41 protein-coding genes and 1 tRNA gene (1 of these 42 only partly in view) are annotated in these 57,671 nt (G+C 65.7%); 16 read left to right on the top strand and 26 right to left on the bottom strand.

All coding sequences use genetic code 11. From position 1 onward, the window contains the following. Positions 1-9 precede the first annotated feature (9 nt). From dnaG to AC1RMD_RS25800, 5 genes are all read left to right on the top strand, one after another. Entirely contained in the window at positions 10-1,806 is a 1,797-nt protein-coding gene (dnaG, locus tag AC1RMD_RS25820; protein WP_492930770.1) for a DNA primase, read from the top strand. A gap of 490 nt (positions 1,807-2,296) precedes the next feature. Then, on the top strand, positions 2,297-4,537 hold the full coding sequence (gene rpoD, locus AC1RMD_RS25815) for an RNA polymerase sigma factor RpoD (RefSeq protein ID WP_492930768.1): 2,241 nt from the start codon (positions 2,297-2,299) through the stop codon (positions 4,535-4,537). A gap of 102 nt (positions 4,538-4,639) precedes the next feature. Next, positions 4,640-4,718, top strand: a tRNA-Ile gene (locus AC1RMD_RS25810). A 291-nt stretch (positions 4,719-5,009) separates the two neighbouring features. Next, a complete protein-coding gene (locus AC1RMD_RS25805) occupies positions 5,010-5,264 on the top strand; it encodes a type II toxin-antitoxin system RelE/ParE family toxin (RefSeq protein WP_492930766.1) in 255 nt (84 codons plus the stop codon). A gap of 7 nt (positions 5,265-5,271) precedes the next feature. After that, positions 5,272-5,616, top strand: coding sequence for a helix-turn-helix domain-containing protein (locus AC1RMD_RS25800; RefSeq protein ID WP_492930764.1), 345 nt, complete (start codon positions 5,272-5,274; stop codon positions 5,614-5,616). Positions 5,617-5,738: 122 nt separating this feature from the next. Here AC1RMD_RS25800 and AC1RMD_RS25795 read toward each other — a convergent pair whose 3' ends face one another. Further along, positions 5,739-5,978, bottom strand: coding sequence for a hypothetical protein (locus AC1RMD_RS25795; protein ID WP_492930826.1), 240 nt, complete (start codon positions 5,976-5,978; stop codon positions 5,739-5,741). A gap of 134 nt (positions 5,979-6,112) precedes the next feature. Between AC1RMD_RS25795 and AC1RMD_RS25790 the strand changes: the two genes are divergently transcribed. Then, positions 6,113-7,495 (top strand): aminotransferase-like domain-containing protein, encoded by a 1,383-nt coding sequence (locus AC1RMD_RS25790; protein WP_492930824.1) that lies wholly within the window; start codon positions 6,113-6,115, stop codon positions 7,493-7,495. Between the two features lie 97 nt (positions 7,496-7,592). Here AC1RMD_RS25790 and AC1RMD_RS25785 read toward each other — a convergent pair whose 3' ends face one another. From AC1RMD_RS25785 to AC1RMD_RS25775, 3 genes are all read right to left on the bottom strand, one after another. Next, positions 7,593-9,155, bottom strand: a complete 1,563-nt coding sequence (locus AC1RMD_RS25785; RefSeq protein WP_492930762.1) for a S10 family peptidase — start codon at positions 9,153-9,155, stop codon at positions 7,593-7,595. Positions 9,156-9,224: 69 nt separating this feature from the next. Next, positions 9,225-9,854, bottom strand: a complete 630-nt coding sequence (locus tag AC1RMD_RS25780) for a hypothetical protein (RefSeq protein ID WP_492930760.1) — start codon at positions 9,852-9,854, stop codon at positions 9,225-9,227. Positions 9,855-9,908: 54 nt separating this feature from the next. Further along, a complete protein-coding gene (locus tag AC1RMD_RS25775) occupies positions 9,909-10,796 on the bottom strand; it encodes a bifunctional helix-turn-helix transcriptional regulator/GNAT family N-acetyltransferase (RefSeq protein WP_492930758.1) in 888 nt (295 codons plus the stop codon). Between the two features lie 104 nt (positions 10,797-10,900). On the opposite strand from AC1RMD_RS25775, the gene AC1RMD_RS25770 reads away from it, so the two are divergent. Together AC1RMD_RS25770 and AC1RMD_RS25765 are read left to right on the top strand one after the other, a co-directional pair. Further along, positions 10,901-11,263 (top strand): DUF5710 domain-containing protein, encoded by a 363-nt coding sequence (locus AC1RMD_RS25770; RefSeq protein ID WP_492930756.1) that lies wholly within the window; start codon positions 10,901-10,903, stop codon positions 11,261-11,263. A gap of 98 nt (positions 11,264-11,361) precedes the next feature. Further along, complete coding sequence (locus AC1RMD_RS25765) at positions 11,362-12,354, top strand: histone methylation protein DOT1-like protein (protein ID WP_492930754.1); 993 nt, start codon at positions 11,362-11,364, stop codon at positions 12,352-12,354. Here AC1RMD_RS25765 and AC1RMD_RS25760 read toward each other — a convergent pair. Further along, positions 12,346-13,230: a LysR family transcriptional regulator ArgP gene (locus tag AC1RMD_RS25760; protein ID WP_492930752.1), complete on the bottom strand. Its 885-nt coding sequence runs from the start codon at positions 13,228-13,230 to the stop codon at positions 12,346-12,348. The two genes, AC1RMD_RS25765 and AC1RMD_RS25760, sit on opposite strands and share 9 nt — an antisense overlap. An 87-nt stretch (positions 13,231-13,317) precedes the next feature. Here AC1RMD_RS25760 and AC1RMD_RS25755 point away from each other — a divergent pair, with 87 nt between their 5' ends. Both AC1RMD_RS25755 and AC1RMD_RS25750 read left to right on the top strand, forming a co-directional pair. After that, positions 13,318-13,923, top strand: a complete 606-nt coding sequence (locus AC1RMD_RS25755; RefSeq protein WP_492930822.1) for a LysE/ArgO family amino acid transporter — start codon at positions 13,318-13,320, stop codon at positions 13,921-13,923. Between the two features lie 706 nt (positions 13,924-14,629). After that, positions 14,630-16,540, top strand: a complete 1,911-nt coding sequence (locus AC1RMD_RS25750; RefSeq protein ID WP_492930750.1) for a putative bifunctional diguanylate cyclase/phosphodiesterase — start codon at positions 14,630-14,632, stop codon at positions 16,538-16,540. Here AC1RMD_RS25750 and AC1RMD_RS25745 read toward each other — a convergent pair. Together AC1RMD_RS25745 and AC1RMD_RS25740 are read right to left on the bottom strand one after the other, a co-directional pair. Then, the gene (locus tag AC1RMD_RS25745; RefSeq protein WP_492930748.1) at positions 16,533-16,859 is read right to left on the bottom strand and encodes a hypothetical protein; all 327 of its coding nucleotides are present in this window, start codon (positions 16,857-16,859) and stop codon (positions 16,533-16,535) included. The genes AC1RMD_RS25750 and AC1RMD_RS25745 overlap by 8 nt on opposite strands. Before the next feature lie 55 nt (positions 16,860-16,914). Then, complete coding sequence (locus AC1RMD_RS25740; RefSeq protein WP_492930746.1) at positions 16,915-17,208, bottom strand: divalent metal cation transporter; 294 nt, start codon at positions 17,206-17,208, stop codon at positions 16,915-16,917. 204 nt (positions 17,209-17,412) lie between these two features. Here AC1RMD_RS25740 and AC1RMD_RS25735 point away from each other — a divergent pair, with 204 nt between their 5' ends. After that, positions 17,413-19,656, top strand: coding sequence for a TonB-dependent receptor (locus AC1RMD_RS25735; protein WP_492930745.1), 2,244 nt, complete (start codon positions 17,413-17,415; stop codon positions 19,654-19,656). A gap of 118 nt (positions 19,657-19,774) precedes the next feature. On the opposite strand, the gene AC1RMD_RS25730 is transcribed toward AC1RMD_RS25735, so the two are convergent. Together AC1RMD_RS25730 and AC1RMD_RS25725 are read right to left on the bottom strand one after the other, a co-directional pair. Beyond that, the gene (locus AC1RMD_RS25730) at positions 19,775-19,975 is read right to left on the bottom strand and encodes an oxidoreductase-like domain-containing protein (protein WP_492930743.1); all 201 of its coding nucleotides are present in this window, start codon (positions 19,973-19,975) and stop codon (positions 19,775-19,777) included. 8 nt (positions 19,976-19,983) lie between these two features. Then, the gene (locus AC1RMD_RS25725) at positions 19,984-23,112 is read right to left on the bottom strand and encodes a ligand-binding sensor domain-containing diguanylate cyclase (RefSeq protein ID WP_492930741.1); all 3,129 of its coding nucleotides are present in this window, start codon (positions 23,110-23,112) and stop codon (positions 19,984-19,986) included. A 309-nt stretch (positions 23,113-23,421) separates the two neighbouring features. Between AC1RMD_RS25725 and AC1RMD_RS25720 the strand changes: the two genes are divergently transcribed. Then, on the top strand, positions 23,422-24,984 hold the full coding sequence (locus AC1RMD_RS25720) for a DEAD/DEAH box helicase (protein WP_492930739.1): 1,563 nt from the start codon (positions 23,422-23,424) through the stop codon (positions 24,982-24,984). A 75-nt stretch (positions 24,985-25,059) separates the two neighbouring features. Here AC1RMD_RS25720 and AC1RMD_RS25715 read toward each other — a convergent pair whose 3' ends face one another. The 17 genes from AC1RMD_RS25715 to AC1RMD_RS25635 all read right to left on the bottom strand — a co-directional run bounded on the left by AC1RMD_RS25715 (position 25,060) and on the right by AC1RMD_RS25635 (position 48,632). Continuing rightward, a complete protein-coding gene (locus tag AC1RMD_RS25715) occupies positions 25,060-25,917 on the bottom strand; it encodes a class I SAM-dependent methyltransferase (protein WP_492930737.1) in 858 nt (285 codons plus the stop codon). A gap of 100 nt (positions 25,918-26,017) precedes the next feature. Further along, positions 26,018-27,949: a hypothetical protein gene (locus AC1RMD_RS25710; protein WP_492930735.1), complete on the bottom strand. Its 1,932-nt coding sequence runs from the start codon at positions 27,947-27,949 to the stop codon at positions 26,018-26,020. A 131-nt stretch (positions 27,950-28,080) separates the two neighbouring features. Continuing rightward, positions 28,081-29,601 (bottom strand): hypothetical protein, encoded by a 1,521-nt coding sequence (locus tag AC1RMD_RS25705; protein ID WP_492930733.1) that lies wholly within the window; start codon positions 29,599-29,601, stop codon positions 28,081-28,083. Positions 29,602-29,713: 112 nt separating this feature from the next. Beyond that, on the bottom strand, positions 29,714-31,798 hold the full coding sequence (locus tag AC1RMD_RS25700; RefSeq protein WP_492930731.1) for a DUF7024 domain-containing protein: 2,085 nt from the start codon (positions 31,796-31,798) through the stop codon (positions 29,714-29,716). 13 nt (positions 31,799-31,811) lie between these two features. After that, complete coding sequence (locus AC1RMD_RS25695) at positions 31,812-32,609, bottom strand: PIG-L deacetylase family protein (protein ID WP_492930729.1); 798 nt, start codon at positions 32,607-32,609, stop codon at positions 31,812-31,814. After that, positions 32,599-33,468: a GNAT family N-acetyltransferase gene (locus AC1RMD_RS25690; RefSeq protein WP_492930727.1), complete on the bottom strand. Its 870-nt coding sequence runs from the start codon at positions 33,466-33,468 to the stop codon at positions 32,599-32,601. The genes AC1RMD_RS25695 and AC1RMD_RS25690 overlap by 11 nt, the downstream gene beginning before the upstream one ends. Continuing rightward, positions 33,465-33,842: a GtrA family protein gene (locus AC1RMD_RS25685; protein ID WP_492930725.1), complete on the bottom strand. Its 378-nt coding sequence runs from the start codon at positions 33,840-33,842 to the stop codon at positions 33,465-33,467. The genes AC1RMD_RS25690 and AC1RMD_RS25685 overlap by 4 nt, the downstream gene beginning before the upstream one ends. Continuing rightward, complete coding sequence (locus AC1RMD_RS25680) at positions 33,835-34,815, bottom strand: glycosyltransferase family 2 protein (RefSeq protein ID WP_492930723.1); 981 nt, start codon at positions 34,813-34,815, stop codon at positions 33,835-33,837. The genes AC1RMD_RS25685 and AC1RMD_RS25680 overlap by 8 nt, the downstream gene beginning before the upstream one ends. A gap of 18 nt (positions 34,816-34,833) precedes the next feature. Continuing rightward, on the bottom strand, positions 34,834-35,175 hold the full coding sequence (locus tag AC1RMD_RS25675) for an SMR family transporter (RefSeq protein ID WP_492930721.1): 342 nt from the start codon (positions 35,173-35,175) through the stop codon (positions 34,834-34,836). A gap of 10 nt (positions 35,176-35,185) precedes the next feature. Beyond that, the gene (locus AC1RMD_RS25670) at positions 35,186-36,676 is read right to left on the bottom strand and encodes a UbiA family prenyltransferase (protein ID WP_492930719.1); all 1,491 of its coding nucleotides are present in this window, start codon (positions 36,674-36,676) and stop codon (positions 35,186-35,188) included. Further along, positions 36,673-40,953: a glycosyltransferase gene (locus AC1RMD_RS25665; RefSeq protein WP_492930717.1), complete on the bottom strand. Its 4,281-nt coding sequence runs from the start codon at positions 40,951-40,953 to the stop codon at positions 36,673-36,675. Before AC1RMD_RS25665 ends, AC1RMD_RS25670 begins: the two co-directional genes overlap by 4 nt. A 2-nt stretch (positions 40,954-40,955) precedes the next feature. After that, positions 40,956-42,434: an FkbM family methyltransferase gene (locus AC1RMD_RS25660; RefSeq protein WP_492930715.1), complete on the bottom strand. Its 1,479-nt coding sequence runs from the start codon at positions 42,432-42,434 to the stop codon at positions 40,956-40,958. Then, the gene (locus AC1RMD_RS25655) at positions 42,431-43,654 is read right to left on the bottom strand and encodes an ABC transporter ATP-binding protein (RefSeq protein WP_492930713.1); all 1,224 of its coding nucleotides are present in this window, start codon (positions 43,652-43,654) and stop codon (positions 42,431-42,433) included. The genes AC1RMD_RS25660 and AC1RMD_RS25655 overlap by 4 nt, the downstream gene beginning before the upstream one ends. Continuing rightward, positions 43,654-44,454 (bottom strand): ABC transporter permease, encoded by an 801-nt coding sequence (locus tag AC1RMD_RS25650; protein ID WP_492930820.1) that lies wholly within the window; start codon positions 44,452-44,454, stop codon positions 43,654-43,656. The genes AC1RMD_RS25655 and AC1RMD_RS25650 overlap by 1 nt, the downstream gene beginning before the upstream one ends. Before the next feature lie 174 nt (positions 44,455-44,628). Further along, entirely contained in the window at positions 44,629-45,411 is a 783-nt protein-coding gene (locus AC1RMD_RS25645) for a Crp/Fnr family transcriptional regulator (protein ID WP_492930711.1), read from the bottom strand. Between the two features lie 69 nt (positions 45,412-45,480). Then, positions 45,481-46,731: a tetratricopeptide repeat protein gene (locus AC1RMD_RS25640; protein ID WP_492930709.1), complete on the bottom strand. Its 1,251-nt coding sequence runs from the start codon at positions 46,729-46,731 to the stop codon at positions 45,481-45,483. Then, entirely contained in the window at positions 46,728-48,632 is a 1,905-nt protein-coding gene (locus AC1RMD_RS25635) for a CHASE2 domain-containing protein (RefSeq protein WP_492930707.1), read from the bottom strand. The genes AC1RMD_RS25640 and AC1RMD_RS25635 overlap by 4 nt, the downstream gene beginning before the upstream one ends. A 197-nt stretch (positions 48,633-48,829) precedes the next feature. On the opposite strand from AC1RMD_RS25635, the gene AC1RMD_RS25630 reads away from it, so the two are divergent. From AC1RMD_RS25630 to AC1RMD_RS25615, 4 genes are all read left to right on the top strand, one after another. Beyond that, positions 48,830-50,293: a FecR family protein gene (locus AC1RMD_RS25630; RefSeq protein WP_492930705.1), complete on the top strand. Its 1,464-nt coding sequence runs from the start codon at positions 48,830-48,832 to the stop codon at positions 50,291-50,293. A gap of 485 nt (positions 50,294-50,778) precedes the next feature. Then, positions 50,779-55,014: a beta strand repeat-containing protein gene (locus tag AC1RMD_RS25625; protein ID WP_492930703.1), complete on the top strand. Its 4,236-nt coding sequence runs from the start codon at positions 50,779-50,781 to the stop codon at positions 55,012-55,014. Between the two features lie 162 nt (positions 55,015-55,176). Further along, on the top strand, positions 55,177-56,712 hold the full coding sequence (locus AC1RMD_RS25620; protein ID WP_492930701.1) for a class I SAM-dependent methyltransferase: 1,536 nt from the start codon (positions 55,177-55,179) through the stop codon (positions 56,710-56,712). A gap of 248 nt (positions 56,713-56,960) precedes the next feature. Continuing rightward, positions 56,961-57,671 carry the start of a type I secretion system permease/ATPase gene (locus AC1RMD_RS25615; protein ID WP_492930699.1) on the top strand. It continues 1,161 nt past the right edge of the window, so the window shows 711 of its 1,872 coding nt (coding positions 1-711); its start codon is at positions 56,961-56,963; its stop codon lies off the right edge, out of view.

Raw genomic sequence — 57,671 nt, 5'->3', positions numbered from 1 at the left:
CATAGCCCCGTGATCCCACAATCCTTTATTTCTGATTTGCTGAACCGGGTCGACATCGTCGACGTGGTCGGACGTTACGTGCAGCTGAAAAAAGGCGGCGCGAATTTCATGGGCCTGTGCCCGTTCCACAACGAAAAATCGCCCAGTTTCACGGTCAGCCCGACCAAGCAGTTCTACCATTGCTTCGGCTGCGGCGCCCACGGCACCTCGATCGGCTTCCTGATCGAATATTCCGGCATGGGCTTTGTCGACGCCGTCAAAGACCTGGCGCAAAACGTCGGCATGGTGGTGCCCGAGCAGGACGACAAAATTCCGCCGGCGCAGCGCGCGCAGATGGCCGCGCAAAGCCTGGCATTGACCGAGGCGATGACGCGCGCCAGCGACTTTTACCGCGCCCAGCTGCGCGGCGCCACCGACGCCATCGCCTACCTGAAGAACCGCGGCCTGACCGGCGAGATCGCCGCCCGCTTCGGCCTCGGCTACGCGCCGGCCGGCTGGGACAATCTGCGCTCGATCTTCCCCGACTACGACGTGGTGGCGCTGGCCGAGGCCGGCCTGGTGATCGACAAGGTGGACGAGGACGGCGGCAACCGCAAACGCTACGACCGCTTCCGCGAGCGCGTGATGTTTCCGATTAAAAACACCAAAGGCCAGGTCATCGCCTTTGGCGGCCGGGTCCTGGACCACGGTGAGCCGAAGTACTTGAATTCTCCCGAAACGCCTTTATTTTCAAAGGGATTCGAGTTGTATGGCTTGTTCGAAGCGCGCCAGGCGATCCGCGACGCGGGCTATGTGCTGGTGACGGAAGGCTATATGGATGTGGTGGCGCTGGCGCAGATGGGCTTCCCGCAAGCCGTGGCGACCCTGGGCACCGCCTGCACCACCAACCACGTACAGAAATTGTTGCGTCAAACCGACACGGTGATTTTCAGTTTCGACGGCGACAAGGCCGGCCGCCGCGCCGCGCGGCGCGCGCTGGAAGCCTGTCTGCCGCACGTGACGGACAACAAGACCGTCAAATTCCTGTTCCTGCCGACCGAGCACGACCCGGACAGCTACGTCCGCGCCTACGGCAAGGAAGCGTTCGAGCAGGAGATCCACGAGGCGATGCCGCTGTCGCAGTTCCTGGTCAAGGAAGCGGTCGGCGAGCATGATTTGCAGAGTCCGGAAGGCCGGGCGCGCGCGCAGTTCGACGCCAAGCCGATGTTGCAATCGATGACGCCGACCGCGTTGCGCCTGCAAATCGTGCGCGGCCTGGCGCAGTTGACGCAGACTACGCCGTCCGAGATCGAGGCGCTGTTCGAGCTGGCCAAGCCGGTCGCCGTCGCCCGCCAGGCGCCGCCGCGCACCGGGCGTCCGGTGCCGGTCGGGCTGGAATTGCAGATCGTGCGGCTGCTGGTGGCAAATCCGCCGCTGGCGCTCGATATCGACGAGTCGGCCCTGACGGCGTTCCAGTACTTCGGCGCCGATCCGGCCGAGCGGCTGGCGCAGCTGGTGGCGGCGGCCCAGTCGCTGGGGCCGAACGGCAGTTTCGCCGCCTTCGCCCAGCACCTGAAGTCGCAGGGCGACGAGTACGACGGCATCATCGGCGAGATCGTCAAGGAGCCGGAGGCGGACTACGACGCGGTGCGGCTGTTCCTGCGCGGCGCGATCCGCCAGGTGAAGAACGACGCGTTGAAGCAGGAGCTGAGCCAGTTGTTCGCGGCCGGCCTGTCGTCCGACGAGATCGGCGTGCGCTACCGGGAGTTGACGGCGCAGCAAGATCAACTGTTGCGCGAGGCGCAGGCGGAGTTGGCTAACCGATAATGTTGCAGGTCGTTTTGTAAAGTAATGTTTCTGTCATGGTTGTGGTGCCGGGAAGTGGCTTCTGCCCTCTGGAAATTGAAAAGTGACGTGCTATAATAAAACGCTAAGTGTTGTATGTTTTGGCATCGTTTTTCAGTTCAGAGTGTGTTTGTTTTCAGTAAGTTAGGCTCTTGATCGGCATGGAAAGACCGGTGTCGGCGGCCAGGGCCAGCTTTGGTTGAGTCAGCGCGCTACGGCGGCGCTGTATAGCGAGCGTTCCGTTCGCTTTCCAACCTGGTCATGGTTTCTTGCCCCCACGCACGTGTCTGATGCAGTAGAATTTCCGCCATGAGCAGGTGGAGTTCTGTTGAGGCCGGTCGGCCCGACCAGGTGTAAGTAAGTCGTAGTATTGTCGGACTTGTGCGGTCGGCATGTTCGAAGACGTAGGCCCGCGAGGGCCGCAAGAAACTTTATCCTAAATAAGCAAGTCGTTGTGTAATCGAAAGCGCCTGTGCCAATCAAGAAACCTGAATCCCAAGCGGCTGTAAAGCCGAGCAAAGTGACCGCAAAATCCGCCAAGACAGCGGATAAGTCGGAAACGCGTGTCGCCAGCAACCCGCCGGCGGTCAGCCAGACCACCGACGCGGCCACGCTCGCCGCCATCGATACCTCGGGCTATGTGCTGCCATCGGTCAAAGTGCCGGGCCGGCGCGGGCGCAAGCCGAAAGAATTCCAGCCAGAAAACGACGAAGTCGCCGCATTGAACGCGGTCGAACGCGCCGAACTGAAGGCGGTCGACAAGGCCAAGGCCAAGGACCGCAAAGCCAAGGAAAAAGCGCTGCTGAAGGACGCTTTCTCGTCGGACACGGAAGCCACCGAGGAAGAACTCGAACGCCGCCGCCAGAAACTCAAGACCCTGATCAAGTTCGGCAAGGAACGTGGCTTCCTCACGTACGCCGAGATCAATGACCACTTGCCGGAAAATATCGTCGATCCGGAAGCGATCGAGGGCATTATCGGCACCTTCAACGACATGGGCATCGCCGTCTACGAGCACGCGCCGGACGCCGAGACCTTGCTGCTGTCCGACAACGTCGCCACCGTCACCAGCGACGACGAAGCCGAAGCGGCCGCCGAGGCGGCGCTGTCGACCGTCGACTCCGATTTCGGCCGCACCACCGACCCGGTCCGCATGTATATGCGCGAGATGGGTTCGGTCGAGCTGCTGACCCGCGAAGGCGAGATCGAGATCGCCAAGCGCATCGAAGACGGCCTGAAGGACATGATCCAGGCGATCTCCGCCTGCCCGGTGACGATCGCCGAGATCATCGCCGCCTCCGACCGCATCCGCGCCGATGAGATCAAGATCGACGAAATCGTCGACGGCCTGGTCGACGACAGCGCCGAAGTGGCCGCGCCGGTAGCGGCCGCGCCGGCCGAAGAGGACGAGGAAGAAGAGGAAGAGGAAGAAGAGGAAGAAGAGGAAGAGGAAGAAGCGAGCGCGTCTGGCGCCGCCGGTTTCTCGGCCGAACAGCTGGAAGCGTTGAAGAACGCCGCGCTGGAAAAATTCGACGTCATCTCCCTGCAATTCGACAAGATGCGCCGCGCCTTCGAGAAGGAAGGCTACAACTCCAAGGCCTACATCAAGGCGCAGGAAGCGATCTCGTACGAGCTGCTGGGCATCCGCTTCACCGCCAAGGTGGTCGAGAAGCTGTGCGACACCTTGCGCGGCCAGGTCGACGAAGTGCGCCACATCGAGAAACAGATCCTGGACGTGGCCGTGAACAAGTGCGGCATGCCGCGCGCCCACTTCATCAAGGTCTTCCCGGGCAATGAAACCAATCTGGAATGGGTGGACGGCGAAGTGGCCGCAGGGCACGCGTACAGCGCCATCCTGGGCCGCAACATCCCGACCATCAAGGAACTGCAGCAGCGCCTGATCGACCTGCAAGCGCGCGTGGTGCTGCCGCTGCCGGACCTGCGCAACATCAACCGCCAGATGGCGGCCGGCGAAATGAAGGCGCGCAAGGCCAAGCGCGAAATGACCGAGGCCAACTTGCGCCTGGTGATCTCGATCGCCAAGAAATACACCAACCGCGGCCTGCAGTTCCTCGACCTGATCCAGGAAGGCAATATCGGCCTGATGAAGGCGGTCGACAAGTTCGAATACCGCCGCGGCTACAAGTTCTCGACCTATGCGACGTGGTGGATCCGCCAGGCCATCACCCGTTCGATCGCCGACCAGGCGCGCACCATCCGGATTCCGGTGCACATGATCGAAACCATCAACAAGATGAACCGGATTTCCCGCCAGATTCTGCAGGAAACCGGCGCCGAGCCGGATCCGGCGACGCTGGCCATCAAGATGGAGATGCCCGAGGACAAGATCCGCAAGATCATGAAGATCGCCAAGGAACCGATTTCGATGGAGACGCCGATCGGCGACGACGACGATTCGCACCTGGGCGACTTCATCGAGGACAACAACACGCTGGCGCCGTCGGACGCCGCGCTGCACGCTTCGATGCGCGGCGTGGTCAAGGACGTGCTGGACTCGCTGACCCCGCGCGAAGCCAAGGTGCTGCGGATGCGTTTCGGTATCGAAATGTCGACCGACCACACCTTGGAAGAAGTGGGCAAGCAGTTTGACGTGACGCGCGAGCGGATACGTCAGATCGAAGCCAAGGCGCTGCGCAAGCTGCGCCACCCATCGCGTTCGGACAAGCTGAAAAGCTTCTTGGAAGGCAACTAAGACTTGACTAGTGGCCGGGCTAGCCCTTATCCTCGCGAGTTCGTTTTAAAAACGAGCGCGCGTTAGAGGGGCTGCCAGGCTCCCAGCGCAAAGCAAGACCCTGGGCCTCTAGCTCATGCTTGGTTAGAGCAGCGGACTCATAATCCGTTGGTGCCGTGTTCGACTCACGGGAGGCCCACCAGATTTAGTAGAAAAAACAAAGGGTTAGCGATTTCGCTAACCCTTTGTTATTTCCGATCACGAATCGTTGTCCACTTTTTGTCCAGTTTGTCTTTGCTCAATATCCATTGATATGTCTAATGTCATGGTCAACACCGACGCCGTCTCATGGACTTGCTCTTAGAGTGGGTATTGTAGGTAGTCGTGATGTATTATGTACTCATATTTGAGTAATTAAGAACTCAGTCAATGAAGCCCAACTACAAACCGCCTTTTGCAAAATTTGCAAAAAAAGCAACATAAGGTATTTCAGTTGGTCATCGAAGATGCAGTTGAAGACGTTTGTGCTGACCCCAATATTGGAGAGCCCAAGACGGGAGATCTCCAGGGGATTTGGGTTCACAAATTCAATCATAAGACTCAGGAGTATTTGATGGCTTATCGGCCGCCAACGGATGAGGAACTCAACGCAGATGGTGTCGAGATTGAACTGTTAGTTATTGATTTTTACCAATTAGGGACGCATGAGAACTTCTATGCCGCCTTGAAGAAATATCTGAAGTCGTGAGGACCGTATGAGCCAGGTTACCGCAGAAGTTGTCTACAAGAGTTTTACACAGCTGGGATCTGATGAGCGTGCTAAATTTTTTGCGCTGCTTGCTGAACTTAGTATTCAAGGACAAAACTTTTCCCATGAGCAGGTATTTGGGCACTTGGTAGGAGATGAGTTCACAGCTACTGAAGCTGCTGAATACTTAGGGGTATCTATCGCCACCTTCCGTCGCCACGTGGCCAATGGCAGGGTTCGGGCCTCAAGTGAGATGGGTCGGAATCAGCTATTTGCCACGAAGGATTTGAAGGCATTTAAGCGGTCTCTCCATGATGTTAAAAAGGTACGTGGCGCTGCGCTCGCAGCTTAAGCTTGGTCCAGCTGGAGTGCCCCCAGAATGCGCTGGAGCGTGATGATGTTGCCGCCGTTCATCATGAAGTGGCTGGCAAATGTGTGTCAGAGCGCACGTGTGTGGACGACTATTCTTTGCCATCAAGGGACGGCCAAGTCCATACCGAGCATCCTGATCAGGATGAAGGTGACGAACCCCAGGCCGATGAGCGTTAGAACGAAGACTGCGGCCACCTGGCCGCCCGCGCGTAGCACCGCGCGCATCTCATTCTCCTTCCCCTTTTTTCCTTGATCGTAATGCCACTTGATGGCGAAGAACATGCCCGTGCCGAGCACGAGAGCCTTGAATGCGACGAAGACTATAGGGATCCAATCCATCATTTTGAGTATTTCCTGGCTGAGAGCGGAGCAAACGTCGGCGACGGCCATGCAAAGATGGTGCTGCTGTACGCTCTGATGCATACTACCTAAAAGCAATATCCATACATTGTGACAAAATGTCCCAGTTGAAAACCATGCAAGATGAAACTTCGCCAGTCTGGTCGCCGCGATTGGCCGGGAACAAAGGGCCACGTTTCTTGCAGATCGCGGATGCGTTGCAGGCGGCGCTGGCAGACGGATCGCTGCAACCGGGTGACCGTCTACCTCCGCAGCGCCAGTTGGCAGCACAGCTGGGCGTCGACCTGACGACAATTACGCGCGCCTACGACGAAGCCAGACGCCGCCACTTGCTGGAGGGCCGCGGCGCGCGAGGCACTTATGTCGCGGCGCCGAAAGTCGAATTGACCTCGCTCCTCGACCTGAGCATGAATACCCCACCACCGCCGGATGGCGTGGACTTCGACGACATGTTGAAGCAAGGTTTGTCTCAAGTATTGATGCGGGCAGATAGTGAATTGCTGATGACCTACCACTTGGGCGGGGGCAGCGACTCCGACCGTAAGGCTGGCGCCAAATGGCTGGAACCGATGTTGGGACATCTGGATGCTCGACAGCTTGTTGTCTGTCCGGGTGCGCAAGCGGCGATCGCCGCATTGATCCTTGCGCTGACGGAGCCTGGCGATATTATCCTGGCAGAGCCAACGACTTATTCCGGCTTGCTTGCCGCAGCGACCCAATTCGGCCGGCGCATCATTGCGGTGGCAGCGGACCAGCAGGGGATGGTGCCTGAGATGCTGGAGGAAGCGTGCCGCCAGCACAAGCCCGGGCTGGTCTACCTCAATCCGACTTTACAGAACCCGACCGCCGTCACCATGCCGGAACGCCGGCGCAAGGAGCTCGCCAGCATCGCGCAGCGCTGCCATGTACGCATCGTCGAGGACGATCCATACTGGTTGCTTGCCGAGGCCCCGCCGCCACCGATTGCCACGTTCGCCCCGGAGCAGGTGTATTACATCTCAACCCTGTCGAAATGCCTGACGCCCGGCTTGCGCATCGCCTTCGTGCTAATCCGCGACCCGCATGAACGCGAACGTTTCCTGGCCGCGCTCAGAGCATTTGCGCTGATGGTCGCTCCGCTGACGGCAGCACTGGCCACTCAGTGGATACTCGACGGTTCGGCCGAAGGATTGCTGCAAGGCGTACGCGGCGAGGCGCGCCTGCGCCAGCGGATGGCTCGGGATAGTCTGGCGGGACGGTACGGCGGCACCGGAGACGGCCTGCATGTATGGCTCGAGTTGCCGGCGTATTGGAACCCCTCGCAGCTGGCGCGTGCCGCCGACAGCGAGGGCCTCGCAGTCACGCCGGCGGAGGCCTTCGCCACTGGCGGCGTATCCGTGAATGCAATTCGGATCTCGTTGGGCAGCATCAAGGACCGTGGACGCCTGCAGGCGGGTCTTCAACGGCTGTCCCAGCTGCTGGCGCGGCGGCCCGAGTCGTACCTCGCCGCCGTGGTTTAACTGGCGGCGTTGATCAGACCAGCCTGAGCTCGCGCACCTTGCTGACCTTTGAACCCGCCAACAGCTGGGCCAGCCTCAACCGGGGCGGCCCGCCTTGTCAATACCTGGCCGGCGCGTTCGGCGCCGGCGTCGCCTTGCGGATGAAGTCGCGCAGGTCTTCGTTGGACGTGGCCAGGTCTTCCGAACGCAGATACATCATGTGGCCGCTGCGGTAGCCTTCAAAGCGCAGGCGGTCCTTCATCTTGCCGCTCGGATCGAGCTGCCACATGGTGTACTTGGCGTCGAAGTAGGTGCAGGCGCCGTCGTAGTAGCCGGACTGTATCATCACCTTCAAGTAGGGATTGGCGGCCATCGCCAGGCGCAGATTGTCGCCGGTTTTTTCGTTCTTGAAGTCCCACGGATGGACGTCGCCGAACAGCGAGTACTTGAGGTCGGTCTTGAACTGCAGCTCTTTGCGCAGGTACTGGTTGATGGCCGGCGTGAACGAATGCAGCCACGAACTGAGCTCGGCGTTGTAGTCGGGCGCGTTGCCGGTATCGCTCTTGTCGATGCCCAGGTAGCGCGAATCGAGGCGGCCGACGGTCTTGCCCTGCGCGCGCAGCAACTCCTTCCAGAAATGCTCGGGCGGCACCGACAGGTTGTGCTGCAACAGGAAGGTTTCGGACAGGCCCGAGTAGCGCGCCATCTTCGCGGCGATCTGGGCTTTTTTCTGCGGATCGAGGTAGCCGCCCTTGGCCAGCGCCGGCAGCAGTTCGTCGACGGTGAAGGCTTCGACTTCCGGCAGCACGTCTTTCAGGTCGCGGCCTTGCAGATCGGCCGGCAGCACTTTCTGGTACCAGGCGGTGGCGGCGAAATACGGCAGCGCCAGCGCCTCGCCCAGCGCGCCTTCGCGCTTCAGGCCCAGCTCGGTTGGCGACACCAGCACCACACCGTTCAGATACATCCACTGCGCGTTCTGCAGTTCCAGCGCCAGGCCCGCCACGCGCGAGGTGCCGTAGCTTTCGCCGATCAGATACTTGGGCGAGGTCCAGCGGCCTTCGCGCGAAACGAAGGCGCTGACCCATTCCGCCAGATAGGCGATATCGGCATTGACGCCGAAGAAGCGGGCACGGTCGTTCTTGCCGTCGAGGACGCGCGAAAAGCCGGTGTTGACCGGATCGATATAAACGATATCCGCGACGTCGAGGATGGAGTGCGGATTGTCGTGCACGCCATACGGCTGGATTGGATAGCCTTCGGCGTCGAGGTTCAACAGCTTGGGGCCGGTGTAGGCGATATGCATCCACACCGATGCCGATCCCGGCCCGCCGTTAAACGACAGCACCAGCGGGCGCCGGCTCTGGTCGGCCACGTCGGTGCGCTGGTAGTAGGTGTAGAACAGCGACGCGATCACCTTGCCGTCCTTGTCCCACACCGGCTGGGTACCGGCCGTCACTTTGTATGGAACGCTCTTGCCCTTGATGGTGACCTGCGCCGTTTTGCTGACCTGGGTGTCGGCCTTGAGTACGCGCTCATGGGCCAGCAGGTCGGCGGCGCGCTCCTTGCCGAGCACCGGTGCGGCTGTAGCCGCTGCTGCGGGCGCCGCCGCCGCGGGTTCCGCATCTTGCGCGGCGACGGTTGCGCTCAACACCAGCAGCAACATGGCAAGCTTGGATTTCATACACAACTCCCGGAGGTGAAATAACCAATAGTAGTTCAGCTTCGGGCTTGCAGTCCAGTTTGCTACTGGTCAGGTTTTGTCGGAGGCTTCCACCGCCCGCACGTCCAGCATCGCAATGGCCAGATCGTCCGCAGTCAGCAATGGCTTCGGCGGGAAGCCGTCTTCCAGCGCCACTACGGCGCCGTCGGCAATCTTTTCGTTGCCGCTTGGCGAGTTCGGCATGAAGGCGAACTGTGGGAACCTGGTCGTGCCATGCTGGGCGATGTCGCGCAGGGTGCGCGGGGCGGCGCGCAGCAGGCCGTTGCGGACGTGACGCTGGCGCTCTTCGCTGCGCTCTTTCAGCAGCGCCGTCAGGCGTTCAACTTCCTGGTGCAGACGGTCGGACTCGGCTTGCAGGTTGCGCAGCTCGTCGTCGCTGAGCGCGTCTTCCCACTGCGTCAGCTTCAGCAGGCCGCGCTTGTGCAGCGCTTGCCGTTGCAGGTCCAGGTCGACCGTGGACAGGCGCATTTGATGCGCTTCCAGATCCTGCTGTTCCTTCACGTCGCCGTTGGCGCGGTGCCATTTGTCGCTGAAGTCGAACACCAGGCCGTCGAAGTAGAAATACATCGGCAGGCCTTGTTCGATCAGCTGGCTGGAGGTCTTGTTCCAACGGCTGGCCAGTTCGGCCAGCGTCAGGGTGATAGGTTCGATGATGGGCATGGTTGTCGCGAGTGGAATCCAATCCGGGATTTTCTCACAGACGACGCTGCGCCATCACTTAATCCGCTTGCGCATGAAGATGGTCGCCTGCGGATTGTCGTTGTAGCGTTCGCAGCGTTCATAGCCCAGCTGTTCGTACAGCTTGATCGCCGCGTGCAGGTCGTCCTTGGTGTCGAGGTAGACGGCGTCGTAGCCGGCTTGCGCGGCGTGGCTTTCCAGCGCCTGCATCAGCGCTTCGGCCAGGCCGCGCCGGCGGAAACGGTCGGCCACGTACAGGCGCTTGCACTCGGTCGCGCCGGCCACTTCCGCCAGCGGACGCATGGCCACGCAGGCGGCCGCGACACCGTCGACGTAGGCGATCCACATGGCCGAGCTGGCGTCGTCGAGGAAGGCGCGGATGGCGTCGTCGTCATCGCGCAGCACGACGTTGATGACGTCGAAATACTCGTACAGCAGATGGCGCGCATCGTCGAGCTGGGCGGCGGTGGCGCGCACCACGCGCGTGGCCGGGGTCGACAGGATGTGCTGCACCTTGCGCATCGCGTCCAGCAATTCCGTGCGCTGCGATTCGCCCAGCTGGCCCAGCATGCGCACCGTTTCCGCCGAGACGCGATGGTTGATGTCGGCGATGACGACCTGGCCCGCGTCGGTCAGGCTCAGCAGGGTGGCGCGCTTGTCCTGCTCCGAGCGCACGCCGCAGATCAGGCCGCGCTCGCTGAGCGAACGCACCAGACGGCTCATGTAGCCGGCGTCCAGGTCCAGCTTGTTGCGCAGATGGTTGGCGGTGCAGCCGGGATTCATCGATAGTTCGTACAGGATGCGGCCTTCGCTGAGCGAATAGTCCGTGTCCAGGTAGCGCCCGCGCAGCAGGCCCAGGTGTACGGTGTAGTAGCGGTTGAATTGCCGCACAACGTCGGCTTGCTGTTGCATGTCCTGGTGCATGGGATACTCCTTATGCTTGCTTTTGGCAACTATATCGGCGAAGGGCGATGCAGTCAACCGGGCGTGCATGTAAAATGACAGCTTCCATTAGCGGAGTAGCGACGATGATGTTTTTAAAAGTTCCGTTTGCGGAAAAAGACGAAGCCAAGGCCCTGGGCGCGCGCTGGAATGGCGAGCGCAAGGCGTGGTACGTTCCCGACGGTAAGCCGACCGAGCCCTTCGAACGCTGGCTGGCGCCCGGCGGCGCCGATTTCGTGCCGGCCAAGGCCTCGGTGGCGCCGAAGGCCAAGCCGTTGTCGGTCGATTCGTATGTGGGCAAGTCGGTGGTGGGCAAGTTCTACCAGGAGTTGCCGCACGACTGCAATCCCTTCGAGGCATGCCCGGTCTGCGCGCCGGTGCTCGCCAGTTCCGGCTGGCAAGCCGCCCACGACAGCGTCGACCAGATGTTGTCGACGCTGCGCGCCTGACCCGCCACGCCATGCCGAGCGCGCCGGTTTTTCGCACCCATGATGCGGCGATCCGACCGGTCGCCAGCTTCCGGCATCCCGATGATGTGTTCGAGACCTTGTTTCAAAGCATACAGGGCGGCGAACAACATGTGCGGCCGCCGCTGGAGTTGAGGCCCGACTCCCCCTTCCTCAAATTTATCGAAGTCGGCTACGCGCTGCGCGCCTGCCTGGAAGACAAGTCGCGCCGCGATTATCTGGTGCAGCGCTTGCGTCCGCACCTGAGCGCGATCATCGGCACCTTGCCGGCGGGGCTGCTGCCGCAAGGGCTGTTGCCGCGCGTCGCTGCGCCGCCCGACTTTCGTCCGCTGGAGCAGATCGGCGACGCCGAGGTGCGGGCCTGGCTGGTGGAGGACGGCGGCCTGATTTACGGCGAGTTCCAGCGCTACGAGCTGGAGAATTACTTCGATGCGATCGCCGCGGCCATTCGTCCCGGCGGCGTGATGGTCGACCTGGGCAGCGGGCTGGGCAAGGTGGTGATGTCGGCCGCGTTGGCGTTTCCGTTCCAGCGCTGCATCGGCGTCGAGCTGCTAGGCTACCGGCATGCGATGGCCGTGCAGCGCTTGCACAACTTGCTGGCGCTGGCACGCCAGGCGCTGGCGGCATTGCCGTCGCCGCTGGCGCCGGAGACGCCGCTGCGGCTGCCGTTTGGCGGCCAGGCAAACGGCAGCCATCTGCTCGATCTCGCTTCGCGCATCGCCTTCATCGAAGCGGACATGTTCAGGGTCGATGTGCGTGGCGCCAGCCTGGTGTTCATGTACAGCACTTGCTTCGGCCCGTTGATGGACGCGCTGGGCGACAAGCTGGCGCGCGAGATGCAGGAAGGCGCCCTGGTCAGCACGACCACCTATCCCCTGAAGCATCCGGCGTTCAAATTGTTGTGCAGCTTCCCGGCCGGCACGGTGGCCTGGACCAATGTGATGCTTTACCAGCGCACCGGGCCGCTGGAGAGTTTGGCGCCGACGGCGGCCACGTATGAGCCCGATCCGGTCGCGTGGGAGGAGCGGCTGCGGCAAGAGTTCGCGGCTATCGACGATAGAGCATTAAAGTAGCCACTTGCGTGCTGTAGCGATCATATTGTCCGACAATGCGCGCGTCAGCGCCGTCTGGATATCCCACCGGTGCCAGATCAGCGGCACATCCAGCGTGTCGCCTGGCGTCATTTCCACCAGCGTTCCCGCCTTCAATTGCTGTTCACACTGCAAGAACGGCAGCATGCCGTAGCCGAAACCCGCCTCGACAAACCGTACAAAACCATCCGAACTGGCCAGCGAGTGATGTGGATACTGGCCGCTGTAGCCGGTGCGGCGGGCGATGTAGCGTTCTTGCAGCGCATCTTTACGGTCGAAATTCAGCGCCGGCGCCAGTTGCACGGCGGCGGCCGTCATGCCGTCCGGGAACCAGCGCCGGGCAAACGCCGGGCTGGCGACGCAGTGATAGCGCATGATCCCCAGCGGCGTCGATGTGGTTCCGGCTACTTGCGCCGTTTCGCTGGTCACGCAGCCGAATACCCGGCCTTCCCGCAGCATGGTCAGCGTATGGTCCTGGTCGTCCAGGCGGATGTGGAGCAGGCACTGGCCGCTGTTCATCAGCGGCGTTACCGCTTCCTGCACCCAGGTCGCGGCGCTGTCGGCGTTGACCGCGATGGCGATCTCCGGCCGCGCTTCGCCCGATTCCGGTCGATGCAGCAGCGCCGCCTCCAACAGGCGCACGTGGCGGTAATGGGCGATCAGCCGCTGGCCGGCCGCGGTGGGCGAGGGCGGCTGGCTGCGCACGATCAGCAATTCGCCGGCGCTGTTTTCCAGCATGCGTATCCGCTGCGAGACGGCGGATTGGGTGATTGACAACGCCACAGCCGCCTTGTCAAAGCTGCCATGGTCGATGACGGCATCCAACGCCGCCAGGCCGCGATAGTCTACTTGCTTCATTAGCCGCTCTAATATTTGGTGAATAATATTAATTATACTTATCTTGGCGGGCTGCGTATGCTGCAGGCTTCGTTCTGGGAGAAATATATGGAAGCTACTGCTTTTTTAAAGGGTATCGGTCTGGGAGGCAGCCTGATCATCGCTATCGGTTCGCAAAACGCTTATTTACTGAGGCAGGCGCTGAAACGGGAATTTGTATTCACCTGCGTAGCAATTTGCGTCATTTGCGACGCGGTTTTAATCGGCGCGGGCGTGGCCGGCATGGGCCAGCTGATTGCCGGAGCGCCGGCGCTTTTATTCTGGATTAAGATCGCCGGCGCCGGCTTTTTATTCTGGTATGGATTGCGGGCGGCCCGTTCGGCTTTAAATCCTGGCGTAATGGCGGCTGCCGGCAGTATTCCAGCCAGCGATCGCCGCACGGTTGTCGCCGCCATGCTGGCATTTAGTTTATTGAATCCGCATGTCTATCTCGACACGGTCGTATTGCTAGGCTCGATCGGTGGGCAACAAGCCGGGAATGGGCGTCTGTATTTCGCCTTGGGCGCCATGCTCGCTTCTCTATTATGGTTTGGCAGCCTGGGATTGGGCGCCCGTTATTTAACCCCTGTATTTGCCAAGCCGCGCGCCTGGCAGATACTGGATGGTGTGATCGCGCTGGTAATGTGGGGCCTGGCTGTCTCCCTATTCGCTTGATGGAATTGAATAGATCGGCAATATGCGCCGGCTAGTGCCGATGGATCAAGCGTGTCCGTCACAGCCTGTCCGCGCGCAGCGCCAGGGCAAGCTGGTCAAGCTCAAAATTGGCAAGTACGTGCCAATTTTTGGCATAAAAAACATGGTTCCCGGGGCTTTTTCGGGCGGACAGGCGCATTGTGCCAATCGGCAACACCGGATCCGGCCTGAGATACCGCCAGCGCAGCCGTTCGGCTTACAATGGAGATAGTTACCTCAAAACAGTTCTACAGGATTCCGGGTCAGAAGACGGCCGATATATATGAGCACGGACCTCAGTAATTACGCCCACCTCTCCGCAGTAGCGGCTGCCTTTGCGGCAGACGCTATTCTGAGTACATTGCTTATTTTCCTCTGGCTTATGCAGCGCAAGGAAAAGCATGCGCTATTCTGGGGGCTGGGGCAATTGTCGGTCATGAGCGGAATAATTGTCTGGTTCATTGGTGACCGCGTATTCTCCGAAGCCCTGCGTATTCAACTTTGCGCCGTATTACTTAGTGCCGGCCTGACAGGTTATTGGAGCGGCACCAAGTTTTTCCTGGGCGAATTGCACCATTATCAAATACGTTGGATATTGCCTGTCGGTATATTGATTGCCGGAATATGCGGCATCGTCTGGTTTAGTAATCCAGCCGCAATCGCCCCCGGCAGCGCCGCAATATTAGGCATGATGATGCTCTGGTGCGGCCAGCGCCTGATCAAGAATAAAAACCGCTATCGGCTATTGGGCATTACCTTGATCTTGCGCGGCGGTTTCAACTTGCTCAGCGCTGTGACGCTGGGCCCCGAGGTATATTTGGTCTGGTTTGTCGGCACCACGATACTGAAAACCCTCAGCATGCTGGGTTTGATTTATGCTGTACAGGATGAGATCCAGCAACGCTATGCCCGCACCATTGATAGCCTGAGCAATGGTTTTTTAATCCGGGACCGCCGGGGCTACGTCATGGTGGCCAATGAGCGCTGCGCCCGTTTGCTGGGATTTAATGCGCCGTCCGATTTGATCGGCCGCCATGTCACCGACCTGCTTCCCGGCCTGACCCGCGAAATGGCGGACCAGTATTTCAGCAATTTCGTGACCGAGGGCGTGCAGTACCCCATCGTCGATACCGCCATCGTGACCTTGCACAATGGCAATAAGTTGCCGCTTGAGATGCTCGGTTCGCCCTACGAAGAGCGCGGCCGGATGTACTGTCTGGTCCAGCTGCTGGACATCAGCGAACGCAAAAAGAAGGACGATTTGCTGTATCAGGCGGCCCGCATCGACCCCGTCACCGGCTATTTCAACCGTCACGCGCTGTCCAAGCGGCTGGAAGAGGAGCTGGCGAATGCCGCCTTCGACCGCCACGAATGCGCCGTGCTGTTCATCGACCTGGACAAGTTCAAGCGCGTCAACGATTCCTTCGGCCATGCCGTCGGCGACGAATTGCTGCGCCAGTTCGCGCGCCGGCTGCACGCCATCCTGCGCCCGCAGGACGTGCTGGCCCGTTTCGGCGGCGATGAATTCATCGTCGTCCTGCCCGGATTGCCGTTGGGCGGGAGCGAGAAAACCGCCAGCGACTGCGCGGCCGCCATCATCGCCACCATGGCCGACAGTTTCAACCTGCTGCACCACGCGATAGGCGTGTCGGCCAGCGTGGGCGTCGCCTGCTATCCCTTGCAGGGCAGCGATAGCGATACGCTCATCCGCAACGCCGACATCGCCATGTACGAGGCCAAGAAGGCGGGGCGCGGCGAGATGCGCTTCTTCAACGACGCCATGAACGCCGCCGCCAAGGATGCGCTGGTGATCGACGGCGCCCTGCGCGGCGCCATCGAGGCCGGCGAGTTCCGCCTGGTCTACCAGGCCATCACCAATTCCCACACCGGCAAACTGACCAAGGTGGAGGCGCTGCTGCGCTGGGACAGCGCCTTGCTGGGTGCGGTTCCGCCGGACCGTTTCATACCAGTCGCCGAAGATAGCGGCATGATCGTCGAACTTGGCACCTGGGTGCTGAACCAGGCCTGCCGCCAGGTGGCGCAGTGGAAGGCCGGCCCGCTGGGCGAGATCACCATCAGCATCAACGTCTCGGCCTGGCAGCTGGCCGATCCGGCGTTTGTCGGCTTGGTGCGGCAGGCGCTGGCCGGCAACGGCCTGGCGGCCCGCCAGCTGGAGCTGGAGCTGACCGAGCGGGTGTTGATCGACGATGGTGGCCATGTGCAGGCGGTGCTGGCGCAATTGCGCTCGCTGGGCGTCAGTATTTCGCTCGATGATTTCGGCACCGGTTATTCCTCGCTCAGCTACCTGACCCAGTTCCACCTGAACACGTTGAAGATAGACCGCGCCTTCGTCATGGATATCGAACACAGCGAGCGCAGCAACAACCTGGTGCACGCCATCATCGCGATGGGGCATAGCCTGGGCTTGCAGCTGGTGGCGGAAGGGGTGGAAACCGCCGGCCAGGCGGCCATCCTGGAAAAAATGGGTTGCCACTACCTGCAGGGCTACCATATTTCCCGACCCATACCGGCGGAGGAACTCCTTGTTTTTGCGGACGGCCTGCTCGACAGGCCGCTCATTGACAACTTCGCTATCTAGCCTCGGCCGCGGTGGGCAGCTTTTGCGCCGCTTCCTCGGCGGTCAGGATCCAGATGCGGTCGATATTGCCCTGGTTGTCCACGGTGTAGTTGATCACGATGTCGCTGCCGCGCAATGCGGCCGGCATTTCGATCATATTGTCGCGGTTGAAGATGCGCGCGGCGGGTGACAGCTGGCGCGGCTTGCCGTCGATGCTCACATCGGGGAAATAGCCGGGCGTCATTTTCCCGCGCAGCGCCTTGGCCGGAAACGGCCGTTCAAACGCCAGCGCCGACAGCGACAACATGGCCGCCATCAGCAATGCACAGAATCGCAGCATGGGTGAACTCCACAAAGGATGAGGCCCCAGCTTACCCGATTATTTTCCCGAAGTGCTAGTCCTCGATTTTCTGCGGCGTCTGCCGGAAGAACAGGTAGGGGGTGATGGTGGTGCCGAAGATCGCCACCACCGCCGTGATGTAGGCCGCCTGCCACGACAGCTTGGGCAGCAGCGCGTCGTGCAGCAAGGTCAGCCACGGCAGTTTGAGCGTCAGCGCGGTGACGATGTAGGCCAGCAGAGCCAGCGTCAGCCATTTGACGTGGCCGATCTGCGTGCCGACTGCCCGGATCGCCGCCAGCAGCGGATTGCCGTCTGGTTTGCTGGTTTGCTGCGGCTTGGTCGTGTTCATGAATTTCTCCTGTTGACGACCATGCTAAGACGGACACCATCCGGCGGTCCGTACGTTCGCGTACGCAGGCTGAGTGAAGCAATGTTGCCATGTCACCAATTAGTCACATTCCCGTCATCGCTGCGTCACATGCAGTTCCTACAATCTTGCGAGTTTAGTTTCCAGCCTGAATCCACACTAACCAGCAAGAAAGAAGAACAAATCATGCAACAGCGCTTCCCTCTGAAACCTTTGTGCCTGGTGGTCCTGCAAGCCCTGGCTTGCCACGCTTACGCCGCCGACGCGGCCGATGCTTCGGCCGACAGTTCGGTCGCCGGCGCCCTGATCGGCCCGGTGCAAACGGTGGAAATCACCGGCCGCGGCCAGTCGCGCCAGGTGCAGAACATCAACAAGACCGACCTGGCCGTGGCGCTGCCGGGCACCAGCCCGCTGAAAGTCCTGGAAAAACTGCCGGGCGTGAACTTCCAGTCCGCCGATCCGTTCGGCGCCTACGAGTGGTCGACCCGCTTCAGCGTGCGCGGCTTCAACCAGAACCAGCTGGGCTTCACGTTGGACGGCGTACCGCTGGGCGACATGAGCTACGGTAACAACAACGGCCTGCACATCAGCCGCGCGATCTCGTCGGAAAACGTCGGCAACGTCACCGTGTCGCAGGGCGCCGGCGCGGTCGGCACCGCCTCCACCAGCAACCTGGGCGGCACCGTGCAATTCTTCACGCTGGCCCCCAGCGATGTGCGCGGCCTGAGCTTCGCGCAAACCTTCGGCAGCGATTCGACGTCGCGCACCTTCGCCCGCGTCGATACCGGCCTGATCAACAACGTCGTCAAGGCCTACCTCAGCGGCACCCGCCAGCGCACCGACAAGACCAAGGGCGAAGGCGGCCAGGACCAGGATCAGCTGAACTCGAAGTTCGTGTTCAACTTCGGCGAAAACAGCCTGACCGGCTTCCTCAACTATTCCGACCGCCGCGAAGTCGACTACCAGGACGTGTCGCTGGAAATGGTGCGTCGCCTGGGCCACGGCTGGGACAACTACCAGCCTGACTGGCAGCGCGCAGTGGACGCCGCCAAGAACAAATTCACCGGCGGCGTCAACAGCATGGACGACGCCTACTACTCGGCCGGCGGCCTGCGCAAGGACACCATCGGCGGCCTGACGCTGGCGCTGAACTTCGGTCCGTCGATCGAACTGAAGACCACCGTCTACCACCACGACAACGACGGCCAGGGCCACTGGTACACGCCTTACGTGGCGACCGACGCCGCCAACCCGATCTCGCTGCGTACCACCGAGTACTCGATCGGCCGCGACGGCGTCACCAGCGACCTGACCTGGGAACTGGGCAACCACACCATCACCGCCGGCCTGTGGGGCGAGCGCAGCAACCACAACGTCAGCCGCAACTACTACAAGGTGACCGGCCCGGCCGACACCATGTTCTTCCTGGCCAATCCGTTCCGCACCGACTTCAAGCAGAACTTCGTCACCACCACCGCGCAGTACTACGTGGCCGACACCTTCAGCGCCATGGACGGCAAGCTGAAGTTCAACGCCGGCTTCAAGGCGATGGACGTCGACATCAAGGCCACCAACCTGATCGGCACCCGCGCCGCCGGCAACCTCAACGCGGAGAAGAAATTCCTGCCGCAGGCCGGCGTCAACTACGCGCTCAGCAGCGACGACGAAGTGTTCGCTTCCGCATCGAAAAACATGCGCGCCTTCCAGCCGGGCGTCAGCGGTCCGTTCTCGCAGACCCAGGCCGCCTACAACGCCGGCATCTCCAAGCTCAAGCCTGAGACCTCGGTCAACATCGACCTCGGCTACCGCTTCAAGCGCGCCGACATCCAGGGTTCGGTGGCGGTCTACAACGCCCGCTTCGACGACCGCCAGCTGAGCGTGGCCACCTGCGCCGGCATCGTCGGTTGCCCATCGACCTTCGTCAACGTCGGCAAGGTCGACACCAAGGGCCTGGAAGCGATCGCCGTGTGGAAGTTCAACCGCGAAATCAGCTGGTTCAACTCGTACACCTTCAACGATTCCAAGTACAAGTCGAACTACCAGGACGGCGTCAAGCTGGTGGCCGTCAGCGGCAAGCAAGTGGTCGATGCGCCGCGTTCGCTGTTCAACACCGAAGCCTCGTATGAAAGCGGCACCTGGTTCGCCCGCGTCGGCGGCAAGTACACCGGCAAGCGTTACTACACCTACCTGAACGACGGCGGCGTGCCATCGTTCTGGCTGGCTAACCTGTCGGCCGGCTACAAGATGAAATCGCTGGGCATGCTGAAAGATTTGTCGCTGCAAGTGAACGTCACCAATCTGTTCGACAAGCAGTACATCAGCTCGATCGGCACCAACGGCTTCCAGGCCAGCGATGTCGCCGGCACCGCGCAAACGTTGCTGACCGGCGCGCCGCGTCAAGTGTTCATCACGCTGAACGGCAAGCTGTAAACGTTACGCTCGCTGGTCTGCGGTGGCTTGATGTAGTCGGCCGCCGCAGCGCCCAGCTAAAGAACGGCGGCGACTTCCTGTTTGTCCTGAACTGGGCGTCGCTGTTATCTCCAGGTGTTCAATCCACTCCTTGTCCGGCTATGCCGTCATGCCGCTCGCGCCACGCCTTGAGCGCGGCGCGGTAGCGCTCCAGTTCATCCTGGTACATGTCTTCCACGCAGAAGGTGCAACCGCTGTGGCAGCAGTCGCCCGGTTGCGGCGCCTGCGGCGGCAGCGGCATCGGGTCGTCGGCCGCCGCGTTGGTCTGATTCGCGTCCATCCACTTCCCTACATCGGCGGCATGGCCAGCAGCGCCATGTTGCGGCCCTTTTCCTTGGCCCGGTACAAGGCGCGGTCGGCCATCTGCACCAGCAGTTCCGGCGAGCTGTCCTCGGTCGGCACCATCACCGCCACGCCGATGCTGATGGTCAAAATGCCGAACGGCGACTGCTCGTGCGGCAGCTGGCGCCGCGCCAGCTCGGCGCAGATTTCCTCGGCCACGCCGAAGGCGTCGGCCGCGTCGGTGGCGGCCGCCAGCAGCGCGAATTCCTCGCCGCCGTAGCGCGCCACCAGGTCGGTGGTGCGGCGGCCGTGCGCGGTGATCAGCTCGGCCACGGTGCGCAGGGTCGAATCGCCGGCCAGGTGGCCGTAATGATCGTTGTACTTCTTGAAGTAGTCGACGTCCAGCATCGACAGCGCCAGCGTCTGGCCGGTGCGGGCGGCGCGCCGCCATTCCGCTTCCAGCGCCAGGTCGAAGCCGCGCCGGTTGCCGACGCCGGTCAGGCCGTCGGTGGTGCTGAGCGCGGCCAGCTTGCGGTTCGATTCCTCCAGCTCGCCGGTGCGCGCGGCCACCAGCTGCTTGAGTTCGGCCTGGTGGCGGGTCAGGCGGTGGATGCGGATCTTGTAGGCCAGCAGCAGCGAGCCGACGATCAGCGCCGCGGCGCCGGCGCGGAACCACCAGCGCTGCCAGAACGGCGGCGTGATGGTGATGGCGAGCGTGGCCGGCTCCGGGTTCCACACCCCCAGGTGGTTGGCGGCCTTGACCCGGAACACATAGTGGCCGGGGTTCAGATTGGTGTAGCTGGCGCTGCGGTGGGCGGCGTCGGTCTCGACCCAATCGCGGTCGAAGCCCTGCAGCTGGTAGGCGTAGCGGTTCTCGCCCGGCTCGGTGTAGTGCAGCGCCGCGAACTCCAGCGAGAACACCGAGGCCTGCGACGACAGGGTCAGCGCGGTGGGCGAGGTCACCGGCCCGTCGGCCTTGACGTTCTCGCTCGGCTTGCCGTCCTGCAGCGAGTGGTTGAACACGGTGATGTCGGTGATCGCCACCTGCGGCGGCACCGAGCTGGTGCGCACCGCCGACGGCGTCACCGCCGTCATGCCGTGCACGCCGCCGAAGTACAGCACGCCGTTCTCGTCCATCGACGAGGAGTTGACGGTGTAGCCCTCGGTCAGCCCGTCCGAGGCGCTGAAGTGGCTGACCTGGCCGGTGGCCGGGTCCAGCCGGTACAGGCCGGCGATGGTGCTGCACCAGATCTTGCCGTCGCGGTCGTGCTCGATCGACAGGATCTTGGGCGCGCGCATCGCCGCCGCATACGATTTGAAGCTGACCTGGCCGTCCGCCGCCACCACCACCAGGTCCAGGCCCTTGCTGGTGCCGACCCAGATGCGGCCTTGCGCGTCCTCGTGCAGGCTGGCGATGTTGTCGTCGCTCAGGCTGGTGCGGTCGTGGTGGGCGTGGCGGAAGTGGCGGAATTTGCCGGTGGCCGGATCCAGCAGGTCGAGCCCGCCGCCATTCCATTCCGAGCCGGCCCACACCCGGCCGCGGCGGTCTTCCAGCACCGCCGAGGTGCCGTTGACGCTGCGCGTGCCGGGGTCTTGCGGATCGTTGTAGTAGATCTTGCGGGCGTCGGTCTTGCTGTCGTAGCGGATCAGGCTGTTGCCGGTGGCCAGCCACAGCACGCCGCCGGCGCCGGGCGCGATGGCGTTGATGTAGTCGCTGGCGGTGTTGCCGAAGTGGATCACCTGGAAGGCGCTGTCCGGCGTGTCCAGCCGGTTCAGGCCGTTGGAGGTGCCCAGCCACAGCGGGCCCTTGCCGCCCTGGTCCTGGTACATACTGTAGATGATGGCGTGGCTCAGCCGGCCCGGCCGCTTGTCGTCCGCGTGGTAGCTCTTGATGACGCTGCCGGTGGCCGGATCGTACAAGCTCATGCCGACGTTGCCGCCCAGCCAGATGCGGCCGCCCGGCGCGCGGGCCAGGCTCAGCAGCGCGTTGCTGGCCGGCGCCGAGCGGCTGTCGATGCGGAACGGCACGTGGCGGGTGAAGCCCTCGCTCGACAGGTTGGCCAGGCTGATGCCGTCGGTGAAGGAGGCGATCCACAGCATGCCGCCGCGGTCCTGCATCACCGCGCGCAGATTGTCGCCCGGCAGGCTGTAGGGGTCGTCGGCCGCGTGCACGAACTGGTCGAACTCGCCGCTGGCCTGGTTCCAGCGCAGCAGGCCGGCCGACAGGGTGGTGCACCACAAGCTGCCCTTGTTGTCGAGGTTGAAGTTGGTGATGCGGCTGTACGGCGAGGCGATCGCCTTGCGGGTGTCCCAGCCGCGCTTGCCGTCCCAGCGGATCACGCCCGACTCGGTGCCGATCCACAGCATGCCGTTGCTGTCGAACTGCAGCGCGCGGACGATGTTGACGCGGGCGTCCGGCTTGGGCGCCGGATCGACCTGGTGGTGCTTGAAGCTGGTCGCGCCCGGCGCCAGGTAGTCCAGTCCGCCGGGCCAGGTGCCGATCCAGACGCCGCCCCTGGGGTCCAGCGCCAGCGCGTTCAAGTCGTTGCTGGCCAGGCTGCCGGGATCGGCTTCGTCGTGGGCGTAGACGGTGAACTGGCCGCTGGCCGGATCGAAATGCTGCAGGCCGCCCCAGCTGCCCACCCACATGCCGCTCTTGCCGTCGGAAATGATGTTCTTGATGATGCGGTGGTTCTTGGGCGCCTTGCCGGGCGGCGCGAACAAGGTGAAGTCGTTGCTTTCCGGGTTGAAGCGCGCCAGGCCGTTCTGGGTGCCGGCCCAGATGCGGCCCTGCTGGTCTTCGTAGATGGCCGACACGCGGTCGTGCGGCAGGCTGCGCGGGTCGTTGGGGTTGTTGATGTACTTGACCGCCTGGTAGCCGTTGTAGCGGTACAGGCCGTTGGTGTGGGTGCCGACCCAGACATAGCCTTTGCGGTCCTGCAGCAGCGACAGCATCGACGGTTCGTCGCCGCCAAGCGGGCCCAGTTTCTTGAAGCGCAGCGACGGCGCCGGCGCCGCCAGGGCGTCGGCGGCCGGCAGCCAGGCCAGCAGGGAGGTCAGCAACAGCAGCAGCAATAGGGCAGCGTAGCGCAATCGGGAAGGGCGGCGGCGCAGGGCCGGCGGAAGCACGTGCATGTAGGGGATATCCGGTGGCGTAACGGGTTGCGCGTGCGGAGCAGCGCTCGGTTTAATGGGGTAATCTGGTCGGATCGACTATTATACATACCATTGATGCAAGGGTTTTAATATAAAAGCCGGTGGTTTTTAGCGCAGTTGCCGGAAATTAGGGTATAGTTTACGGCGCTCATAGTATCCTGCTCACCGCGTGTCCGCCCGCCGGTCCTCCCGCACTCCTCCAAGTCGTACCTCCGCCGGGCCGGCAGCACAGATATGTTGTTTATTGAAGAAAGCTTGGCTGTCCGCCGCAGGGCCGCCGCACACATTATGTCCGAAACCGAGATCATCACCCCGACCGTTATTGAGTCCGCCGCCCAGCAAGCGGTCGCCGCCGAAGCCGTGGCCGCGCCTGCCGCCGAGCCCGCCGAAGTCCGTTTTGCCGACTTCGGCCTGTCGCCGGCCATCCTGCGCGCGCTGACCGACCAGGGCTATGTGCACCCGACGCCGATCCAGGCCCAGGCCATCCCCGTGCTGTTGCAGGGACGCGACGTCATGGGCGCGGCCCAGACCGGCACCGGCAAGACCGCCGGCTTCGCGCTGCCGATCATCCAGATGCTGCTGGCCCACGCCAGCGCCAGCACCTCGCCGGCGCGCCACCCGGTGCGCGCGCTGATCCTGACCCCGACCCGCGAACTGGCGGTGCAGGTGGCCGAGAACGTCAAGGCCTACGCCCAGCACACGCCGCTGCGCTCGACCGTGGTGTTCGGCGGCATGGACATGAAGGGCCAGACCATCATCCTCAAGGCCGGCGTCGAGATCGTCATCGCCACCCCGGGCCGCCTGCTGGACCACGTCGAGCAAAAGAACATCAGCCTCGGCCAGGTGCAGATGCTGGTCATGGACGAAGCCGACCGCATGCTCGACATGGGCTTCCTGCCCGACCTGCAGCGCATCATCAACCTGCTGCCGGCCAAGCGCCAGAACCTGATGTTCTCGGCCACCTTCTCGCCGGAGATCAAGAAGCTGGCCAACACCTTCCTCAGCAACCCGGTGACGATCGAAGTGGCGCGCAGCAACCAGACCGCCGACAAGGTCAGCCAGGTGGTCTACAAGGTGCCGGAAAACCAGAAGCACGCGCTGACCGCGCACCTGCTGCGCCAGCGCGAGCTGAAGCAGGTGATCATCTTCTCCAACACCAAGATCGGCGCCTCGCGCCTGGCCAAGGGCCTGGAGCAGGAAGGCATGAAGGCGGTCGCCATCCACGGCGACAAGACCCAGCAGGAACGCATGGCGGCGCTGGAATCGTTCAAGAAGGGCGAGATCGACATCCTGGTCGCCACCGACGTCGCCGCGCGCGGCCTCGACATCACCGACCTGCCGTGCGTGATCAACTACGACCTGCCGTACAACGCCGAAGACTATGTGCACCGCATCGGCCGCACCGGCCGCGCCGGCGCCTCGGGCGACGCGCTGTCGATCTACTCGGACAAGGATGAACGCCTGCTGGCCGACATCGAAAAACTGATCAAGCAAACCATCCGCCGCGGCGAGCTGGACGGCTTCAACCCGGCACCGAGCTACGGCGGCGACGAACGCGGCGAACGCCGTCCGCGGCGCGACGAGGGCGGCCGCGGCGCGCCTTCGTCCTCGTCCGCGCCGGCCGCGCGTGGCGAGCGCAGCGACCGTGGCGAACGCAGCGAGCGTGCGCCGCGCGCCGCCGGCGCGCCGTCGTACGGCAGCCGCCGCGACAAGGTCGATCCATGGTTCCTCAAGCCGTACGAGCCGGCCAAGGCGCCGGCCCCGGCCCCGGCCGCCGCGCTGGGCGGCGCGGCCGCGTCCAAGCCCAAGCAGAAGATCGCCTTCCTGCTGGGCGGCGCGCCCAAGCAGTAAGCCCGGCGCGCGGACATGAAAAACCGGCCGGCCTGAACGCGTTCAGGCCGGCCGGTTTTTTTTCGGGGCGACGGCTCAGGCGTCCGGCTTGCGGTAGGCGCACACCACGATATCGCTGGGGAATGCGCGCAGCAGCGGGATGCTCAGCATGATGGCGGCATACTGCAGGTAGTTGCTGAACGCCGTGCCCTGGCCGGCACAGCGCAGCCGCTCTAACAGGCCGGCCGCGCGCACCGACGGCAGTTCCGCGCGCAGCTTCAGCTCCATGCCCTGCTGGCCGACCAGCGCGGTCAGGTTGTCGGCCTGGAAGTAGTGCACATGCGGCGAGGGCAGGCCCTTCTGCCACAGGCGGTCGAACGGCGCGCGCCAGCCCAGCCGCGCCAGCAGCTTGGACAACTGGTAAAAGAAGCCGCGGCTGTTGGGCAGGTTGAGTATCAGGATGCCGCCCGGGTTCAGCCGTTCGCGGCAGGCGGCCAGCGCCGCGCGGATATCCGGGATGTGCTCGATGACGTCGTTGAACACGATGACGTCGAAGCGCTCGTCGGCCTCCAGCGCGTCGGGGAAGTAGCCGTTGCGCACCGGCAGGCCGCGCGCGGCGGTGCGGGTGGCGACCGAGGTGTCGGGCTCCATGCCCAGCACCTGAAAGCGCTGCCTGGCCACCTCCAGGAACCAGCCGTGGGCGGCGCCGACGTCCAGCAGCCGCTGCGCGCCCGGCGTCGCCAGCCCCGCCGCGTAATCGATGATGGTCTGGAAGTTCGCCACCCGTATCGCTTTCAGGCCGGTCTCGCGCTCGGCCTCGTCGACCTGCAGGTGGACCGCCGCGTCGTTGATGGTCGGTTGCAGCGCCGCGCTTTCATAATGGCAGGCCGGGCAGGTGCGATGCCAGGCCGTCAGGCCGGCCGCCGTGGTGTGGCCGCAAACGATACATTCCATCTAATGCTCTCCGGAGTCGGACTGCGTTGAGAAACAGATCTGCAATGTACGGCAGTCTTGACTAGGTGGCAACTGCTATCTGCGCTCGCCACCGGCCGCGTCAGCGCAGCGTCACGCCCTGCAGGTAGAACGCCAGCTGCCGCCCGTCCTGCGGGCCGGGACTGCGCGGCGCCTCGTGGGTCAGCTCGATGCGCACGGCGCCGCCGTCGCTGTGGGGCGGCAGCTCCAGCGCGCTGCCGGCCTGCAGGTCGACCCAGCCCAGGTCCACGCCGTTGAGCTTGACGCGGGTGCGGCGGTTGCCCTCGAAATAATAGCCGCGCAGGGTCAGCTGCCGCGCCGGCGCGTCGCGCAGATAGCTCACCAGCATCAGCGATTGCTTGCTGTCGCTCCAGGCGCCGTGCTGCGGCTCGATCTGGCTCCAGCCGCGCCCCAGCAGCAGCGTCTGGTCGCGGGTGAACTGGCTCGCCCCCAGGGTCAGCGCCGGCCGGCAGGCCTGCGGCCGCTCCAGGTAGAGCCAGCGGTCGGGGCCGCCGATGGCGGGCGCGACCGGGGCGTTGCCGCACAACTGGCTTTCCGGGTCGGCCAGGCTGCTGTGGTAGAGCGCCTTGACCGCCACGCCGTCGATCCGGTAGGCATGCACCTTGCTGCGGTCGCGGCTGTCCTCGATGCCGGTCAGGCGCTCGACAAAGATCTCGGACTCGGGATTGTACAGCGACGGCGCGTGGCGGAACACCCATTTGGCGACCGGACTGAATTCGGTGTAGAAATAGCTTTGGGCGTTGGCCATGGCCAGCAGCTGGCTGCAGGCCAGCAGCCCCAGCAACACCCGCGCGGCGCGGCCGCGCAGCTCGCGCAGCCGCCACAGCAGCAGGAACACGAAGGGCATCGCGGCCCAGAAGGCGTAGCGCATGACGCCGGCCGCGCTGGAGTTCCAGTTGTGCACCGACAGCGCCGGCACGGCGAAGGCCACCGTCAGCAATATGGTCAGCAGCAGCGCCAGCAGGCGGCGGCCGCGCGCCACCGCCGCGCCGCGCCAGCTGGTCCACAGCAGCGCCAGCGCCACGCCGGGGATGGCCACCAGCATGCCCTGGTTGAGATCGAAATACAGCGAGTGCAGGCGCTCCAGGCTGATCAGCGCGGCGCCGGTGGCCACCTTGGCGATCAGGCTGGGGGTGCCGAACTCGACCAGGTTGAAGGCTGGCGACATGGCCCACACCAGCAGGCCGATGGCCAGGCCGGCCAGCATGCGCGGGCTCAGGGTCTGGCGCAGGTTGCCGCGCCAGCCCAGCAGCGGCTGGTAGCGCAGCAGGTAGGCCAGCAGCGGCGCGGCGCCCAGCACGAACACGATGGTGGGGTTTTGCATCGAGGCGATCCCGGCCAGCAGGCCGCCGCGCCGCGGCGCGCCGCCGCAGAAGCACACCAGGCTGGCCAGCAGCGCGGCGGCGCTGACGAATTCCGGGCTGCTCCAGTCCCAGTACAGCGCGCCGCCGCAGGCCAGGAACAGGGCGGTGCCGGCCAGCGCCGCGGGCGCCGAGCGGAACAGCCGCAGCAGGCACAGCGCCAGCAGCCACGCCATCATCGCGTTGGCGACCTGGAAGCATTGCAGCGGCGGCCGGCCGCTCCACAGCAGCAGCTTCAGCGGCAGGGCCGCCAGCGCCGGATAACCGAAGAAATGCAGGCCGTAGGCGCGCCCGTCGCTGCCGCGGAAATAGCCCTGGCGCGGCACCTGCGCGCCGCTGGCGACGCCCTGCGCCAGCTCGTCCAGTCCGGCCAGCGTGTAGTCCGGCATCAGTTGCCGGGCCAGCGCGATGTCGCTCAGGCGCAGGTCGGGACTGGCGTGCTCGGCCAGGGCGATGGCGGTCAGCATGTATTCCTCGCCGTCGCCGCTCAGCCTGGCGGGGCGCGACAGCGCCAGGGTCAGCAGCGCCAGCGCCAGCAGCAGGGCGAAGATGGCTGTGCTTTTGCGGCTGGGTTCGGGTACGGGAGCGGCGGAGGGGGCGGGTTGGCCGGTGAGGGGGGCGGCTTGATTCATGGTATTCCGAGAGGACGAGAGTCAGTATCGGAATGGATTATATGGCAAGCAGTTATAAAAAACGAAAAGTTAATCAATTCTTAGCTTGCATCGGCGGCGGCGCCGGCCGCCGCCCATGCCGGGGGCGGGCCTCAGCGCGGCGCCGCCACGCATTTGACGTCGCCGTTGATGTAGCGCCAGCCGCGCGTGCTGTCGGTGTAGGCGTTGTCCGGCGCCAGCGTCCCGCCCTCGCCGCACAGCTTGACGATGGCGGCCGGGGTGCCGGCGTGGTACAGGGTCTTGGTGACCCGCTGGTGGTAGCGGTAGGCGTACACCTCGGGTTCGTCGAAGTAGTTGTCGATATGCTTGATGCGCTCGGCGAACAGCTCCGGCTCCGGGTTGTACAGCTGCGGCGCGTGTTCCAGCACGCGCCGCGCCAGCGGGCTGAACTCGACGTAGCGGTAGCGGCCCAGCGCGTCGGTGACGCCGATCTGCAGCAGCAGCACCACCAGCACCGGCGCCAGCCAGCGGCGCCGCGCGCGCAGCTGCATGGCCAGCGCGAACAGCAGCGGCATGGCGATCCAGGTGGCGTAGCGCATCACGCCCTGGGCGCCGGAATTCCAGTTGACCACGCCCAGCGTCGGCAGCGCCAGCATCAAGCTCAGCAGTACGCAGCCGGCCAGCAGGCGCAGCAGGCCGGCGGCCGGCGCCGGCTGGCCGCGCAGGCGCACGCTCCACGCCAGCAGCAGCAGCGCCACCGCCGGCAGGCCGATCAGCATGCCCTGGCTCAGATCGAAGAACAGCGAGTGCAGGCGGGTCAGGCTGACGAAATCGCCGCGGGTGTAAATGTGGCCGATCAGGCTGGGGAAGCCGAAATTGATCTGGTTCCACAGCAGCGGCGTCAGGCCCAGCAGGGCGCCGCCCGCCAGGCAGGCCAGGCCGCGCGCGCCCTGCACGGCGTCGAGCAGCTGCGCGCGCCACGGGCGCCCGGACTGGTAGTCCAGCGCCAGGCGCAGCAACGGCGCCATGCCGAACACGAAGATGATCGAGGGATTCTGCATCGCCGCCAGCGCCGCCAGCAGGCTGGCCCGCAGCGGCGCGCCGGCGCTGAACAGGGCCAGCGCCGACAGCAGCGCGGCCACGGTCACGGTCTCCGGCGTGGTCCAGCGCAGATAGGCCCAGATGCCGCAGGTCAGGGCCAGGCCCAGCATGCACAGCGCCTTCAGGTTGTCTTGCAGCAGGTGGCGCAGCGACAGGCCGAGGATGAACACGAAACACAGGTTGAGCGCCAGATAGCACTTGAACGGGTCCATGCCGACCAGCGGCAGCAGCTTGAACGGCACCGCCGCCAGCGCGGAGAAGGCGAAGTAGTGGGCCGCGTAGACCTTGTCGCCGCTGCCCTTGGCGAACGGCAGGTTCACGATGCCGGGCTGGTGCTTGAGGTTGCGGTCGATCTCGGAGTAGTCGTAGGCCAGCCACGGCAGGCGGCGCTGGCCTTCCTCGAGGTCGCTCAGGCGGATGTCGGGCGTGCCGTGGTTGGCCACCGCCAGCGTGGTGAGGGTGTACTCGGCGACGTCGCCGTTGTGCACGGCCGGCCAGGCGCTGAGCAGATACAGCAGACAGGCCAACAGGGCGGCGGTGTAGAACGGACTGGACGAAATCAGACGGCGCATGGGCGGTGGAGACACGTGAAGAAAGGGCGTTGAGTATATGGCAATTGCCTGGCGACCACAATGGGCGACGTTTTTACAACACCGCCCGCAGCGCCCCCGCGCCGTTTCAAGGCTAGTCCAGCGCGCGGTCCTCCACGCTGATCCGTTCCAGCGCGATGCCGAGCGCGCGCGTGTCCTGGTTCTGGCCCAGCGACTTGGGCGAGGCCGGTTGCGGGATGGCGAGGCCCAGCGTGCGCGCGGCGCCGTCGGTGTCGAACTCCAGATCGGTCTGGGCGGTCTGCGCGCTCCAGCGCAAGGTCTTTTGCTGGCCGCCCAGCGTGACCACGACGTCGCGGCCGACGTTGGGGCCGAAGGCGTGGCCGGTCAGGCGCAGCCGCAGGCGCTTGGGCAGCGGCGCGGCGAATTCGATGCTGACCTCGGGGCCGTCGGTCCAGCTGCCCCACGGCTCCGGTCCGCTCAGGCCGGTGGTGCGCAGCACGTAGCCGCCGCTCAGCGGCCGCGAGAATTTCAGCAGGTGCACGCCGGGCTCGGCCGGCGGCAGCTCGAACAGCGCCATGTCGTCCTTGCGGGCGATGATGCGGGCCCCGGCCGGCGGCTGGTAGGCGCCGATCGCCAGCACCAGCTGGGTGCTGTCGGGCAGCGCCGCCCAGTCGACGCTGGTGGCGTCGCGCGGCACCTCCAGCAAGGCCACGTTGGTGTTTTCGATGAAGAACTTGGTGCGCAGCAGGCCGCCGATCTCGGTCGCCACCACGGTCAGGCCGTCGGCCTGTTCGCGGCTCAGGTAGTGGCGCGCGAACAGCCCGGCCTTGGAATAGGCGTCGGCGTGGATCGACAGCCGCACCTCGTGCGCGGTGTTGGCCGCGCAGTACAGCGTGGCCACCGGCAGCGCGGCGAACAGGAACAGGCGCAGGCCCAGCTGCGGCCGCCAGATCCAGGCCAGCAGCGCCAGCAGCGCCAGGCCGGCCATGGTGTTGAAGCTGCCGGCGTCGAGCGAGAAGGCGCGCATCTCGGCGCTGTCGATGATGGTCGGCGCGTACGAGTGCAGCAGGTGGTAGCGGCCCCACAGCACCAGCGCCAGCACGGCGCCGCCGGCCAGCAGGCGCCAGCGCGGCTTGAGGCTGGCCGCCGCCGGCGCGTACAGCAGCGCCGCGCCGCACAGCAGCATCAGCGGCAGCGCGAAGTTGTAGTAGCGGGTGTGGATGCGGGCCGCGGTGTCGCCCTCGGCCAGGCCGGTGATGGAGGCGGTGAACAGCACGGTGACCGCCAGCAGCGAGCCCAGCACCAGCACGCTGTACACCACCATCGCGCGCGCCTGGCTGCGCGCGCCCAGCAGCAGCGCCGCCGGCAGCGCCGCCAGCGGCACGCCGAACAGCACCGCCAGCGAGATCAGATGGCCCTGCAGGTTGTGCAGCGCCAGCCCGGCCAGCGTCAGCAGCGGCTGGCGCGCCTTGGCGGTGTAGGCCACCTGGTCGGCGTACAGCGGACCGAACAGGCTCAGTCCGGGACGTCCGGCCAGCGCCCAGCCGACCGCCATGCGCACCGCCAGCGCGGTCAGCACCGCCAGCAGCGCCAGCGCGGCGGCCCGCCGCAGCCAGCGCCAGCCGCCGCCGGCGGCGCGCTCCTCGAAGGCGACGAAGGCCAGGAACACGCACAGGCTGGGGATCAGGAACAGCGCGTGCATCTTGACCATGGCCATCAGGCCGAGCAGCGCGCCCAGGACGGCGGCGCGCGCCAGCGACGGCCGTTCGTAAAACCTCATGCTGGCCCAGCTGTAGACCCAGAACGCCAGGAAGTACATGGCCTCCGGCATGAAGAACGGGGTGTAGGCGTTGTTGGGGCTGAGCGCGGCGGCCAGCGCCACCAGCGCCGCCACCGGCGCCGGCGCCAGGCGCTTGCCCAGCAGGTAGATGAAGGGCGCGGCCAGCAGGTACAGCACGCTGTTGAGCATGCGGTTGCAATCGAGGAAGCCGTCGCCGCAGTAGTTGGTCAGCTTGAACAGGCTGAAGTACAGGTACGAGGGCACTTGCGCGGCCGACAGCGGCAGCAGGCGGGTGTTGCTGCTGTAGCTCCACTCGTCGATGAAGACGATCGGATAGATGCCGCTGTTGCGGATGAACAGGTAGCAGAACAGCAGCAGCAGGGCCGGCACCAGCGCCGCCGAGAACAGGTTTTTTTCCAGGGATTGCAATGGTTTCATAGTTTAATTGCTGTCAGCGATCGTGGTGGTCTTGCGTGGCGGGCTGGGCGCGCAGCCAGGCGCTGGTGTCGGCCTGCAACTGCTCCCAGCGGTAGAAGCGGCGGCATTCGTAGTACAGCGGACCGGCGTGCGGCCGCTGCGCGGTGCGCTCCGGCGTGGCGTGCTGCAGCGCCTGGCGGCCCTGCAGCAGGTAGTGCGCCAGCACGAAGGGAAACAGGCCGATCCAGGTGGTCCGTTGCGACGGGTAGCTCAGGCACAGCCGCAGATGGCGCAGGCGGTCGCGCCAGCCGATGGCGCTGGTCTGCGGCGCGCCGTTGGCGGCCAGCGGCGACAGCACGCGGAACCACGGCGCCGGGCAGCGGTGGGCGTGGTACAGCGCGTACTGGCGCAGCTGCCGGCCCAGGCCGAGGCGGGCGGCGCTGTGCACCGCCAGGAAATGCAGGGCGTCGTGGTCGTGGTGGCCGCCTTCCCAGGCCGGCGCGCAGATCAGTTGCAGGCGCGGCAGCGCGGCCATCTGCTCGGCCAGCCAGGCGCCGGCCGGGTCCAGCCGGCGCGGCAGGGTGGCGTCGACGATGCCCAGGGTGTCGCCGGCGAAGCGCACGTCGGCGGCCGGCACGCCCAGCGCCGCCAGCACCCGCAGCGATTCGGCGTTGCGGCGCGCGGCGCTGCCGTGGGCGCCGTGGGTCAGGTAGGCGCACACCACGCGCCAGCCCTGCCGGCGGCAGTCCTCGATGCTCTGGAACACGCCGAACTCGTCGTCCTGGTGGGCGAACAGGAACAGCGCGGCCGGTGGCGTGCGGTCAGTAGGCATCGAAGTCGAGGAAGGTGAAGTGGATGCGCGCCGGATCGAGCGCGGCCACGCGTCCCGACAGCGAGCGGTAGATCAGGTTCAGCGGCGACGGCCGCAGGCGGGACGGAATGCTGGGATAGGCGACGAAGCTGCGCTGGTCGTCCGGCAGCAGGCCGATGTACAGCCGCAGCGGCGACCAGCCGCCGGCCAGGCCGGCCGGTGCCGCGCCGGCGTCCGCGCCGCAGTCCAGCGGCAGCTCCAGCTCGGCGTAGGCGCGCGCCGGGCCGAGCGCGGCGGCGTGAAATTGCCAGCGGCGGCGGTGGCGCCGCGCCTGCACCGGATTGTCCGGGTTGGCGCAGCGCCAGGCCAGGCTGGCGGCGCTCCACAGGCGCTGGAAGGCGGGCGCCGGGGCGCGCGCCGGCGCCGCGTGGCCGACCGGGCCGACCCCGACCCGCGCCTCCAGCGGGCGCACCAGCTGGAAGCCCAGCTTGCGGATGAAGCCGGGCGTGCTGTTGGCGTTGGCCACCCCGTACACGCCGTCGTAGCCGGCCGCGCGGCCGGCGTCGAAGGTCTGCTGCGCCAGCTTGGTGAACAGGCCCTGGCCCTGGTAGTCGGGATGGGTGGCGGTGTTGAGCGACAGCAGCATGCGGGCCGGCGCGCCCTCCAGCAGCACCCGCACCGGGATGCAGACGTAGTGCGCGGCCAGGATCTCGCCGTCCCAGGCGTCGTAGCCGACCGCCGGGCCGTCCGGATTGGCGGCGTACAGCCAGCTCAGGTAGGCCGGCGTGAACTTGCCGGTGCCGGGGAAGCAGGCGGCGAACAGGGCGCCGTACTGCTGCAGGGCTGGCGCGTCGGTGCGCAGCGGAGCGAATGTGATCATGTGAATACCCAGTGTTTGCTCAGGAAATAACCATTGACCGCCACCAGCGGCAGCGCCGCCAGCTTGCCGGCCAGCGCCGCGCCGGCCAGCTGCACCGCCAGCGCCACCAGCGCCATCGTGATCAGGTAGTTGAGCGCCACCACGCACAGGTAGCGCGCCACCGTGGCGCCGCTGCTCATCTGGCGGAAGGTGACCTTGGCGTGGAACGCGTAGTTGACCAGCAGCCCGCTCAGGAAGCCGGCCGTGGCGGCCGCCAGCGGCGCCGTGCCGATGCCGATCAGCAGCTGCATCACGCCGATGTCGAGCAGCGCGCACAGCACCCCGCCCGCCACGAACAGCAGGAACTGCCGCTGCCAGAACATGCGCTTAAGCACGGCGGCCCAGGTGGGTCAGGCGGTGGATCGCGCGCCTCGGCACCGAGGCGATGTCGTGCGCCAGGAAGGCCAGGATCAGCTGCGTGCCCATCAGCACCGGCAGCGCCGACAGCATCACCGTGCCCGGCGGCGTCGGCAGGCCGGCGCGGGCCGAGTCGATCCAGTGGATCACGCCGTAGATCGCGCCGCCGGCCAGCATGACCACGCCCAGCGGCAGTTCGATCGAGGCCAGCGACATATTGCGCAGGTAGTAGTTGTAGAACAGCCGCTTGAAGAAGTTGCGCACGTGCTTGGCGGCGAACTCGGTGACGATGCGCGAGATCTTCAGGTTGCTGACCTCGTCGCCGTAGCTGGCGTCCATCGGCACGTCGACCACCACCGCGTTCAGGGTGTTGAGGCGGAACAGCATGTCGGTCTCGAAGAAGTAGCGCCGGCTGATCTTGTCGAACGGCAGGTGGCGGGCGGCGTTGGCGTGGATCGCGGTGAAGCCGTTGGTCGGGTCGAACAAGTCCCAGTAGCCGGACGACAGCTTGGTCAGCAGCGACAGCATGGCGTTGCCGAACAGGCGCAGCGGCGGCATCTGGCGGATCTGCTCGAGGTCGAAGAAGCGGTTGCCCTTGGTGTAGTCGGCGGCGCCGTCGACGATCGGGGCGATGAAGTCCGGGATCAGGCGCGCGTCCATCTGGCCGTCGCCGTCGACCTTGACCATGATGTCCATGCCTTCGTCGATGGCGGCGCGGTAGCCGCTCATCACGGCCCCGCCCACGCCCTGGTTGTGCGCGTGGACCAGCACCACCACGCGCGGGTCGGTGCAGTGCTGGCGCACGTGGGCGCCGGACTGGTCCGGACACTGGTCGTCGACCACATAGATGCGCTCGACCTCGGGGCCGATGCCGGCGATCACGCCGAGGATGTGGCGCGTCACGCGGTAGCTGGGGATGACGACGGCGATGCGGGGAGTGGCTGGGGACATGGCGTTCAAGATGTAGGGTTAGCGCGAAAGCGCGAAGGCGCCGGCGGCGATCAGCGCCAGCCCGGCCAGTTTGGCCGGCGTCAGCGCTTCCTGCAGCACCAACGTGCCCAGCAAGGTGATCAGCGCCAGCGTGATGGCGGTCATGACGGGATAGGCCAGGCTGATCTCCAGCCTTTGCAGCGCCAGCGAATAGCAGACGAAGCCGGCGACATAGGTGCCGCCGGCGCCGCCCAGCAGCAGCAGCCGCAGCGGCGACCAGCCGCCGCCGGTCTGGCCGGACAGTTTGATCAACAGGGTGGCGGCGGCGCTGGCGAGGGCGGCGCCGGCGCACCACAGGTAGCCGATGAGAGCAGGGTTCATGGACGGGCGATCATAGTGGGTGGGAGGCGGCCAGCACCAGCGCCAGGCACAGCGCGATGACCGCCAGGCTGACCTTGTCTTTGCTGACGTACAGCACCGGGTCTTCGTTGACCTGGCCGCGGAAGGCCAGCGTCCACAGGCGGCCCAGCCAGAACACCAGCAGCGGCACCACGCCGAGCAGGAAGTTGGGATGCGGGTACAGCACCAGCACGTTCTGCGAATTAAAGTACAGCATGAAGATCAGCACCGACAGGAAGCCGCTGTTGACGCCCATGATGCTGATCGGCGCCTTGTCGGCGGTGGTGTAGCCGCGGCCGCTGGTTTTCTCCTTGCCCTGGCTGTGCAGGTTGAACAGCTCGCTGTAGCGCTTGAGCAGCGCCAGGCTGAGGAACAGGAAGAAGGAGAACGCCAGCAGCCAGAACGACGGTTCGATGCCGGTGCTGGCGCTGCCGCCGAGGATGCGCAGCGTGTACAGGATCGCCAGCGCGACGATATCGACCATCAGCAGGCGCTTGAGCAGCAGCGAGTAGCTCAGCGTGCAGATGAAGTAGATCAGCACGGTGCCGGCCAGCAGCCAGTCGTAGCTGGCGCACCAGGCCAGCGCGCCCAGGGCCAGCAGCGGGCTGGCGATCAGCGCCGCCGGCAGCGGCAGGGTGCCGGCCGCGATCGGGCGCTTGCGCTTGACCGGATGCAGGCGGTCGTCGTGGGCGTCGAGCGCGTCGTTGAGCAGGTAGGCGCTGGAGGCGCACAGCGAGAAGGCGACGAAGGCGGCCATCGACTGCAGCAGCGCGCCGCTGTTGAGCGCATGGCCGGCCAGCATCGGCACGAACACCAGCAGGTTCTTCAGCCACTGGCGCGGCCGCATCGCCTTGAGCAGCGCGCGCGCGGCGCTGCCGCGGCGGCTGCCCAGGTGGCTGGTCTGGCGGCCGTCGGCCAGCGTGAACGGGGTCGACGTGACCGCATAGGCGTTGCGCGCCCCCAGCCAGACGGCCAGGTCGGCGCGCGCGTTGCCGACGTAGTCGTAGCCGTGGGCGCCGTACAGCGCGGCGAGCGCGGCGGCCTTGTTGTCGGAGGTCAGGTTGACGCCCTCCTCGGTCGCCAGCACCAGGTCGAACAGCTTGACGTGGGCGGCGATGGCGTCGGCAAAGCGGCGTTCGCTGCCGGTGGCCAGCACGATGCGGCGGCCGGCGCGGTGCTGGCCCGAAATATAGTGCAGCAGGCCGTGGTCGTAGGGCAGGGTGGCCGGATCGATCTCGACCTGGGCGGCGATCTGGTGCTTGAAGCCGGCCTTGCCCAGTAGCAGCCACAGCGGCAGCTTCCAGAGTTGCCAGAAGTGGCGCTTGAGGAACAGCAGCAGCGCTTCCCACAACATGTCGGAATAGATCAGCGTGCCGTCGAGGTCGACGACCAGCGGCGTTTGCGTGTGGTCGATGCGCCGTTCGGCCGTGGGGGATGGGGGCATGGCGTCCTTGTGTTGCGCCGGCGTGGAGAGCCGGCTCATGGCTGGTCTCCGGCCGGGAATAAGATGGCGGTCAGGTGGCGGGCGTTGTCGGCCCAGGTGTGCCAGGGCATGCCGGACGAGGCGCGGACCTGGCCGGCCGCGTGCAGCCGCAGCCACTCGCGCACGGCGGCGGCCAGCGCGGCGCCGTCGTCGCCGCTGAAGTATTGCGCGTGCTCGGCGGCGATCTCGCGGAACACCGGAATGTCGCGCGTGAGCAGCGGCAGGTCGTGGCGCGCGGCCTCGATCAGCGGCAGGCCGAAGCCCTCGCCCTCGCTCGGGAACAGCAGGCAGGCGCAGTCGCGGTAGACCCGCTCCAGGTATTCGTCGCTGATGCCCTGCAGCCAGTGCAGGCGGCGTCCCAGTTCCGGGTGGCCGCGCAGGCGCGCCATGATGGCCGGGATGGTGCGGCGCTGGCCGTCGGGCAAGCCCTTCCAGCCTTCGCCGCCGACCACCACCAGCCGCACGTCGGCGCCGGCGGCCCACAGCTGCTCGAAGGCGTCGAGCGCCTGCAGGTGGCCCTTGCGCGGCTCGATGGTGCCGACCATCAGGAAGCTCGGCGCCGAGACGATGTCGGCCAGCACGGCGGCGGCGTCGTCGGCCAGGCCGGTGCTCGGCAGCGAGGCGGCGATGTCGGCGCCGTGGTGCAGCACGGCGAACTGCGGCAGCGGCCGCTGCGGCGCGTGCTGGCGCAGCCAGGCGCGGGTTTCGTCGGCCACCGCGCCGCTGATGCACAGCAGGCGGTCGGCGTTGCTGCTGACGGTGTGCAGCCATTTTTCAAACACGTCGTCGACCCGCGCCGGGAAGAACTCCGGGCGCAGCACCGGCAGCAGGTCGTGGATCAGGAAATTGACGCTGACGCCGGCGTCGCGCCAGCGCTGGAACAGGCCGATGCGGCCGGCCTCGGTGACGGCGCCGGGGAAGAAGTCGGGGCTGTAGAAGACGTCGCCGGCGGCCACCTGCACTTCGTCCTCGAGCACGCCGTAGCTGTCGGTGCCGGTCAGCGTGTGCTGGTAGCGGCGCGCATAGCGGTAGTGCCAGCGGCCGCCTTCGTCGCTGAGGTAGACCGGCAACACCTGGTAGCGCGTGGTGTGCAGCGCCATCAGCTCGGACAGCTGGGCCCGCACCACGCGCTGGATGCCGGTCTTCAAGTCTTCGCGCGCCACGGCCGAGACGTCGACCAGCAGCTGCGGGGCGACGCCGCCGCCGCCGACCTGGGTGTGGCTGCCCGCGTCGGACAGCAGCGCCTGCTGCAACTGCCGCGCGCTCTGCCGCCAGGTCAGCCACGGCATGTCGGCCGAGGCCGGCGCCTGGCCGGCCGCGTGCAGCGCCAGCCACGCTTCGATGGCGCCGGCCAGCTCCTGCGGCGAGCGGCCGTCGAAGTAGTAGGCGTGCTCGCCGGCCACTTCGCGGAACACCGGGATGGCGCGCGCGATGATCGGCAGCCGGTGCTGGGCCGCCTCGATCAGCGGCAGGCCGAAGCCTTCGCCTTCCGAGGCCGCCAGCAGCGCCGAGCTGTGCTGGTACAACTGTTGCAGCATCTGGTCCGACACGCCGGGCAGCCAGAACAGGCGCCGTTCGCGCTCCGGGTGCTGCTCCAGCTGCTTGACCAGGGCCTCGACCAGCCAGCCGTTCTTGCCGACGATGACCAGGTTGAGCGCCACGCCCCGGGCCCACAGCAGTTCGCAGGCGGCCAGCGCCTGGGCCTGGCCCTTGCGCGGCTCCAGGGTGCCGACCATCAGCAAGGTCGGCGCTTCCCGCAGCGCCTGCAGCACGCGCTCGGCGTTGTCCGGCAGGCCGGTGCTGGGGGCGCTGGCGTCGAGGTCGGCGCCCAGGTGGAAGTGGCTCAGCTTGAGCGGCGCCTGGCGCCGGTTGGGCCGGGTCGCCACCCACGCGGCCAGCTCGTCGGCGACGGCGCGCGAAATGGTGACGATGCCGTCGGCCGCGTAGGTGATGGTGTCGAGGTAGTCGGCGTAGTACTTGTCGGCGGCGAAGGTGAAGCACTCGGGACGCAGCACCGGCAGCAGGTCGTACACCACGAACCAGACGGCGACGCCGCGGCGGCGCATGGCCAGCAGTTGCGGCTGGTTCTGCGAGGTGATGTTGGAGGCCAGGTCGAGGCCGAGGAACAGGTCGCCGGCGGCGGTTTCGATCGGCGCGTCCTCCAGCTGCGGCGAGCGCACCCCCAGCATCTCGGCGCTGAAGCGGCGCGCGTAGCGGTAGCTGCGGTTGCCGCCCTCGCTGTACACCGGCTCGACGCGGTAGCCGGCCGGCGGCGCCGCGATCAGCGCCAGCACGATGCTGCGCACCACGCGCTGGATGCCGGTCTTGTAGTCGGACTGCACCAGCGCCGAGATATCGATCAGCAGCTGGCGCGGGGCGGCGCCCGGCTGGTTGGCGGCGATCGCGGCGGCCGCGCCTATCAGTTCGGCGTCGTCCGGCGCCGGCCGGATCGCACACACGGCGGCCACCAGCTGGCGGTAGTGGGCGTGGGTGCTGGCCCGGGCCAGCTCTTCAATGGCGGCGTGGTACCGGCGGCCGACCGCGGCCGGCGCGTGGTGCAGGCGCACGTGCTCGCGGCCGGCGGCCGACAGTTGCGCGCGGCGTTGCGGCTGCGCGTACAGCCCGGCCAGCGCGGCGCTCAGCTGCTCGTCCTCGAACAGGTCGGGCAGCTTGAGCAGCACCGCGTCCGGCAGGCTGGCGGCGGCGCCGTGGGCGTTGATGATGGCCGGCACGCCGTGCAGCAGGCAGTCCAGCACCGAGGCCGAGGTCTCGCCGCGGGTCTGGGTGCGCAACTGCACCGCGACGTCGCTGGCGGCCAGGTAGTGCTGGTAATCGTCGGTGCTGACGAAACCGGTGATGGCGATGCTGGCCGGCAGCTCGCCGGCGGCGGCGGCGATCTTGCGCGCCAGCTCGGCGCCGTACTGGCCGCCTTCATTTTCGCCGACGAACAGCAGCCGGCAGTCGATCTGGCGCGCCAGCGGCGAGGCCAGGAAGGCGTCCAGCAGGCGGTGGTTGAGCTTGGTCGGGCCCAGCATGCCGAAGCTGCACACCAGGAACTCGTGCTCGGCGATGCCCAGCTTGTGGCGGGCGGCGGCGCGCAGTTCGGCCGCGCTGTGGCCGGCGGCCTGCGGCGGCAAGCCGCGCAGCAGCGGCAGCGTGCGCCACGCGTCGGCGCTGCCGGGGCCGTACCATTGTTCGGCCAGCGTGCGCGAGAACTCGGAATGGACGATGACGCCGCTGGCCTGGTCCAGCACCGTCTTGTTGCTCGGCATGGCCCAGATCGACGGATTGTGGCCCAGCTCCTTGTGCGCCAGCAGGCCGCTGTGGCCGTGCGAGGCGTACAGCGCGCGCATATAGGCCAGCGGCTGCACGCCCTCGCGCTCCATGTTGTCGATCACGCCGCTGAGGAAAAAGTCGTGCAGCACGACGATGCCGGGGTGGCGCTCGAGCAGCGGGAACATGTACTGGTGGGCGTTGGAATTGCCGAAGTGGTACAGCAGGCGCTGGAAGTGCGGCGCCTGCTGGTCGAACTGTTCCGGCGTGAGCAGCGGCAGGCGGCCGCCCAGCGCGGTGGCGGCGACGCCGCCGGCGCTGGCGGCCGAGACCACCAGCGTGATGTCGTAGTACGGCTCCAGCTCGGCGATCAGCTCGACGCTGTAGTCGGCGATGCCGGATTTTTCCGGCGGCAGCGGCGAGATGTAGGCCAGCCGCGGACGGGCGGCGCCGGCGTTGCGCGCCGGCGCGTCAGCGTGGAGCTGTTCCAGCGCGCTCCACAGCGCGGCGGCGGCGGCCTCGGCGTCGAGGTCGGCGGCGATCGCCGGCAGCACCAGCGCGGCGTTGCGCAGGCTGGCCTGCTGGCGTTCGGCCAGCGCCGGCTCGGCCGCCGCGCCCGCTTCGGTGTAGACCATGGCCACGCCGTCGGGACCGGGACCGAAGACGGTGTCGTTGAGCGCGACGTCGAACAGGCCGGGGGCGAACACCGCGTCAGGATTGAGGCTGGCCAGGAAGCCGTCGCGCACCAGGGTGGCGGCGTGGTGGCTCCAGCCGTGGCCGGCCGGCACCTGGTAGCTCAGCAATTGGGCCGGCGCCAGGCCGGCGAAGGCGTGGCGCAGGCGGTCGAGGTGCTCGGTCTGGCCGGCGGCCAGGACGATGAACACGGTGTGCGGGGTGGTGCGGGTGGCGGCCTGGCGCAGCAGCGCCTGGGCCAGCGCCAGCACGGCCTGCGGCGCGCGGGCGGCGCCGTTCTGGCAGGATTGGAGATCGATTACAAGGCGCATGGTCAGTGTTCGGTAGGGTGTTGTGCGCGGCGCAGGTCGTCGAGCACTTTGCGCGCCGACAGCGGCAGTTCGCGCAGCAGGTGCGGCACGTCGGCGGCGCCGGCGGCCGGATCGCCCTGCTTGATCGCTTGCAGGCTGCGGCTGATGGTGCTGCTCAGCAGCGGCGAGCGGCTGATCAGCGGGATCAGCGCGCGGCGCAGCGCCGGGCGCGAGCTCAGCCAGCGCGCGCCGCGGCGCACGCCGGCGTGCAGCGCGCGCGCGGCCAGCTTGGGCAGGCTGTTGTCGCCGCGCCGCGCCAGCGCGCGCAGCGGCGCGGTGATGCGCCACGAGCTGCTGGCGTACACCGCCATCAGGCGCTGCTCCAGCTGGGTGCCCCATTCGGCGGTCTGGTGCAGATTGTTTTCCAGCTGGCGCGCCACCGTTTCGGACTGGCGCAGCTCGGCTTGCAGCTGCAGCACCTGGTCCTGGCGCTGTTGCAGCTGCTGGTTCAGTTGCTGGCGCATCTGCAGCATCTGCTGGCTCAGCTGTTCGGCGCGCTCGGCGCCGCTCTGCACGGCGTGCCGGACGTCCTGCTCCAGCTCCAGAGCGCGCTGCACGGCGCGCGCCACGTCCTGTTCCAGCGCGGCGGCATGGCCGGCCTCGCGCGCCACCGCCTGTTCCAGCTCGGCGCCGCGCCGCACCGCGCGCGTGACGTCCTGCTCCAGCGCGCTGCTGCGGGCGTCGGCGCTGCGCGCCAGTTGCCAGGTGCTTTCGACCTGCCGGTCGAGGTCCTTGCCGCGGCGCCAGGCCTTGTCCAGGTGGTGGGTGATGAAATCGTCGAACACATTGGGCTGCAGCTGCAGCCGTGCGGCCAACCCGGCGTGCTCGTCGGCGACGTAGTAGCGGTTCAGGCCGTCGAACCAGGCGTACTGGTAGCCATGGTCGGTGACCAGCGCTTCCCAGTCGCCGTGGTTGCTGTCGCGGCTGTTGGGCATGATGGCTTCGACCACCACGATCCACGGCCGGCACAGGCTGAAGTCCATGCCGCGCAGCACGTCGCCCTCGAAGCCTTCGACGTCGATCTTGAGGAAATGGACCTCGCCGCGCACATGCTGGCGGCAGATCTCGGCCAGGGTCAGCAGCGGCACCGTGTGCTCGACCACCTGGTGGCCGTGGGCGCGGTGGGCGGCGGCGACGGCGCTGTCGGTCGAGGCCCAGCCGTTGACGTCGGGCACGTCGAACAGCGTGATGCTGCCGCTGCCGGCGCCGGCCGCCACGTTCAGGTTGATGTCGCGCGGACGCTGCGCGCGGAAGGCCGGGCCGTAGGACGGCATCGGCTCGACATTGATGCCGGACCAGCCCTGGTCGTAGAAGGCCTTGGTGACCGAGTGCAGCTCCGGGTCGTTGGCGCCGACGTCGATGTAGCAGCCGGCCGGCACGTCGTGCAGCGCGCGCCACAGCAGCACGTCTTCATAGTTCTGGGCGTAGGAGATAAAGCTCATGTGCGGGTGATCTCGATGGCGGGGTCCAGCCAGGCCGAACCCTCAAAATGGGGGCGCTGCATGTTCACCACGGTAAACACCAGCGCCAGGTCGCGCCACTCGTAGTTGTTGACCAGGTGGGTGGCGGTGCTGACGATGGCGGTCGCCACCGAATAGCTGCCGGCGCCCAGGTTGGCGGCGAAGCGGAAGCTGTAGCTGACGCGCTGGCCGGCCTGCATGTCTTCCAGCGGCAATTCCTTCAGGTGGGTGTTGGTGCCGTACATGGCTTGGCCCAGCCGGTCCTTGATCATGTAGCCGAGCACCATGCGCGGGATGGCTTCATGCACCGCGACGGTGATGCGCAGCGTCACTTGCTGGCCGACGTCGACCACTTCGACCGCCTCGCCGGCGTCGTTCAGCAGCACGATCTCGGCCACGGTGGCCTCGCCGGTACCGGAAGTCACTTGCAGCTTGCCGTCGTCGCGCTGGTTCAGGCGCAGCGTGCTGTTCTCGCGTTCGGCGATCATGGCGTTGTAGTAGTCCATGATTTCCTCCGGCTTGCCCTCGCGCGCCAGGCGGCCGCCGTCGAGCAGGATGGCGCGGTCGCACACCGACTGGATCGCCTGCTTGTCGTGCGACACCAGCAGCAAGGTGGTGCCGGCGCGGCGGTACTGGCGGATCCGCTCGAAGCTCTTGTGCTGGAAATAGGTGTCGCCCACCGACAGCGCCTCGTCGACGATCAGGATGTCCGGGCGGCGCGCGGTGGCGACGGCGAACGCCACCCGCATCTGCATGCCGCTCGAGTACACGCGCACCGGCTGGTCGAGGTAGTCGCCGATCTCGGCGAAGGCTTCGATGTCGGGCATCAGCGCGCTGATCTCGTCGACCGTCAGGCCGATCAGCTGGCCGGCCATGTAGACGTTCTGGCGGCCGGTGAAGTCGGGATGGAAGCCCATGCCCAGCTCCAGCAGCGCGGCCACGCTGCCCTGCATGTGGACGCTGCCGGTGCTGGGCTGGGTGGTGCCGGTGATCAGCTTGAGCAGGGTGCTCTTGCCGGCGCCGTTGATGCCGATCAGGCCGACCGCCTCGCCCGGCGCCACCTGGAAGCTGACGTCCTGCAGGATCCACTTGAGCTGGTGGCGCGGGCCGTTGAACGGCAGCATCCATTCGCCCAGCCGCGACCAGCGGTTGGGATAGAGTTTGTAGGCCTTGCCCAGATTGCTAACAGTAATCGCGCCCATCAGAGTTCATCCACCATTTCGCCCGCGCGTTTGCGGAACAGTTGCAGGCCCAGCAGGCAGCTGGCCAGCGCCACGCCGGTCGCCGGCAGCAGCGACAGCCATTGCGGCGGCTGGCCGCTGACCAGGATGGTCTGGTAAGCCTCGATCACCGCCGCCATCGGATTCCACACCAGCAGGCCGCGCACTTCGGGCGGCAGGATGCTGGCCGGGTAGACGATGGGCGTGAACCAGAACCAGAACTGGATGAAGATCTGGAAGAACTGGCCGACGTCGCGGAAGAAGACGTTGAGCACGCCGAGCACCATGCCGAGCCCGATCGCCAGCGCGACCTGGAGCAACAGCACCGGCAGCAGCGCCAGGAACACGGCGCCGGGGAACTGGCCGGAGGCGATCAGGAACACGGTGAACAGGCCGAAGATGATGGCGAAGTTGACCAGGCCGTTGAGCACCACGATCAGCGGCAGGCAGATGCGCGGGAAGCTGATTTTCTTGAGCAGGTTGGCTTGCTCGAGGAACATGTTTTGCGCGCGCGAGGTGATCTCGGCGAACATGCCCCAGGCCAGCACGCCGGCGCACAGGTAGATGCTGTAGCCATATTGGCTGGCGTTGCCGGGCAGGCGGTTCTGCATCACCTGGGAAAAGATCAGGGTGTAGACCAGGATCATGGCCAGCGGGCTGAGCACGGTCCAGGCGGCGCCCAGCATGGTGTTGCGGTATTTGGACTGGAATTCGCGCTTGACGCTGCCGAGCACGAAGCCGCGGTATTGCCACAGCCCGCGCAGCATGGCGAGCGACATCAGGTTTTCCCTCGCGGCGACGGCGAGCGGGAGGCGGGTACGGCAGGTGTCATGGTAAGAAACGGCCCGGGGCCGGGTCGATGGCGTCAATTTAACAGGCCGTGATTATACCGCACCGGCTTGGCAGAGTTGTAACAGGTTGTCACAGACGCGGGGCGGCGCGGCGCGCCGCCGGGCTCAGGGCGCCTGCACCAGTTTCTGCAGCGCGTCGGGCTGCAGGATGAGCAGGCGGTGCGATTGTTTTTCCACGATGCCCTGTTGCACCAGGGTCAGCAGCGCGCGCGTGACGGTTTCGCGGCTGGTGTTGATCATATTGGCGATGTCCTGGTGGGTCGGCAGGTTTTCGACCACGGTGCCGTCCGGGTTTTTCTTCTGCATCAGCACCAGGAAGGAATAGATGCGCTTGGCCGTGTTGTTGATGCTGAGCAGGGCGCGGAATTCCGAGTCGCGCTGGATCTTCTGCGCCAGGTGCTGCAGCATCTGCTTGGCCACCGACGGCGAGTGCGAGAACAGGTGCATCGCCGTGGGCGCCGGCAGGAAGGCCACCAGCGCCTCGCTGGTGGCGACCACCGAGGCCGAACGGGTGGAATTGTTGATCAGGGCGATTTCGCCGAAGAAGTCGCCCGGCACCAGCAGGCGCAGGCCGATCGCGCGGCCGTCCTCGGTGACGTCGATCACCTGCAACTGGCCGGCCAGCAGGAACAGCAGGCCGTCGCCGCTGCCGCCCTTGTGCAGCACCACATCGCGTTTCTGGTAGTGGCGGAAACGGAAATCCGCCTTGACCCGGAGGATTTCCTCGTCCGACAGTTCGGCCAATAGCGGAATCTTGCGCAGGTGGACCTGGATATTGCGCTCTTCGCTGGGCGCGTTGGTGCCCGGCGCCGGCGGCGGCGCGGCGTTGTCGGCCACGGCCGTGGTGGGCGCGGCGGCGGCGGGGAGGGGGGAACTGGTCGACTTCATGCGTGCGTGGGAGTGGAAAGGCCTCGATAGTGTAGCAGATGGCGCCTGCCGCTCAGAGTGCAAGGCCGCTCACGGCCCCTGCCATTGCCAGCTCAGCTGCAATTGGCGGTTGTCGTACTGAAACACCGAGATATTCTCGCGGTTGATCACCTGGCGCAATTCCAGCTGCACGCTCTGGTTGCGGTTGAGCGGATAGCTGACGGTGGCGCGCAGCGTGTGGGTGTTCTGGTTGCGCACCAGGTCGATGACGCCGGGCGAATACACCTCGCTGCTGCGCCAGCGCTGCCAGTTGTAGCCCAGGTCGGCGGTCAGCGCATTGTCGTAGCGGTGCCGCCATTGCGCGCTGGCGGCCAGGCCGTGGCGGTCGCCGCCGGGGCGGTCGCCCACCGCGCGGTCCTGCAGCGTGCCGACGCTGGCGCTGAGCACGCTGTCGCCGTCGCGCCGGCTGAACTGCGCGCGCAGTTCGCCGGTGGTGGCGTCGAAGTTGTCCAGGGTCAGGTATTGCAGCCGGCTCAGGCCGGTGACCAGGTTGAACTGGACGCCATACGGCAGCGGCAGCGGCGGGCCGACGCGGGCCTGCAGCTGGATCTGGCGCTGGTACAGCTGGCCGCCCAGCGTGATCAGGCCGAGCAGGCTGCTGCCGCGCACGGTCCAGCTGCCGAAGCGCCAGGGCGTCTCGGTGCCGGCGAACAGCGAGGAACTGTCGTACTGGCTCAGGTGGTCGTTGCGGCGGCCCTGGAACTGCACGAAGCCGATGCTGCCGTTGGGCGTCAGGTCGCGCACGTACTCGCCCGACAGCATGGTGTACTGGTCGTGCTTGGGGCGGAACTCCGGCGTCAGCTCGTAGTCGGTGTCGATCTCCTGGGCGCTCAGGCCGCTGCCGCGCCGGTTCGAGCCCTGGTTGACGTTCTGGTCGATGCCGCGCCCGACGGTCAGGCTGTACTGGCTCAGCGGGGTCCAGCTCTGGCAGCCGCCGGCGCGGGCGTCGGCGATCAGCGCCTTCAGGCCGGGCGGCGGCGCGAAGCGCTGCTCGATGATGGCGAACAGCCGCTCGGCCTCGGCCAGGTGGCCCAGGCCGCACTGGATCAGCGCCAGGTCCAGCCAGGCCCCGGCGTGCAGCGGTTCCTTGTCGATCACGCGCTGCAGCGCCTCGCTGGCGTCGTTCTTGCGGCCCTCGGCGATCGATTGCAGCGCCTCCTGATACAGGTCGTTCGCGTGGCCCGGGTCGGACTGCTCCTGCGCGGCCGCGCCCGGCGCCAGGGTCAGGCCCAGGCTCAGGCATAGGCCGGCGCCGGCGCGCAGCATGGCGGCCGGCCTCACGCGGCGGACTCCTGGCTGGCGGCGGGGGAGGTGGGGGTGTGGTCCATACGCGGTTCCAGGGTGTACAGGGTGGTGCGTTGTTCCTTGCCGCGCAGCTGGCGCTCGCCCAGCAGCAAGAAGTGGTGGCGCTTGGCGCGGCGCACGGTGCCGGCGCCGATGATGATGTCGTGCGGCAGGTCGCGCGCGGCCTGCTCCAGCCGCGAGGCGGTGTTGACGCTGTCGCCGACGGCGGTGTAGATGCTGCGGAAGGTGGTGCCGAAGTCGCCGGCGAAGGCCAGCCCGCTTTCGATGCCGATCCGCACCCGCAGCGGCGCGCGGCCGTCGCGCTGGCGCTGCGCGCTCAGCGCGGCCACCCGTTCGACGATGGCGGCGGCGGCCTCGAGCGCCAGGTCGGCATGGTCGGGGTTGGGCAGCGGCGCGCCCCAGAACGCCACCAGGCCGTCGCCGGTGTACTTGTCCAGCGTGCCGCCCTGGTCGATCACCGGCGCGGTCAGGCAGGCCAGGAAGGTGCGCGTCAGTTCGGCCGCCTCGGCCACCGGCAGCGCTTCGACGTGGGTGGTATAGCCCTCCATGTCGGCGATCAGGGTGGTGACGTCGAGCTGGCGCGGCGCCAGCGGGTCGGCGATGTCGCTGCGCAGCAGCTCCGCCACCACGGCCGGCGCCACGTACTGGCGCAAGGTGTCGAGCAGGTGGCGCGAATCGCGCTGGCTCAGCTGCCACTGGTAGGGCACGGCCACGGCCAGCAGGAACAGGGTGCTGGCCAGCGGGCCGGTGGTGGAGAAATCGGGGTCGTGCGGGCTGATCGCGTAGGCCAGCAGCAGCCAGGCGGCCGACAGCGCCGCCAGCAGGGCGGCGCTGAGCAGGGCCGACAGGCGCGGCAGGGCGTAGCCGGCCAGCAGCACGCACAGCAGCGCGGCGGCGCTGCCGATCAGCCGGCCCGGCCAGCGCGCCGGCGCCAACCCCTGTTGTTCGTCGAGCAGGGTCGACAGCATGGCCGCCTGCACGCTCAGGCCGGGGCGGTTGGCGGCGATCGGCGTGGTGACGCGGTCGCCCAGGCCGAGCGAGGACGAGCCCACCAGCACCAGGCGGCCGCTGGCGCCGGCCGGGGCGATGCGCTGGGCCAGGATGTCGGCCGCCGACGCCACCGTGTAGGCGTCCCAGTCGCGCCGGTAGGACACGCGCTGCAGCGGGCCGCGCGCCAGCGCGGCGTCGAGCCCGCCGCCGCCGCAGCAATCGACCAGCGCCACGCTCAGCGCCGGATACAGCTTGCCGTCGAAAGCGGTGCGCAGCGGCAGGCGGCGCAGGGTGCCGTCGCGGTCCGGGATGAAGCCGATGTTGCCGACATGGGGCAGGTCGGCCCAGGCCGCCTGGTTGGCGATATAGCCGGTGGCCGGCGTGCCGTGGGCGCGGCCGGGCGGCGCCGGCCGGGCGCCGGCCAGCACGCCCTCGCGCAGCCATTCGGGCCGGTCGCGGCTGTAGTCGAAGGCCTGGGCCAGCACCAGCGGGCCGTGGCGCGCCAGCAGGCCCAGGCGCAGGTCGCCCTCGGCGTCGGCCGGGTTGGGCAGCACGATGTCGAGCGCGACGCCGCGCGCGTGGTATTGGGTCAGCAGGGTTTCCACCAGGTCGGCCAGGCGCGCGCGCGGCCACGGCCAGGCGCCCAGCTCGCGCATGCTGGCCTCGTCGATGTCGACCACCAGCACCCGCGGCTCGGGCGCCACGCTGTGGCGCCATTCGATGAAATGGTCGCGCAGCCACTCGTCGGCGAACAGCGACCCGTCGACCGGCGCCAGCCATTGCGCCCACAGGGCCAGGCCGATCGCCACCGCCGCGATCACGGCGCGTACCAGGCCGGTCGGTAGGGCAGGGGGGCGCCAGGCGAGAGATGGGGTGGTGTCGATCAAGGTGGAAAAATGCTTGGAGGGAACAATAGGATTAATCTGACAGTATAGCCGCTCACGGCCCAAGGTGGTGCGGCCGGCCCGGCCTTTTGCTACAAAGTGTAAGTAGAGGGGCGGGGAAACTTGAATTGCGTAAAATGTGATAGCTGTCACGGAAAACTATCCTGAGGGCAGGATAATGACCGAAAAAGGGGAATACCATGTTGCGTCAACTACTGATTATGGCCGCCATCGCGCTGGCCGCGCCGATCGCCCAAGCGGCCGAGGCCGGCACCATCATCTTCGTCGCCGGCGACGTCCGGGTGGGCGACCACGCGGCCGTGCTCAACGGGCCGGTCGGAGAGGGCGAGCTGCTCAGTACCGGCAAGGACGGCTCCCTCTATATTAAGACGATCGACAACGGCCTGTTCATCCTGCGTCCGGCCACCAGGGCGCGCATCGCCGCCTACCATGTGGACCGCGCCAACCCGGCCAACACCCGCATCAAGCTTGAATTGCTCAGCGGCGTGGCGCGCAGCCAGTCCGGCGAGGCCGTCAAGGCGGCGCGCCAGAACTTCCGCTTCAACACGCCGGTGGCCGCGATCGGCGTGCGCGGCACCGATTTCACCGTGTTTACCGACCAGGACACCTCGCGCGTGGCCGTCATCTCGGGCGGCATCACGATCAGCGGCTTCACCGGCGCCTGCCGCCCGGACGGCATCGGCCCCTGCGAAGGCAGCGGCAGCCGCGAGCTGTCGGCCACCCAGCGCGGCCAATTGCTGCAAGTTCACCGCGGCCAGGTCGCACCGCAACTGTTGCAGGACGCCACGCTGGCGCCCGACATGAGCGCGCCGCCCCGTCCGGAAGAGCCGGCCGGCAAGCCGGGCGGTGGCGGCGTGGCCGCCATGCCGGGGCTGGAGGCGCAAAAAACTATTGCGTTACAGCAATTGTCGCAAAATGCAACGGGCGGCAAAAACCCGCCGGACGCCAATGGCATCGTCACCGTGCCGCCGGTCTCCGAGGTGAGTCCGCCGGTGACGCCGGACCTGCCGGTCACGCCGACGCCGCCGGTGGTGGTGACGCCGCCCGTGGTGACGCCGCCGGTGGTGGTGACGCCGCCGGTGGTGGTGCCGCCGGTGGTGGTGCTTCCCGAGCGCCAGATCGTCTGGGGCCGCTGGCAGCCGGTGCTGGACCTGCCGGTCAAGGTGGACTTTGTGACTGAGCTGAACAAGGGTACCGAACTGGTCGCCACGAATGACGATTTCGCGCTGATGCGTACCCAGGGCAAGGCTTACCTGATCCCCGAGCGTGGCTCGGTAGGCTTCGAATTGGCACAGAGCGAAGCATATATACACAGCGACAACCCGGCGATCCCGGTGGTGGCGGCGAAAGTTGAAAACGGGGTGTTGAAGTTTAATTTTGATAACCGGACCTTTGCCACCAATTTTGATCTTGTCAACAAAACCGAGCGGGTGGCCTTGCAATCCAAGGGCGCCGTCGCCAGCGATGGTCGCTTCTCGGGCGAGAGTCGTTTCAGCGCGCCGACCAATATGGCGCTCAGTGGCGTGCTCAGTTCGGAAAACGGGGGCAGCGCGGCCTATTTGTTCGATGCCCGCCTCAGCGGCAACCGTGCGGTCTACGGCACCACCCTGTGGCGCCAGCAGGCGGTGCTGACCAAGCCGTAAGGCCGCCCGGCGCTAGCCAGGCCAGACAGCCCGCGATCCGGCGCCGAGCCGGATCGCGGGCTGTTTTGTATTGATGATGCATTTCTGCAACAATTTCACTGCTATTCGCGCCGCGATTTTTTATTGGTTTGAATAACTGGTGCGCTTTCCTTGATTGGAATGCGGTTGATTTGGCCCTCTCGACAAGCTTGCATATTTAAACCGTCTCCCAGGTCAAATAACCGCCTGCCCCCTATGCCGGACAGCGCCAGAGTGGACTGTTCGACATGTCTTGCTTTAGCCGCGATCTTCTCTGATAATGATCCGCCGTATTAATGTTGGTGAATAAACTATCAAGATTCAGAGGATATTGTTCAATTTTGTGACCCGCGTCACATCAAGCGGTCAATACCTTCTGACATTATTCGGTACGTTAGGTTGCAGTAGCGAATTTCCGCGAGCTGCAAAATTTAACTTCAATCAAAATTTTCCATTAGGAGCACTACATGGCTACTCATTCTCTCGATCTGCAAAAGCTGTACGTCGCGTACTTCAACCGTCCTGCAGATCCAGGTGGCCTGGCTTTCTACGAAGCCACTCTGACCGCCGGCACCGCTACCCTGGCCAGTATTGCTGCTGACTTCGGTAAGTCGGCCGAGTACAAAGCCGCATACGCCGGCTTGAACAGCCTGCAGATCATCGACAAGATCTACCTGAACCTGTTCGGCCGTCACGCCGACAACGGCGGCGCGCTGCTGTACTCCGGTCAGCTGGACAGCGGCGTCTACACCCTGGCTCAGATCGTTACCACGATCGCCAACGGCGCCATGGCTACAGGCAACCCAGACGGCATCGCTTACGCAAGCAAAGCCGCTGCAGCCGTTGCTTTCACCGACAAACTGGTCGCTACCCCAGGCGGCGTTGTTGCTTACTCCAACCAAGCAGCTGCCGACGTTGGTAAAGCCTTCATCACCGGCGTCACCGACGCTGCATCGCTGGCCGCCGCTATCGCGCCAACCGCGCTGGCCGCCACCGTCACCAACGTTCAGACCGCTAACAACCCTAACCTGGCTGCTTCGGTTGTTGCCCAGACCGCGTCCGACGCTGCTGCTACTGTCGCTGCGACCAAAGTTGGCGCCGCTGTTGCCGCTTCGACCGCTGTTACCGATTCGATCAAAGCTGCTGCCGATGCACACACCAAAGAAGCGCTGACCGACGCAACCGCTCTGACCGCTACCGCTACCGACGCAGCTACTGCTTCGGCTACCGCTGCTACCGCCAAGACCGACGCTGCCGCTGCCGTGGTTACCGCTCAAGCTGCCGTTGACGCTGCTGCCGCCGCTGGCGACGCTGCTGCCTACGTTGCTGCTCAAGCACAACTGAACCTGGCTAACGCAACCCTGACCTTCGCTACCACCGCTGCAACCAAAGCCGCTGCAACCGCTGCAACCGCTGACGCCGCTGCTAAAGCTGCTGTCGCCGACGACGCTGCCGCTGTTACCGCTGACGCTGCTGTTGGCACCGCAACCACCACGGCTGCCGCTGCTGCAACCGAAGCTACCGCTGCTGCCGCTGACGCAACCGCCAAGGCTGCTGCTTTCGCCGCTGCCGCTGCCAAGACCACCGACACCGCAACCGATGACGCAGCTGCTACCACCGCTGTGAACTCGGCTAAAACCGTGACTGCTGCTGCCGCCGACGCTGCTGGTACCGTTGTTGTACAACAAAGCTCGGCTTCGTACGCAACCGCTGCTGCAACCGCTACGACCGACGCTACTGCCGCTGCCACCGCACACGGCACCACCATCGCAGCGATCGCCGCTGTGAACTCGATCGCTACCGCCGCTACCGCTGTCAGCGCCGCTGCTGCCGAACTGGTCGCCGCCAACACCGCTAAGGCTTCGGCTGATGCAGCCCTGGTCGTTGCCACCAACTACAGCAACGCCGCCAAAGCAACCATCACCACCGCTGACGACGCTGCTGCTGCAACCGCACTGGCCGCCGCTACCACCGCTGCCACCACCGCTGCTGCCGCTGTTGTCTCCGCCAACGCTGACGTTGCCACCGCAGCTCCGCTGGGCGCGCTCTACGTTGCCAAGACCTTCACCCTGAGCACCGGCGTGGATCTGGGCGCGAACTTCGTCGGCGGCGCTGGCGAAGACACCTTCAACGCCATTGCTACCAAGACCTTCAATGCACTGGACTCGCTCGATGGCGCCGCCGGTACCGACACCCTGATCGTTGCTGACAACGCTGCCGCAATCGATACCACCGGTGTTACCGTGAAGAACATCGAAATCGCCCAACTGTCGTCGTCGTCGACCGTAGTCGCGAACACCACCGGCTGGACCGGCCTGACCTCGCTGACCACCACCGGCTCCGGCACCATGACCGTGACCGCTGCTGCCACCACCGACGTCACCGTTTCCAACAACGCGCTGGCTGCTGCTGTCATCACCGTCAACGGCGGCAAGTCGGCTACCGTCTCGGCTGTGGGCTCGACCACCGGCACCATCGCCGTCGGCGGCACCACCGCTGTTGCCGGCGCTGTAATCGTCAGCAACACCACCACTGGCGACAACATCGCCGCCGGCAACATCACCGTTACCGGTGGTACCACGGTCAGCATCAGCCAGGCGCACTCCAATGCTGTCAACACCACTGACACCAACGGTACCGTGATCGTCAACGGCAATGCATCGACCACCGGCGTGACCGTCAGCAATGCTGCCGCAGCCACCGCTTCGGCAACCGTTGCTGGCGTAACCGCCAACACGGTAACCATCAACGATGTGAACACGGGCCACGCCACCAAGGCCGGCACCATCACTTCGGCGACCATCAGCAACTACACCACCGTTGCGATCAACGATAACGCGCTGACCACCCTGAGCCTGACCGGCGGCAGCGGCAACGTCATCATCGACAACAGCGGCCTGACCACCGCCACCAACAAGACCCTGGGCCTGACCGTCAACGGACTGACCGGCGGCACCCTGGACGATGCTGACATCTACACCACCCTGAACGTGACCACCACCGGCGCCAATTCGACGCTGGCCAACATCACCGAAGGCGGCGTGACCGCGATGACCGTTGCTGGTTCGAAAGTTCTGACCCTGACCAGCACCGCTGGCCTGAGCGCCCTGGCAACCGTAACGGTTTCCGGTGCAGCCGGCTTGACCGCTGACCTGTCCGCTGCGACCGTAACCGCCGTGAACACCAGCGCTACGACCGGTACCACGACCGTGACGATTGACGGCTCCAAGGCAACCTTCACCGGCGGCGCCGGTGTTGACGTCGTCACCACCAGCGCAGCCATCGTTGGCAAGGCTATCGACCTGGGCGCCGGCGACGACACCCTGGTGCTGGGCCTGGGCACGCTGCCTACCGCCACCGTCAAAGGCGGCGCTGGCACCGACGTCCTGTCGATGATCGCAGGTGAAGCGGTCACCGCCTCCGGTTCGGCAGCTTTCGCAGGCCAGGTAACCGGCTTCGAATCGCTGACCCTGACCGGCGCCACCGGTGCACAAGCTGTTGACGTCGCTGCTCTGGGTTCGTACACCAAAGTAAGCTCGTCGGCTAGCGCTGGCACCCTGACGCTGAACAACCTGGCATCGAACGGCACCCTGACCATCACCGGCGACACCGCTGGTACCGGCTATGTTGTTAATGTCACCAACGCAGCGGCTGGCCTGAGCGACGTGCTGAATCTGTCGCTGAGCAAAGCTGGCCTGCTGGCAGCTGGTTCGGTTACCGCCGCTAACGTTGAAACCGTGAACATCACCACGGCCGACACGCAAACGACCCCAACCAACCCACTGGACACGCTGACCCTGGTGTCGACCGCTGCAACCACGGTAAAAATCAGCGGCAACGCTGGTCTGAACCTGACCGACACCGCCACCACCCTGACCTCGGTTGACGCCAGCGGCATCACCGCAGGTAGCTTCACCTTCACCTCCGGCGCCCTGGCTGCTGCCGCGGCGATCAAAGGTTCGGCTGCCGGCACCAACACGGTTGACTTCTCGCTGGCAACCGGCGGTGTGGTTACCTACACCGGCGGCACCGGCAACGATGCGATCACCGCGTCGAACGGCAAAGCCAACGTCATCACCCTGGGCAACGGCACCAACTCGGTTACCGGCACCACCGGCAACCAGACCATCACCGGCGGCACGGGTGCTGATACGGTTACGCTGACCACCGGCAACAACGTTGTCAACCTGGGCAACGGCGCCAACGCCTTCACCGCGACCACGGGTAACAACACCTACGTCGGCGGCACGGGCGTGGACACCATCTCGGTAGGCGCAGGCGTCAACACCATCACCACCGGCACCGGTGCTGACATTGTGACCCTGACCACGGCTGGCGCCAACGTCAACACCTTCTCGACCATCACCGATGCGCACGCTGGCATGCAAATCGCGTTCACCAATCTGGGTACCGAGACCTTCGTTTCGGCCAAGATCTCGACGCTGGATGCTAGCACCGCTGTGTTCCAGGATTACGCCAACGCTGTTGTTGCTGGCGCATCCCAGGCTGACCACACGATGAACGGCGCGTTCGGCTGGTTCCAGTTCGGTGGCAACACCTACCTGGTGGAAGTCAAGCACGACACCACCGCTGGTGTTGCTCAGACCTTCGCCAACAACGTTGACCAGATCGTCAAGCTGACCGGCCTGATCGACCTGAGCACCGCCACCGGCGGCACCACCAACATCCTGACCCTGGTGTAATCACCTTGGAACGGCTCACCTCCGCGCATTTCGGCGGGGTGAGGCTGGTGTGACCTAAAACCCCGCAGCCGTCAGGTTGCGGGGTTTTTTTTGATACGTATACTTTCGACGGCACTAATCGCGATGCGCGCCGTGGCGGCATCGCATGAAGAGGAGGGTTTAATGGATTGGACAGCGGGATATGCATCGGATGTGGAATATATCGCCGGTTACTACCGGGAACAGAGTCCGCAGTGGCTCAATATGGTTTGTGTGCTCAATGGGCTGGAGCCGGTCGCGCTTGATGCCGGGTTCAGCTATTTTGAACTGGGATTCGGACGCGGCCTGACGGCCAATGTGCTGGCCGCCGCCTATCCCCAGGGGCAGTTTTATGCAACGGACTTCAATCCAGCCCACGTCGCCGGCGCGCGCGCCCTGGCCGCCGACGGCGGGCTCGACAATCTAACGCTGCTCGAGAGCAGTTTCGCCGAACTGGCGCAGGGTGCGGTCGAGTTGCCGCAGTTCGACTTCATCACCCTGCACGGCATCTACACCTGGGTCACTGCGGAGAACCAGCAGCATATTGTCGACTTCATCGCGCGCCACCTGAAGCCGGGCGGTTTGGTGTATCTGAGTTATAACGCCATGCCGGGCTGGACTGCGGCCTTGCCGATACAGCGCCTGCTGGTCGAGTATGGCGACGCCTTCCCGCAGCGCAGCGACGTGCAGATAGGTGGCGCTGCGGATTTCGTGCAGAAATTGGCCGCCGCCGGCGCGACGTATTTCCACGCGCATCCATCCAATCAAGTACGACTCAACGGCTTGAACACCGGCAATCGCCAGTACCTGGTGCACGAGTATATGCACAAGCATTGGCAACCGCTCTACCATGCGGATGTTGCGCGCGCGCTGCGCGCGGCAAAAATGGACTATGCCGGCTCCGCGGAGTTTTCCTGCGCTTATACACAATTGTTCATGAATCCGGAAAGGCAGGCGTTGCTTGAACAAATGCCGGATCCGGCCATGCGCGAGACGCTTAAGGACTATTTCCTCAACACCGGATTCCGCAAGGACGTGTTCGTGCGCGGGGCGCGCAGTATGTCGGCGGCGCGGCGCAAGGCCTGGCTGGCCCAGACCAGCGTGATGCTGATGGTGGCGCGCGACAAGGCAAACTTCAAGATGCGCCTGACGGTCGGCGAAGTCAACGGCGCGCCCGAGGTGTATGGCGCCATCTGCGACGCCTTGGCCGAACGCCCTCACACCATGGGCGAGTTGGCCGGGTTGCCGCAGCTGCAGGGGCGTACGTTCGAAGACGTGGTGCAGACGGCGGTGTTGTTGGCCACATCCGGGCAGGCGTCGTTGTTCCGTGGTGCCAGCGTCGCCCCCGCGCCGGCGCTGCGCCTGAATCGGGCGATCGCCGCCCATGTCGAGCACGGCGACGATTACAGCACCATGTGTTCCCCGGTGCTTGGTGACGGCTTGCCGGTGCCGTACGTCGAGCGCCTGGTGTTCGGCCTGCTTGCGCAGTGCGTTGCGGAGCCCGACATCGACGCGCTGGCCGGCGAGGCTTGGCGTGCCATGTTGCGGCAGTCGCGGCGGATGGTGAAGGAGGGGGTTGCGCTCGAAACCGACGAGCAGAACTTGCAGGAATTGCGTCTGGCGATCGAGCGCATCGTTCGTGATAAACTGCCACGTTGGCGCAGCTTGGGAATGATCTAGGCTCCCCGAGGGGCAAGGAAGGTGGCGCCTTCCTTGCTTTTATGGTTTTTTATTCAACTTCTCCGTGCATTTCTCTAAAAAAATGTGACCTGCGTCACAAATTCCCCCGTATTTCAGCGATAATGTCTCGTCTTTAAATAATTGTGCTGCGGCCATACGCTGCACACATGGCCGCATGGGCGACATTTTTTCACCGTCAATCGCGTCTTTCCCTGCGTTATATCGCCGTTGCTAGTCAGCTAGAACCTATGAAACCACTATTGAATCCAAAAAACGAAATTGAGCAGATCTTGCTCAGTTTTAAGAGCACCTTTTACACCGTGGGCGTTTTCAGCGCGATCACCAATTTGTTGATGCTGGCGCCGTCGCTGTACATGCTGCAGGTGTACGATCGCGTGCTGCAAAGCCGCAACGAGATCACCTTGCTGATGCTGACCTTGATGATGCTGGGTGCCTACGTACTGCTGGGCGCGCTGGAATTGATACGCAGTTTTGTGCTGGTGCGGGTGGGGGCGCAGTTCGACATGAAACTCAACCGCCGCGTCTACACCGCCGCCTTCGAGCAGAATCTGAAGCAGGCGGGCGGCAATGCCGGCCAGGCGCTGCAGGACCTGACCTCGCTGCGTCAATTCTTGACCGGCAATGCCTTGTTTGCATTCTTTGACGCGCCGTGGTTTCCGATTTACCTGCTGGTCATCTTCCTGTTCGAGCCGATGCTGGGCTTGTTCGCGCTGGGCGGAACGAGCCTGCTGGTCATCCTGGCCGTCATCAATGAACGCGTGACGAAAAAGCCGATGGCCGAAGCCAACGGCATGTCGATCGCGGCCAGCGCGCTGGCCACCAACAATCTGCGCAATGCCGAAGTGATTGAATCGATGGGCATGCTGCCCAACCTGATGGGCCGATGGTTCAAGCTGCACGGCCGATTCCTGCACCTGCAGGCGGAAGCGAGCGAAAAG

It is taken from the genome of Duganella sp. GW822-FHT06D06, assembly GCF_058799615.1.
Note: the sequence above shows the minus strand (reverse complement) of the source record. Positions and strands in the feature narration are given on the sequence as shown.

Bases quoted from the DNA above. Each gene is read 5' to 3' on its own strand.
- AC1RMD_RS25800 (WP_492930764.1), top strand. From the start codon at position 5,272: ATGAGCCAGGTTACCGCAGAAGTTGTCTACAAGAGTTTTACACAGCTG.
- AC1RMD_RS25795 (WP_492930826.1), bottom strand. From the start codon at position 5,978: ATGATGGATTGGATCCCTATAGTCTTCGTCGCATTCAAGGCTCTCGTG.
- AC1RMD_RS25790 (WP_492930824.1), top strand. From the start codon at position 6,113: ATGCAAGATGAAACTTCGCCAGTCTGGTCGCCGCGATTGGCCGGGAAC.
- AC1RMD_RS25785 (WP_492930762.1), bottom strand. From the start codon at position 9,155: ATGAAATCCAAGCTTGCCATGTTGCTGCTGGTGTTGAGCGCAACCGTC.
- AC1RMD_RS25780 (WP_492930760.1), bottom strand. From the start codon at position 9,854: ATGCCCATCATCGAACCTATCACCCTGACGCTGGCCGAACTGGCCAGC.
- AC1RMD_RS25775 (WP_492930758.1), bottom strand. From the start codon at position 10,796: ATGCACCAGGACATGCAACAGCAAGCCGACGTTGTGCGGCAATTCAAC.
- AC1RMD_RS25770 (WP_492930756.1), top strand. From the start codon at position 10,901: ATGATGTTTTTAAAAGTTCCGTTTGCGGAAAAAGACGAAGCCAAGGCC.
- AC1RMD_RS25760 (WP_492930752.1), bottom strand. From the start codon at position 13,230: ATGAAGCAAGTAGACTATCGCGGCCTGGCGGCGTTGGATGCCGTCATC.
- AC1RMD_RS25755 (WP_492930822.1), top strand. From the start codon at position 13,318: ATGGAAGCTACTGCTTTTTTAAAGGGTATCGGTCTGGGAGGCAGCCTG.
- AC1RMD_RS25750 (WP_492930750.1), top strand. From the start codon at position 14,630: ATGATGATGCTCTGGTGCGGCCAGCGCCTGATCAAGAATAAAAACCGC.
- AC1RMD_RS25745 (WP_492930748.1), bottom strand. From the start codon at position 16,859: ATGCTGCGATTCTGTGCATTGCTGATGGCGGCCATGTTGTCGCTGTCG.
- AC1RMD_RS25740 (WP_492930746.1), bottom strand. From the start codon at position 17,208: ATGAACACGACCAAGCCGCAGCAAACCAGCAAACCAGACGGCAATCCG.
- AC1RMD_RS25735 (WP_492930745.1), top strand. From the start codon at position 17,413: ATGCAACAGCGCTTCCCTCTGAAACCTTTGTGCCTGGTGGTCCTGCAA.
- AC1RMD_RS25730 (WP_492930743.1), bottom strand. From the start codon at position 19,975: ATGGACGCGAATCAGACCAACGCGGCGGCCGACGACCCGATGCCGCTG.
- AC1RMD_RS25725 (WP_492930741.1), bottom strand. From the start codon at position 23,112: ATGCACGTGCTTCCGCCGGCCCTGCGCCGCCGCCCTTCCCGATTGCGC.
- AC1RMD_RS25720 (WP_492930739.1), top strand. From the start codon at position 23,422: ATGTCCGAAACCGAGATCATCACCCCGACCGTTATTGAGTCCGCCGCC.
- AC1RMD_RS25715 (WP_492930737.1), bottom strand. From the start codon at position 25,917: ATGGAATGTATCGTTTGCGGCCACACCACGGCGGCCGGCCTGACGGCC.
- AC1RMD_RS25710 (WP_492930735.1), bottom strand. From the start codon at position 27,949: ATGAATCAAGCCGCCCCCCTCACCGGCCAACCCGCCCCCTCCGCCGCT.
- AC1RMD_RS25705 (WP_492930733.1), bottom strand. From the start codon at position 29,601: ATGCGCCGTCTGATTTCGTCCAGTCCGTTCTACACCGCCGCCCTGTTG.
- AC1RMD_RS25700 (WP_492930731.1), bottom strand. From the start codon at position 31,798: ATGAAACCATTGCAATCCCTGGAAAAAAACCTGTTCTCGGCGGCGCTG.
- AC1RMD_RS25695 (WP_492930729.1), bottom strand. From the start codon at position 32,609: ATGCCTACTGACCGCACGCCACCGGCCGCGCTGTTCCTGTTCGCCCAC.
- AC1RMD_RS25690 (WP_492930727.1), bottom strand. From the start codon at position 33,468: ATGATCACATTCGCTCCGCTGCGCACCGACGCGCCAGCCCTGCAGCAG.
- AC1RMD_RS25680 (WP_492930723.1), bottom strand. From the start codon at position 34,815: ATGTCCCCAGCCACTCCCCGCATCGCCGTCGTCATCCCCAGCTACCGC.
- AC1RMD_RS25675 (WP_492930721.1), bottom strand. From the start codon at position 35,175: ATGAACCCTGCTCTCATCGGCTACCTGTGGTGCGCCGGCGCCGCCCTC.
- AC1RMD_RS25670 (WP_492930719.1), bottom strand. From the start codon at position 36,676: ATGAGCCGGCTCTCCACGCCGGCGCAACACAAGGACGCCATGCCCCCA.
- AC1RMD_RS25665 (WP_492930717.1), bottom strand. From the start codon at position 40,953: ATGCGCCTTGTAATCGATCTCCAATCCTGCCAGAACGGCGCCGCCCGC.
- AC1RMD_RS25660 (WP_492930715.1), bottom strand. From the start codon at position 42,434: ATGAGCTTTATCTCCTACGCCCAGAACTATGAAGACGTGCTGCTGTGG.
- AC1RMD_RS25655 (WP_492930713.1), bottom strand. From the start codon at position 43,654: ATGGGCGCGATTACTGTTAGCAATCTGGGCAAGGCCTACAAACTCTAT.
- AC1RMD_RS25645 (WP_492930711.1), bottom strand. From the start codon at position 45,411: ATGAAGTCGACCAGTTCCCCCCTCCCCGCCGCCGCCGCGCCCACCACG.
- AC1RMD_RS25630 (WP_492930705.1), top strand. From the start codon at position 48,830: ATGTTGCGTCAACTACTGATTATGGCCGCCATCGCGCTGGCCGCGCCG.
- AC1RMD_RS25625 (WP_492930703.1), top strand. From the start codon at position 50,779: ATGGCTACTCATTCTCTCGATCTGCAAAAGCTGTACGTCGCGTACTTC.
- AC1RMD_RS25620 (WP_492930701.1), top strand. From the start codon at position 55,177: ATGGATTGGACAGCGGGATATGCATCGGATGTGGAATATATCGCCGGT.